Raw genomic sequence first — 57,671 nt, 5'->3', positions numbered from 1 at the left:
CGCGGCTCGTCGTATTCCGGGTCGTACGGCGGTTCGTCGTACGGCGGGTAGTCGTCGGGTGGCGGCGGTGCGTCGACGTCACCGTCGTGGGGGGGCTGTGGTGCCGAGGCGGCGGCTTCGATTTCGGCAGGCTCGTCGTCGACGGGGAACTGCGGCTGCGGTGCGCTCGGCGCCGCCACGGGTGCGCTCGAGCTCGGCACGCGAGCGGCGGCGGCGATCGGTGCGGTCAGAACCGGGGCGGTCGTCGCCGGCGCGGATGCCGGGATCGGCGCAACGGCCCAGTCGGTGACCGCCGCCGAGGCGGAGCGCGTGCCACCGGATGCTGTTCCCCCGTCATCCGATCGCGGCGGTGCTGACGCACCGCCCTTCGCACCGCGGAGCTCCTGCGGGCCGCTCATCGGATTGGCCCAGCCGGCAGCCGGGGCGTCGTCATCTCTCGCGGCGGGGCGCGACGGAGTCGACTTCGGTCCCGATCCGGCGGGCGCCGCACCCGGCCCCGTTCCGGCGGGGGATGGACCGGTGGGCGCTGCTGCTCCCCCGCCGCCGGGTGGCAGCGGCGCGGGGAGGTACTTCACGGTGACGCCCAACTCGTGCTCGATCGCCGTGCGGAGATGGTCCGACGTGTTGTTGCCGGGGGTGGTGCCCTTGAACCGCGGCACGTCGCTCGGGCCCGAGAAGCCGAGGGTGAGCACCGTCGTCTCCGGGTCGAACGCGAGCGGCTGGATGCCGGTCACGATCAGCCAGGAGGAGCGGCTGATGGTCTCGAGGCGGGCGAGCACCGACGGCCATGCCGCGGCGATGCGCTCGAAGGTCACGGGTCCGCTCGATGTGGGCACCACGGTCTCGGGGTCAGCTGCGGTGGATGCCGTCGGCGCAGGGGGTGCCGCGGAGTCGCCTGCTGCGGAGGCCGAGCCGGAGGGCGCACCCTCCTGCAGCCTCGGCGCACCTGCGCCCGAGCCGGTGAGGTTCTCGACGATCACGGGCGACACCGTCGGCTCGGCCGCAGAAGCCGAGCGCGTCGCTGCGGCAGGGGTCTGTGCGGCAGGGGTCTGTGCGGCAGGGCTCAGCGCCGCGGCAGGAGGCTGCACCGCCGGAGGCGTCGCTGCGGCAGGGGTCTGTGCGGCAGGGGCGGCAGCGGCAGCCGACGCGGACTGCGCGATCCCGGCATCCGTCGACGATCCCGCGAGCACGCGCGCGATCATCAGCTCCAGGTGCAGCCGGGGCGAGGTCGCTCCGCTCATGTCGTCGAGTGCCTGGCTCACGAGGTCGGCGGTGCGCGAGAGCCGCGCAGCGCCGAACGAGGCGGCCTGCGCCTGCATGCGCTCCATCTCGTCAGCGGGGATGCCGCGCAGCACCGCCGACGCGCCGTCGCCCACCGCCTCGATCACGATGAGGTCGCGAAGGCGCTCGAGCAGGTCGTCGACGAAGCGGCGAGGGTCCTGCCCGGTCTGCACGACACGATCGACTGCGGGGAACGCCGTCGCGGCGTCGGCGTCGGCGAGCGCGTCGACGATCTCGTCGAGCAGCGCGGCGTGCGTGTAGCCGAGCAGTGCGACGGCACGCTCATACGTCACGTTGCCCTCATCCGATCCGGCGATCAGCTGATCGAGCAGCGACAGCGTGTCGCGCGGCGATCCGCCACCGGCACGCACGACCAGCGCGAGCACGCCCTGCTCGACCTGCACGCCCTCTTCACCGCAGAGCTTCTCGACGTACTCGAGCATCGCCGCGGGCGGCACCAGGCGGAACGGATAGTGGTGGGTGCGCGAGCGGATCGTGCCGAGCACCTTCTCGGGCTCGGTGGTCGCGAAGATGAACTTCACGTGAGCGGGCGGCTCCTCGACCAGTTTCAGCAGGGCGTTGAAACCCTGCGGGGTGACCATGTGCGCCTCGTCGAGGATGAAGATCTTGAACCTGTCCCGACTGGGCGCGAACGTCGCGCGCTCGCGCAGGTCGCGCGCGTCATCGACGCCGTTGTGGCTCGCGGCGTCGATCTCGACCACATCGAGCGAGCCGCCGCCAGCCCGGGACAGCTCGACGCAGCTGGGGCAGACGCCGCAGGGTGTGTCGGTCGGGCCCTCTGCGCAGTTCAGGCAGCGCGCGAGGATGCGGGCCGACGTGGTCTTGCCGCAGCCTCGCGGGCCGGAGAAGAGATAGGCGTGACCGACGCGGTCGCCACGCAGCGCGGTCATGAGCGGATCGGTCACCTGGGACTGCCCGATCATCTCACCGAAGGTCTCGGGCCGGTAGCGGCGGTACAGGGCTGTCGTCACCCGTTCAGCCTACGGCGTGCCGCCGACATCAGCCCGCCCGATCCCCCTCCGCCGTGGCGGAGGGGCAGGGCGGATCAATCCTCATAGGCGTCGATGATGGGGATCGTCGTCGTGGTCACCGGAAGCGAGATCGTCAGGCGTGTGCCGTCGTCGCGACGGGCATCCTCGAGACCGCGCAGCGTCGGCCGTCCCGGGCGCACCGGGCCCTGCCCCGCGAGCAGCACCGACGCCGGCTCCCCCACCGCCGCGCGGTGCGCGACGCCGCGCACGGTGAACTCGACGGCATCGCCGTCGTGCACCTCGAGACGCAGCTGATTGCGCGTGATGGTGATCTGCAGCTGCGAGCCGCGCCACTGCAGCGGGTACGACAGCTCCGGCCAGTCGACAGGCAGACGGGGATCGAAGCTCAGCTCGCCGTCGTGGTCGCGCATGCCGCCGAAGCCGCTGACCAGCACGGTCCACACGCCGCCCGCCGACGCCACGTGCACCCCGTCGCCGGCGTTGTTGTGCAGGTCGGCCAGATCGACGTACAACGCATGCTCGAAGTACTTGCGGGCGAGGTCCTGGTAGCCCACCTCGGCCGCCATGATCGACTGCACGACGGCCGACAGGGTCGAGTCGCCCGTGGTCAGCGGGTCGTAGTAGTCGAAGTCGGCCAGCTTCTCCTCTTCGGTGAACAGGTTGCCCTGCAGGAACAGCGCGAGCACGACATCGGCCTGCTTGAGCACCTGGAAGCGGTAGATCACCAGCGGGTGGTAGTGCAGCAGCAGTGGACGCATCTCGGGCGGCGTACCCTCGAGATCCCACACCTCGCGCTCCAGGAAGAACGCGTCCTGAGGGTGGATTCCCAGCGCCTCGCTGTATGGGATGTGGATCGCCTCGGCCGCTCGCAGCCACGCATCCCGCTCGCCGTCGTCGAGGCCGGTGCGCTCGACCAGTGCCGCATACGCGGCAGGTGCCTTCTCGGCCATCTCACCGACGATGCGCGCGGCGAGGCGCAGGTTGTACCTGGCCATGACGTTCGTGTAGAGGTTGTCGTTGACGACGGTGGTGTACTCGTCGGGGCCGGTCACGCCGTGGATGTGGAAGGTCGAGTCGCCGTTCGTGCCGCGCCAGAAGCCGAGCGTCGCCCACAGGCGAGCGGTCTCGACGGCGATGTCGGCGCCCTCCCGCCGCAGGAAGTCGAGGTCGCCGGTGGCCCGCACGTACTTGCCGAGTGCGTAGCTGACGTCGGCGTTGATGTGATACTGGGCGGTGCCGGCGGCGTAATACGCCGAGGCCTCCTCGCCGTTGATCGTGCGCCACGGAAACAGCGCGCCCGCCTCGTTGAGCTGGGCGGCGCGGCGGCGTGCCGCCGGAAGCATCATCGCCCGCGCGCGCAGCGCGTTCTTCGCCCACTGCGGCGACGTGTACGTCAGGAACGGCAGCACGTAGATCTCGGTGTCCCAGAAGTAGTGCCCGCTGTACCCGGAGCCCGTCAGCCCCTTCGCCGCGACGCCGTTACCGTCGGCGCGCGACGCCGCCTGCGCGAGCTGGAACAGGCACCAGCGGGTGGCCTGCTGCAGGTCGTCGTGTCCGGCGATGCGCACATCTGAGCGCTCCCAGAACGCGTCGAGCCACGTGCGCTGCGCGGCGAACAGGGCATCCACCCCCTCCACCCCGACCCGGTCGAGCGAACGCCGGCACCGGTCGACGAGCTCGCGGGGCGGCACGCCACGAGAGCTGTGGTAGCTGACGATCTTGCTGATCCTGATGGGCTGGCCCGCCTTCGCCTGGATCCGGAAGACGTTCTTCGCGATGTCGGGCTCGACGAGCGTGCGGGCGCTGTACTCGTTCTCGGTCTCGATGAGGTGATCGGCGACGACCGCCACCGTCATGCCCGAATCCGAGACGCTGTACGACAGCGCCGAGCGCAGTCCGTCCTGCCAGTACTCGACGGGCTGCAGCACACGCTCGGTGATCCGGTCGGCCTTGCGCGGATCGAAACCCGCCTTGCGGTCGGCCTTGCTCGCCATGGGGTCGCCGGCGTAGATGCCCGCACCGTCCTGCCGGTTGAGCATCTGGCAGCTGACCGTGACCGGCGCGTCGGCGTTCTCGACGGTGACCTCGAGACGCAGCACGGCCAGGTGACGCTCCTCGAAGCTCACCATCCGCTCGTCGCGCATGCGCACGCGCTTGCCCGACGGCGTCAGCCAGACGACGTTGCGCTCGACAACACCGGTGCGCATGTCGAGCGACCGCGAGTACTCGTGCACCTCCATCTCGTCGAACGAGAGTGGCTCGTCGTCGATGTACACGCGCATGACCTTCGCGTCGGGCGCGTTCACGATCGTCTGCCCGACCTCCGCGAACCCGTAGGCCTGCTCAGCGTGGCGGATCGGCCAGGTCTCGTGGAGCCCGTTGATGAAGGTGCCGTGCTCGTGCGCCCCGCGACCCTCGATGTGGTTGCCACGCAGACCCAGATAGCCGTTGGCCACGGTGAAGACGGTCTCCGACACCCCCTCCTCGTCGTAGCGGGTCTCGACGAGACGCCAAGGGTCGACGGGGTAGCGGTCGCGATCGATCATGCTCTCTCCGAAAGCGTGTGAGGGGGGTCAGTTCTGCGCGTCGTGGAGCAGACGGGCAAGATCATCGACGATACAGGTCGCACCCGCCTCACGCAGATTCGATGCCCCCGCGCCGCGGTCGACGCCGACCACGGCGCCGTATCCTGCGGCGGCCGCCGAGGCGACGCCGGACACGGCGTCCTCCACGGCGATGGCCTCGGAGGGGTCGACTCCCAGCATCCGCGCACCGTCGCGGAACATGTCCGGTGCGGGTTTCGAGGCGAGGTGGTCGCGCTCGGCGACGAGCCCGTCGACGACGACGCGGAAGAAGTCGCGAATGCCCGCGCTCGCGAGCACCTCGCCGGCATTCTTCGAGCTCGACACGACGCCCATCGGCACGCCGGCGTCGCGCAGGCTCTCGAGCAGCGCGAGCGAGCCGGGGTACGGGACGATCCCTCCGCTGCGCAGCACGGCGACGAACGCGTCGTTCTTGCGGTTGCCGACTCCGCACACCGTATCGGCCTCGGGCGGGTCGGTGACCTCTCCCCACGGCAGCTCTACGTTGCGGCTGCGCAGCAGGCTGGCGACCCCGTCGTAGCGCTTCTTGCCGTCGACGTACGCGAAGTAGTCGTCGTCGGTGTACGCGGGCTCGATGCCCCAGCGCGCGAAGACCTCGTCGAACACCTTCTGCCAGGCGCGCATGTGCACTTCGGCGGTGGGGGTCAGCACACCGTCCAGGTCGAAGAGCACACCGGCGGTGCGGTGCAGATCGGGGAGAGCGTCAGACATGGAACCTCCTGGGTCGGACGGGCTCGTCCAGCCTAGTGAGCGTGCGGAGCGGTGCGGGTGCCGTCAGATGGCCGAGAGCGTCTGGCGGGCGATCTCGAGCTCCTCGTGGGTGGGCACGACGAGCACCTCGACGCGCGAATCGTCCGAGGAGATGCGCCGGATGCCGCGCCCGCGGGCGCCGTTCCGCTCCGCGTCGACCTTCACGCCGAGGAATCCGAGCGTGGCGAGCGCGTCGGCGCGCACGTCGACGGCGTTCTCGCCGACGCCGGCTGTGAACACGATGACATCCACGCCGCCCAGCTGCGCGACAAAGGCCCCGAGGTAGGCGCGGAGCCGGTGCACGTACACGTCGTAGGCCAGCGTCGCCGCCTCCTCCCCCGCGGCGCGGCCTGTGAGGATGTCGCGCATGTCGCTGCGGCCGGCGAGACCGAGCAGTCCGCTGCGCCTGTTGAGCAGCTCGTCGAGCGCATCCGTGCCGAGTCCGGCGCGGCGGGACAGGTGGAACAGCGCCGCCGGGTCGATGTCGCCGGTGCGGGTGCCCATCACGAGCCCCTCGAGGGGGGTGAAGCCCATCGACGTCTCGACCGACCGGCCGCCGTCGACGGCGGTCATGGATGCCCCGTTGCCGAGGTGCAGCACGATCTGACGCAGCTGCGCGAGATCGCGGCCGAGGAAGGATGCCGCAGCCTCCGAGACGTACTTGTGGCTCGTGCCGTGGAATCCGTAGCGGCGGATGCGGTGCTCGTCAGCGGTGGCGGCATCGAGAGCGTACGTGTAGGCCGCCGGGGGGAGGGTCTGGTGGAAGGCGGTGTCGAACACGGCCACATGGGGCACGTCGCGGAAGGCCGCGCGCGCCGCCCGGATTCCGGCCAGGTTCGCCGGGTTGTGCAGCGGAGCCAGAACGCTGAGGTCGTCGATGTTGATCTCGACCAGAGAGGTGATCACCGTCGGCTCGAAGAACCGTGCTCCGCCGTGCACCACCCGATGGCCGACCGCTACGGGCGGCTGGTCGTCGAGGTCGGGCCCGTGCTCGGCGAACTGGGCGAGCATGACGGCGAACGCCTCGTGATGATCTGCGATCGGCCGCTCTTCGGAGTGGCGCAAGTCGAGGATCGTCGGGGCGGGCTCGCCGGGCTGGGCCGTCACGCGTGCGGTGTGGCTGACGGTTCCCGAATCCTCTCCGATGCGCTCGATGAGTCCGCTGCCCAGCTGGAGTTCGCGGGAGGGATCGATGAGGCTGTACTTCAGCGATGAGGAGCCGCTGTTGATGACGAGCACGGAGCCCTGCGACGTCTGCTCGAGTCGGTTCGACACAGCGCTGTTCATGCCTGCTCTCCTTGTGCCTGGATCGCCGTGATCGCGACGGTGTTCACGATGTCGTCGACGAGCGCTCCGCGCGACAGGTCGTTGATCGGCTTGTTCAGACCCTGCAGCACCGGACCGATCGCCACCGCGCCGGCCGAGCGCTGCACCGCCTTGTAGGTGTTGTTGCCGGTGTTGAGGTCGGGGAAGACGAACACCGTGGCACGTCCCGCGACCTCGGAGCCGGGCAGCTTGGCCTTCGCGACCGCGGCATCGGCGGCTGCGTCGTACTGGATCGGCCCCTCGACGGGCAGCAGGGGCTCGCGCTCGCGCACCAGCGCGGTGGCCGCACGCACCTTCTCGACATCGGCGCCCGAGCCGGACTCACCTGTCGAGTACGACAGCATCGCGACGCGGGGATCGATGCCGAAGCGCCGGGCGGTCGCCGCCGAGGAGATCGCGATGTCGGCCAGCTGCGCACTGGTGGGGTCGGGGATCACGGCGCAGTCGCCGTACACGAGCACCCGGTCGGCGAGCGCCATCAGGAAGACGCTCGAGACGACCTCGACGCCGGGCTTGGTCTTGATGATCTCGAACGAGGGGCGGATGGTGTGCGCTGTGGTGTGCGCCGCACCCGACACCATGCCGTCGGCGAGGCCGAGGTGCACCATCATGGTTCCGAAGTACGACACGTCGGTGACCGTGTCGGCAGCCTGCTGCAGCGTGACGCCCTTGTGTGCGCGCAGGCGGGCGTACTCCTGCGCGAACCGCCGCACGAGTGCCGGGTCGGTGGGGCTGAGCACCTGCGCAGCGGAGATGTCGAGTCCGAGCGCGCCGGCACGGGCGCGGACGCCCGCCTCGTCACCGAGGATCGTGAGGTCGGCGACCTCGCGCGCGAGCAGGATGGACGCCGCCCGCAGGATCCGATCGTCGGAGCCCTCGGGGAGGACGATCCGCTTGCGATCGCTGCGCGCCCGCTCGATGAGCCCGTACTGGAACATCAACGGCGTGACGACCGTCGACTCGGCCAGGCCCATCTGCTCGGTCAGCTCGGAGATGTCGACGTGCTTCTGGAACAGCTCGAGCGCGGTCTGATAGCGCTGCGCTGATTCGGGGCTCATCCGGCCGCGCGAACCCATGATCCGCACCGCTGTGTCGAAGGTGCCCAGGTCGGTGGTGATGATGGGCACGAGCAGCTCGAATCCGTCGATGAGCTGCAGGATCGGCTCGGGCAGCTCGAAGGGCCCGTTCAGCACGATGCCCGCGAGGTCGGGGAAGGTGCCGGACGCTGCGGCGAGCACCGTGGCGAGCAGCGTCTCGGTGCGGTCGGCGGCGATCACGACGACCGCACCCTCGGTCAGGCGCGGCAGCACGTTGACCATGGACATGCCCGCGATCACGATGCTGTACGCCTCGCGCTCGAGCAGCTCGTCGCCACCGCGCACGAGTCGCCCGCCGACGGCGCGCATGATCCCTCGCATCGAGGGCGCGACGAGGGAGCGCTCTTCGGGAATGGCCCAGACCGGGGTGCGGCCGTCGTCGATCAGCTCGACGATCTCGGCGAGCTGGCCGGACTCGGCGCGGTTGACGACGAGAGCGAACAGCTCCGCTCGCTCGGCGGCGAGCTCGGCGATCGCCAGCGCGGCGAGCTGCTGCACCTGCGCGGAGGTGCGTGCGGTGGTCGTGCCGAGCTGCTCGGCCTGTTTCTGACTGTCGCGCCCCGAGAGCACGAGCATCACCGGCACACCCAGGTTGGCGGCGATCCTCGCGTTGTAGCCGAGCTCGGCGGGGCCCGCCACGTCGGTGTAGTCGCTGCCGACGACGATGACGGCATCGCACTGCGCCTCGACCGCTTTGAAGCGCGCGACGATCGTACCCAGCGCGGCTTCAGGGTCGCGGCGCACGTCGTCATAGGTGACGCCGATGCAGTCGTCGTATTCGAGGTGCACGCCGTCGTGCGCCAGCAGCAGATCGAGCACGGTGTCGCGCTCGTCGGCCGAGCGGATGATGGGCCGGAACACACCGACCCGGGGCGAGACGCGCATCACGGCGTCGAGCACGCCGAGCGCGATCGTCGACTTGCCCGTGTGTCCTTCGGCAGACGTGATGTAGATGCTGCGTGCCACGTGACCAGCCTAGTGACCGCTCGTCGGTGCTGGTCGAGGCCCAGAGCCTGTCTGGGTCCCTGAGCCTGGCGAAGGGCACGGACCGGACAGGGCATCCACTACGGCGGCGGCGTCGTCGGCGAATCGGGCGTAGTGCTCGGGGTCGGAGTTGATCTGCACCCGGTTGATGGCGTTCGACGGCTCGAGGCTCTGCCAGTGGGGCACGCGCCTCAGGCGCGTGAAGAACATCGACGACGCGGTGACCGGATCCATCCGCTCGGCGACGCTTCCCCACCACTCCTGCTGCTGGAAGAGTCCGATGCTCGTCGTGCGGCTGCCGTCGGGGTTCACGACGCCCGAGGTCTCCCAGTCGCCGTGATCGAGGTTGCGCAGCGAGCTCTCGCCCATCGCCGCCATGACGCCGATGATCTGGCCGTCGCGCGCGAACCCGAGCTCGCGTGCCGTGCGCACGACGGTCGCGGCGTTCTCGAGCTGCTCGCCGCGCCATCCGCTCACTCCGAATGCCGGGTACACCGCAGGATCATCGAGACAGTAGCCCTCCGCTCGGGGAGCGGTGACGAGGGCGAGGATCGCGAGAGCACCGGATGCCAGCAGCGCGACCCCCGCAGTGACCGCAGCGGCCCTGAGCCCTCGCCGGCGCTGCGCGCGCGACCGCGACCGCGTCGTGCGGCCGCCGCGGCGAGCGCTCACGATCGCACAGGCGCGTGAGCGCCCCGATGGGGCCGTCGAACGGCCAGCGCGGCGATGCCCCCGCCGATCGCCCCGAACAGATGCGCCTGCCACGACACCCCGGTGCCGGCGCCGAAGATGCCGGTGAGCACGGTCGCGCCGTAGAGCACGACGACGATCAGGGCGATCGCCGCGTAGGCGATGCGGTGCACGACACGTCCTGGTGCGAGCACCCGCAGCACGGTGTACCCGAAGTACCCGAACACGAGCACGGACGCGCCGACGGTGAGGGTCCCCGGGGCGTTCAGCAGCCAGGTTCCGGCGCCGCCCACCACGGCGATGATGCCCGTCACCGCCCAGAAGCGCTTCGCGCCCTCCACCGCCACCAGACAGCCGAGCACGAGCAGGGGCAGCGAGTTGCTGATCAGATGCGCCCAGCCGGCGTGCAGCAGCGGGCCGAGCAGGAGGCCGGGAAGGCTGCCGGGGTCCCACGAGCGCAGTCCCCAGCCGGTGAACGACCCCGGCAGCGCGGCGTCGAGCAGCTGGATCGCCCACATCAGGGCGAGCAGCGCCACGGGCGCGAGGAAGCGGCCGGCTGACGAGGAGCGCGGGGCAGGTGCTGCGGGGGCGGTCACAGGTCGATCCTCGCAGGGCATCCGGTGAGAGAGCCGAGGGTCGGGCGCGACGCGGACGAGGCAGGGCGTCCGTGTCGGGGGAAGACAGGACCGACGCGCACGATGTGAGGCACCCGCTCGGGAGAAGATCTCGGGAGAAGATAAAGACCCTCCGCGCACCCGACAGAGCCCGGTTGCCCTTGCTACGTTTCCGTCCTGGGGGAATTGGCCTGGATGCCGTCACGCGGAGAGCCGTTGACGAGTCTACCCGAACGCGGAGGGTCGCTCGAACAGCACGCCCGTATGCCAGGCTCGAATCGATGGACTCCCTTCTTTCACGGCCGCTCGCGCACTGGCGGTTCGACGGCGAGCTGCGGACCTATCAGGCCGAGGCCCTGCGGAGCATCCCCGCCGGGCCGGCGAGTTCGGCGATGCACATCGTCGCCCCTCCCGGCTCGGGCAAGACTCTGCTCGGTCTGCTGCTCGCCGTCCGCGCGGGGCGCAGGGCGCTCGTGCTCGCTCCCAGCGTGACGATCCGCGATCAGTGGGTGCGCACCGCGCGCGATCTCGCGCACGATGGCAGTGCCGTCTCAGACGATCCCGCCGAGCTGAGCGACCTGACGGTGCTGACCTACCAGCGGCTGAGCGTCGCCGGCGACAGCTCGCCCTTCGACGAGCTGGCCGCCCGGCAGTGGCTGGACGAGCTCACCGCATCCGGGCGCACCGCGTCCGATGCGGCGACCTGGCTCGCGACGCTGTCGGTCGACAACCCGGCGCAGCACGCCCGTGGCATCCGCAGTCGCGCCTCGGCGCTGCGGCGCCGCTTCAGCCGGGCCAGGCCCGACGAGATCGCCCGTGTGCTGCATCCGAACGCGCTCGCCCTCATCGACCGGGTGATCGAGGCGGGCGTCGACACGGTGGTGCTCGACGAATGCCATCATCTGCTCGATCACTGGGCGCTGGTCGTCGCGTACCTGCGGGCACGCATCCGCGCGAACGGGGGCACCGGCCTGCTGATCGGACTGACCGCCACGCTGCCCTCACCCGACGACGGCACCGGGTTCGACAACTACAGCCAGCTGCTCGGCGAGGTCGACTACGAGGTGCCGACTCCTGCGGTCGTGAAGGAGGGACACCTCGCTCCCTATCGCGCGCGGGTCTGGTTCACCGAACCCGTGCCCCAAGAGGCCGACTTCATCCGCCGGAGCGAGGCGCAGCTGCACGAGCTGGTCGCCCAGGTGCTCTCCTCGCCCGACGGGGTCGGCTTCCTCATCGACCAGCTTCAGCCGACGCTCGATGAGCCCGACGCGGCAGGCGACTCCGCACCGTCGCCCGAGGAGCGGGCCCGCCGCGACATCGATCGTGCGCTGAGCACGGACTTCCCCCTGGCTGTCACCTGCGGGTCCGTGCTGCGGGTGACCGCGCCTGAGCATCCGCTCGTCGCGCTGCTCGACCCCGACCTGTTCGGGCGAGCGAGCACCGACGACCTGCTGCAGGCGCTCGCCAGGTTCGCACTCGACCGCCTGCTGGCCGATCCCGGCGCGCACCCGCAGTGGCGCTTCCTGAAGAGGGCGCTGGCGGATTTCGGGCTGCATCTCACCGACCGCGGGCTGCGGCGCGGGCGCAGCCCGGTCGAGTCGACGCTGGCGACCTCCGTCGCGAAAGACCACGCCGCCGTCGAGATCCTCCGCCACGAGCTGGGCACCGCAGACGGCGATCGGGTGCGCGCGGTCGTGGTCACCGATGTCGTCGAGTCGGGCAACTCCCGCGGGCTCACCGGCGATGCGGCTCCCGGTGCGCTGCGCGTCTTCGCGCTGCTCGCCGCCGACCCGATCACCGCTGCGCTGTCGCCCGTGCTGCTCACGGGAGAGCACCTGCGCACCACCGCGGCCGCCGCGCAGGATGTCGCCGACGCCCTCCGTCGCCTCCTCGGCACCGCGGTCGACGTCAGCGAGACACCTGGTGCGACGCGACGGCTGCAGGCGACGGGCGTGAGCGGGTCGGGCCTGGTCGCGGCGGTCTCGCGTCTCGTCACCGAGGGGCGTGTGCGTCTGCTCATCGGAACGCGGGGGCTTCTCGGCGAAGGGTGGGACTGCCCGGCCGTGAACACGCTGGTCGATCTGACCACCGTCGCCACCAGCACCGCCACCCAGCAGCTGCGGGGGCGCACCCTGCGTCTGGATCCCGCCTGGCCCGACAAGGCGGCGCACAACTGGTCGGTCGTCTGTCTCATCCCGCCCCACGTCCTGCTCGACGACCGGGGCGAGATCGATCGGCTCACCCGGCGCCACGGCCACCTGTGGGGGCTCAGCGCCGACGACCACTCCGAGATCGTCTCCGGCCTCGGCACCGCTCTCGCGGCACCCGAGCGCGAGATGCTCGAGCGGATCGTCGCCAAGGACCCCCAGACGGATGTCGGCGCGCTGAACACCGCGGTGCTCGCGACCGAACGCTCCCGAGCGCAGACCCGGGCGGACTGGCGCATCGGCGAGGCGCTGCCGGCCCGGGAGCGGGAGGCGGTGGCCGTGCGCGGCTCCCGGCGCAGCGGAATCGTCCAGGTGATCCCGGCGCTGACCGCGGGCGCCTCCCGCACCTTCGCACTGTCGACGCTCGCGACCGGCGCGGCACTCGCCTTGACCTCGGGCCCGCTCGACCTGCAGATGCCCGGGCTCGGCGGTCTCGCCACGGCGCTCGGCGCCGGGGCGCTCTTCACGCTCGCCCGGCGCGGCAGGGACATGCGGCGAGCGCGTCGGCTCCGCGCCGATCCGGCGCGGATCCATCACCTCGCGGCGCTGACCGTGTCGCACGCCCTGCAGTCGGCGCAGCGGATCGCGGTGCTGCCCGACGAGGCGGTGACGGCGAGCGCGCAGACTCTCGCAGACGGATCGACGCGAGTGCGGCTGCTGTTCGATGCTCCGCCGCAGGCGCGACGGGTGCTCGCCGATGCGGTGCAGGAGCTCTTCGGTCCGGTGCGGACTCCGCGGTTCGTGCTGCGCGTCGGCGTGGTGCGGCAGCCGACCTACCTCACTGTGCCTCAGCAGATCGGACGACGGCGAGCCGACGCCGAGGCCTTCGCGGCACTCTGGCGGCGGACTCTCGGCCCCGCCGAGCTGATCGAGCTGAACGGAGCAGAGGGCCTGGTCGTGCTGCGCGCGGCTCGCGCGCAGGGCGGGGCGCTCGAACGCACCGCCCCGCGGCAGTCGGTGTGGGGCTGATCCCGCGCTCGCCCGAACGGCCTCGCCCGAAGTCGGCGTCCGCGCCCTTCCGACGGCGTTACGATCATCACACGCACCGTCGCGCACGAGAGGGCCCGCATGCACGAGAACGCACCGCTTGATGCCGAGCAGTTCACTGAGCACACTTCGCGCATCGTCGCCTCGGTCTCGTCGGTGATCGACGGCAAGGCGGATGCCGTGCGCAACGCTCTCGTGTGCCTGCTGGCGGAGGGGCACCTGCTCATCGAGGACGTGCCGGGTGTCGGGAAGACGATGCTCGCCCGAGCGCTGGCCGCAAGCGTCGACGCCACCGTCCGCCGCATCCAGTTCACCCCCGACCTGCTGCCCGGCGATGTCACCGGCGTCGCGGTGTACGACCCGGTGCAGCGGGAGTTCGAGTTCAAGCGCGGGGCGATCTTCGCGCACATCGTCATCGCCGACGAGATCAACCGCGCCTCGCCGAAGACCCAGTCGGCGCTGCTGGAGGCGATGGAGGAGCATCAGGTCACGGTCGACGGCGCCACTCACCCGCTGCCCGACCCGTTCCTCGTGGTGGCGACGCAGAACCCCCTCGAGATGGAGGGCACGTATCCGCTGCCCGAGGCGCAGCGGGATCGCTTCATGATGCGCATCTCGATGGGGTATCCGGATGCCGCAGCCGAGACGCTCATGCTCCGCCGGCGCGACACCGCGAACCCGCTCTCCGCGATCTCCCCCGTCGCGGACGCCGCGTCGGTGCGCGCGCTGATCTCGTGGGCGCGCCGCGTGCACGTCGCCGCGTCGCTGGAGGAGTACGCCGTCGCGCTCGCGCAGGCGACGCGGCAGGATCCGAGCCTGCATCTCGGCGCGAGCCCGCGGGCGACACTGCAGCTGGTGCGCGCGGCGAAGGTGGTCGCGGCTCTCGACGGCCGCGACTACGTGGTGCCCGACGACATGGCCGACCTGGTCATCCCGGTCTTCGCGCATCGCCTGCTGGCTGCGCGCGGTGTGCACCGCGCCGGAGCGCAGCCGGTCGAGGCCGCGCTGCGTCAGATCGTCGCGCGGGTTCCCGTGCCGTTCGCCGCACGCGTCTGAGCACATCATGCGCACCCGTCCGCTGACCGCCCGAGGAGCGGCGTGCCTGCTGCTCGGCGTGATGCTGTGCGTCGCCGCGAACGTGCTGGGCGCCCGCTCGCTGCTGTACGTCGGGGTGCTGCTCATCGTGCTGCCCCTGATCGCGCTGCTCGTCGTCCGCGTGCCGCGACGACGCGGCGAGGTGTGGCGGCAGATCTCGACCGATCTGCTTGCCGTCGGCGAGACGTCGAAGGTCACCGTGCGCTTCGAGCTGTATGCTCCGGGCATCCCGCACGGTCGCTGGAGCGACACCCTTCCCGAGGCTGTGCGCGGCGACGCCGGTGGGGAGTACCCCGGCGAGACCCGGCTGCTGCACTACGACCTCGAGGGTGTGCGCCGTGGGACGGCGTCGCTCGGTCCGCTGCTGCTGCGCACGGTCGACCCGTTCGGTCTCGCGCAGCGTGTGCAGGCCTTCGGCGAGACGCGGATGATCACGGTCGTGCCGCAGGTGCTCGCGCTCGCCCCGCTGCCGACGAAGGTGGGAGCTGCGGGCGGCGCGGCGCAGACACGCTCGACGCGGCTCGGGCAGGGGGCCGACAACCTCATCCCACGCGCGTACCTGTCGGGCGACTCCCGGCGGCGCATCCACTGGCGCGCGACCGCGCACCGCGGGTCGCTGATGGTGCGTCAGGAGGAGGAGGAGGCGAGCCCCGACGCCGTCGTCGTGCTCGACCGTGCGGCGTCGCGCTGGGCGCGTCCGGGTGACGGCGTCGACCCTGCGTTCGAGACGGCGGTATCCCTGTGCGCGTCGGCCGCGCTGCGCTTCGTGCAGGACGGATACAGCGTCGACGTGTTCGACAGCGCCGGCTCGCTGCTCGGCGCGCTGCGCGGGCACGAAGACGACCGGGACGGCCTGTTGGTCGCCCTGGCGACGGTGGTGCCTCGCGGCGAGCCGCGCGACCTGCGTGCCATCGTCGGCGGCTCACCCCCGGGCCCGTTGGTGCTGATCACGGGGGCGATCGATGCGGACGATGCCGCGCGTCTGAGCACGGCGGGCGCTTCGGCGCCGATGCTGATAGCGGCGGGGGCTGACGCCGGGGCTCTCGCCGTCGCCGCCGATCGCGGCTGGAACGCCGCCGCGCTGTCCGCGACAGCGGACCTGGCCGACGTGTGGGAGGCTGCGATGCCGCGAGCGAGGGCTCCCCGTGGCTGAATCATCGAGCATCGTGCCGAGGCCCGGAGTCGTCGGGCCCGGGGTGCTGGCCTCCGTCGCCGCTCTCGTCGTGATGTGGCCGTACACCGGGGTGATCGCACCGGGCGCGTGGACGTTCGCGGTCGTGGCGATCATCGCCACCGTCGCCGCGGCGGGCATGGTGAGCAGGCGGCTCCTGCGCAGAGCGCCGGACGGCATCCGGTCTCTTCTCGCCCTGCTGCTGCAGCTGGCCGCCCTCGCCCTGGTGCTCACGAACCTGCTGGCGAGCGAGGCCGCCGATCTCGGTATCGTGCCCACCGCGGCGAGTCTGGAGCTGACCGTCCTGCGCCTGCAGCGCGCGGTGGACGAGATCTCGAACGGCGTCGCGCCGATCGATGCGACGGTGTCGATGACCACGACGATGGGACTGGCGTTCGCGCTGGTCGCCCTGCTTCTCGACCACCTGCTCGCGCATCGGCTGATCGTGCTCACCGTGCTCTTCACCTCGATCGTGGGCGCCGTGCCGATGCTGCTCAGCTTCGGCACGGTGAACCTGGTGTGGTTCGTGCTGCAGGCCGTGATCATCCTGGTCGTGCTGCGTTTCGGCGCCAGGCATGATCGCGACGCCATCCGCCATTCGCCCGTCGTCGCCGCCGGGCTCATCGGCGCCGCGGCGATCGCCGCGACCGTCGTCGTCTCCCCCGTTCTGCCGCTGAGCGCCGCGGCCGGGGGGAACGGGCAGCTGTCGACGGTCAACGCCGACCTGCGACTGGGAGACGACCTGCGCCGGCCCAACGAGACCCAGGCGCTGAGCGTCGTCACCTCGGCCGCCGCCCCGCCCTACCTGCGGCTCGCGACGCTGTCGAGGTTCGACGGAGAGGTCTGGCGTCCGGACCGCTCCGACCGCAACCCCGTGGAGGCCGGCTTCGGTGACCGTCCGTGGACGGACGACATCGAGGCGGTCGAGCACGAGGTCTCGATCCGCGTGGTGGGGATCTCGAGCTCCCGGCTGCCCGTGCCGTACGCCGCCGAAGAGATCAGCGGGCTGCCGCGAGGCTGGCAGGCGATGCCGCTGAACCGCACCGTGATCAGCTCGACTCGGGATGCCGCCGGCGCCGACTACACCGTGCAGATGGCGACCCCATCGCCCAGCCTCGAGCAGATCCGGGCGAGTTCCGCCGGGGGTGCGGAGCTCGTCGCGGCGCCCGCGGACGGCCTCCCGGAGATCATCAGTGACCTCGCGCGCGAGGTCACTGCCGGCGCCGACACGGACTACGACCGGCTGCTCGCCCTGCAGAACTGGTTCCGCTCGGAGTTCGCCTACTCGCTCGACGCGCCGGTCGACGACGGCTTCGACGGCACCGGTGCCGAGGCCGTGGCGACCTTCCTCGAGGTGCGCAGCGGATACTGCATCCACTTCGCCGGCGCCTTCGCTCTGATGGCGCAGACCCTCGACATGCCGGTCCGCATCGTCGTCGGGTATCTGCCGGGCACGGCGACCGACGAGAAGCGGGGCGAGCAGCGCGTGTACTCCGTCACGAGCGACAAGCTGCACTCGTGGCCCGAGGTGTACTTCCGGGGCATCGGCTGGGTGTCGTTCGAGCCGACCGCGACGCTCGGATCGCCGACCGAGTTCACCCCCGCCGCGGGAGCGGGCGGTGATGGCGACACCGGGTCACCGACCGCTTCCGACGCGCCGACGGCGGCGCCGTCGGCCGCGCCGACGGGCGGCCCCGATCGCAGCGACGAGGATCCGGGGGCCGGCGGCGACGCTGCCTTGCAGCAGCTCGACCCGACCCCGGTGGTGTTGGTCGTCGGCGGGATGCTGGTGGTGCTTCTGCTGCCGGGACTCGCCCGCACGCTGCGCCGGATGCTGCGCATCCGGCGTGCCGCAGCCGGCGACGCCATCGCGGCGTGGCGCGAGGTCGCCGACACCATGGCCGATCTGGGGCTCCCGCTGCACGCTGCCGAGACCGCGCGGACGCGGGCGCACTCGCTCGCGACAGGGCGCGGTGTCGACGCCGACGCCCTCGGCGATCTCGTGACGGCCGTCGAGCGCGTCAGCTATGCCGAGAGCGGCCCTGCCGGAGGCGAGGTGGACGCGTCGCTGCGTCGGGTGATCGGCGATCTGCAGGTCGGTGTAGACGGACGCCGGCGCCTGCTCGCATGGCTGCTGCCCGCGTCGCTGCTGCGCCGCTGACCGGGGTCAGGCGCGGGCGGCCGCCGCGTGATCCTCGCACGACACCGTGTCGCAGTCGACGCAGACCACGAACTGACGGCGGCACGAGAGGTCAGGGCAGTTCGCGGTGCGGCTGGTCGCCGCGCCGCACCCGACGCAGGTGCCGATGACGGCGGCGTGGTCGCTGAAGTCGACGGATCCGCGCTTGTCGAACACGTAGAGGGATCCCTCCCACAGACCGTCATCACCGAACTTCTCGCCGTAGCGGACGATGCCCCCGTCGAGCTGGTAGACCTCGCCGAAACCGCGCGAGACCATCAGGCTCGACAGCACCTCGCAGCGGATGCCGCCGGTGCAGTAGGTGACGACGGGCCTGCCCTTCAGGTCGTCGTACGCTCCCTCGTCGAGCAGCCGGACGAAGTCGCGCGTGGTTTCGGTGTCGGGCACGACCGCGTTCCGGAATCGGCCGATCTCGGCTTCGAGCGCGTTGCGTCCGTCGAAGAACACGACCTCGTCGCCGCGCTCGGCGATCATCCTGTGCAGCTGCTCAGGATCGAGCCTGGCCCCGCCGCCCACCACGCCGTGCTCATCGACCTGCAGTTCGTCCGGCGCACCGAACGAGACGATCTCGTCCCGCACCTTGACGCTGAGTTTGGGGAAGTCGGTGCTGTGGCCGTCGGCGTCGATCGCCGTGCCCTCGCTCCACTTGATGTCGGCATCGGCGAACGCCGGGTGCTGGCGGAAGCGCCGCACCCACTTCTTCACCGCCGGGAGGTCGCCGCCGAGGGTGCCGTTGATACCGTGCTCAGAGATGACGATGCGGCCCCGAAGCGCGAGCGACTCGCACAGGTCGCGTTGCCAGAGACGGATCGCCTGCGGGTCCGCGAGCGGCGCGAACGCGTAGAACAGCACGATCTTGGGGGTGGGCACCAGGAGATTCTACGTGGGCGTGCTGAGCGCCGAAGGCCCCCACATCGTGAGGGCCTTCGGCGGATTCTGGCGGTGACGGAGGGATTCGAACCCTCGGTTGCTTGCACAACACACGCTTTCCAAGCGTGCTCCTTCGGCCGCTCGGACACGTCACCAGGAAACAACCTGTCCATCCTATCCGATCGTGCGCGTCGCTTCGGACCAGAGCTGACTGCTCACTCGAAGCGCACACCGTACATGGTCGTGTGGGGATTCGACGCCAGCCGGAGCATGCCGAGACGCTCATAGAAGGCGCCCGCGCCCGTGTTCGCGGGGTTCATGCCGAGGTGCAGTCCGCGCGTTCCCCGGCTCTCCAGCTCGGCGAAGAGCGTCTCGATCAGCCGGCGGCCGAGCCCCTGTCCCTGCGTCTCGGGCAGCAGGTCGATGTGCAGGTGCGCGGGATACTCGACGGCGTGCGTCTCGCGTCCGGGTGCGCGGCGGCTGGCATAGCGGACGATGCCGTCCTGACGGGTGGGCTCGGCGGCGCCGGAGAGCGGATACGCCCTCTGCTTCGAGGGCCACCACTCCTCGCGGAACCACCGTTCGAAGGCATCCGTGTCATCGGTGGCGACGACGTACCCGATGGTCCGGCCGTCGTCCGACTCGACCACCCACGACAGATCCGGATGCCGCACGACGTACGGCACGGCGAAGACGTCACCCCACAGGCGATCGTCGGTGCAGATGCCGGTCGCATCGCCACCGGCATCCGCCGTCTTCACGCAGATGTCGTAGAGCGCGTCCCGATCGGCATCACGGTACGGACGGATCGTCGTCACGGGAACTCCTCGATGCGAGTGCTGCGGTCGGCGCCCAGCCTAGCGACGCCCAGCTCAGGACGAACGCGCCGACCAGCAGCGCGGCCGACGCGCCGACGAGCGCACCGCCGACGGTGTCGGTGATCCAGTGCACGGCGAGCAGTGTGCGCGACAGCGCCATCACCACGACCCAGACCGTGCCGATGATCGCCAACCACACCCGCGGGAAGACCAACCAGAGGACCACGGCGATGGTGGCGGCGTTCGAGGTGTGCCCCGACGGGAACGAACCGAAGTCCGAGGTCACCAGCATGTCGTCGGGACGCGCTCGGGCGAAGATCTCCTTGAGCAGCTGGGTGAGCCCGGCACTGACCACGAAGGCGATCGCCGCGAAGACCGCTCCGCGCCATCGTCGCAGCAGCACGAGCAGCAGCACGATCAGCAGCGGCACGAGGATGATGGCGACCCACCCGCCGCCGATCCAGTTCAGCAGATATGCGGCCGAGAGCATCCAGTCCTGTCTCACCTGCGACATGAGGTCGTTCCAGAACACGTCGAGTCCGATCGTGGCGCCTCGAGGCAGCAGCACGACGAGCACTCCGAGAAGTGCAGCGAGGGTGAGCGTCGCGCTTCCGGCGATCAGCAGCGTGCGTCTTCTCATCGTCCCATTCTGCCCCGCGACCGCGCTAACCTTCGGCTATGAGCGCCGACACTTTCCACCTTCTCGGCGGTTCGGCCGCCGATCTCGTCGAGGCCCATCCCGTCGATCCGGGCCGCGTCCGCCCGCACCGGGTCATCGACGGCGACGGGTTCAAGATCCGGATGCTGACGATGGACGCCGGCACGACCATGCGCGAGCACCGCGCGCCGGTGCCGATCCTCGTGCAGGTGGTCGCAGGCGGCATCCGGTTCCGCGTGGCCGGAACAGAGCATGTGCTCTCCCCCGGCGGGACGATCACCGTCACCGCCGGGGTGCTGCACGAGCTGGAAGCCGATCAGCCGTCGCACGTCCTTCTCGTGCTGCTGGGCTGAGACCGCCGGCGGTCAGCCCTTCGTCGCTCCCGCGAGGAGTCCGCGGACGAAGAACCGCTGCAGGGCGAAGAACACGATCAGCGGCACGATGATCGAGATGAACGTTCCCGCCGACTGCAGGAACCAGCGGTTGCCCCACGTGCCCGACAGCGAGTTCAGGGCCTGGGTGATGGGCAGCGCGCCGGGCGAGGCGAAGATCGTCGCGACCAGCAGGTCGTTCCACACCCAGAGGAACTGGAAGATGCCGAACGAGGCGATGGCCGGCATCGCCAGCGGCAGGATGATGCGGAAGAACACCTGTCCGTGACCGGCCCCGTCGACGCGCGCGGCCTCGACGATGTCGCCGGGGATCTCGGCGATGAAGTTGTGCAGCATGAACGTCGCGAGCGGCAGAGCGAAGATCGCGTGCGCGATCCAGACGCGGGCGAAGCTGAACTCGACGTCGTTGAGCGTGAGTCCGGGGAAGACCATCACGTCGTTGATCGTGAGGCCATCCGAGAACAGGCTCAGCAGCGGCACCAGTGCCATCTGCAGCGGCACGATCTGCAGGGCGAACACGAAGACGAACAGCAGGTTGCGGCCCTTGAAATCGATCCACGCGAAGGCGTAGGCGGCGAGCGCCGCGATCACGATCGGGAACACCGTCGCCGGGACCGTGATCGCCAGCGAGTTGATGAACGCGGTGGCGAGCGTGGTCGAGGTGCCGCCTGCGTTGAGCGCCTCGGCGTAGTTGTCGAGCGTGAACTCGGGGTTCGTGAAGGCGGTCCACCACCCGGTCGACTGCGTGTCGGCGCCGGGGCGGAACGATGTGACGAACAGGCCGAAGGTGGGGATGGTCCAGAACACCGCGATGATCACGGCGGCGATGGTGGCGCCCTTCGACGTGAGCTTCTTGTGTGCGATCGCCTCGTTTCGGCGGGTGTCGCGGGCGATCTGGCGCTTGGTGCGGCTGTCGCGGACGACGACTTCTGTGGCGGTCATCAGCGGATCTCCCTCTGCTTGGCCAGCGAACGGGCGTTGTAGATGATCAGGGGCAGTACGAAGATGAACAGCACGACGGCGAGGGCCGACGAGTGCCCGTAGCTCTGGAAGCGCTGCTGCTGGTTGACCATCTCGAAACCGAGGACCGTGGTGTCGTCGCGTCCGCCGGTCATCACCGCGACGATGTCATAGACCTTCAGCGACATGATCGTGATCGTCGTGAGCACGACGATCAGCGACGAGCGGATGCCGGGCACGGTGACGTTCCAGAACCGCTGCCATGCGTTCGTGCCGTCGAGCTCGGCGGCCTCCAGCTGTTCGGCCGGGACAGCCTTGATCGCGGCGGAGAGGATCACCATCGCGAAGCCCGTCTGCGTCCAGATGAAGACGATCAGGAGCATGAAGGTGTTGATCAGCGGCTTGACCGCCAGCCAGCTCACCGGGTCGCCGCCGAACAGGGTAACGATGGCGTTCAACAGGCCGATCTGGTCGCCCTGACGGTAGTCGTACATGAACTTCCAGATGATGCCCGCGCCGACGAACGAGATCGCGACGGGCATGAAGACGAGCACCTTCAGCACCTTCTCGCCGCGTGCGCGGTCGATGAAGACGGCGTAGGCGAGACCGAAGGCGACCGAGATCGTCGGGGCGAGCAGCGCCCAGATCAGGGTGTTGACCACCGACCACGTTCCGACGGGGTTCGTGAACACCCAGATGTAGTTCTCGAGTCCGACGAACTGGTCGCCCTTCTTGTCGAAGAACGACTTGACGAACGTGGAGACCGCCGGGTAGATGAGCCCGAGCAGCAGCATGATCGCTGCGGGGGCCATGAAGAGGACCAGCTGGAACAGGTAGCCGGCCCCCTGACGTGAGCGGTAGTCGGCGAAGAAGAGCAGAGCGCCCGACAGCAGGGCGATCGCGACGACGTACAGCACGGCGTTCGAGAACGGCCGCAGCAGCATCAGGGCGAGCACCGGGATGACCAGGCACGCGACCAGCCGCATGACGAAGTAGCCGCGGCCCGGGCGCGGTGCGAACTCGATCAGCACGAGCACGATCGCGACGACGACGCCGAAGGCGAGCAGCACGGCGGGGATCTGGACGAGCGGATGCAACCCGCCCAGCCACAGGAAGAAGTTGTTGAGAGAAGCCGGCCCGAGGGCGATGCGGGCGGGGTCTTCCATCGGTGCCGAGATGATGAGCAGGAACAGCATCGCGGCGATGAGGACGAACCCGGCGATGACCACGATCTGCGTGATCCGGCGCCCCTTGGCATCCACACCGTGCGTCGTCTTCGGCAGCTCCGCCGTGTCTTCTTCCTCGGCTGTCAGCAGTGACATGGGGTCCCCTTCTGAGTAAGGATGCGGGGTCGGGCATCGCTGCCCGACCCCGCCTTCACCAGCGGATTGCGCTCAGACTAGCGCGCTCGACTAGTTCTCGTAACCTGCCTGGATGTCGCTCAGCACCTGGTCGGTGTCCTTGCCGTCGATCCAGTCGACCATGCCCTTCCAGAACGACCCGGAGCCGACCGTCGACGGCATGAGGTCGGACGCGTCGAAGCGGAAGACGGTCGAGTCATCCTGCAGGATGCCCATGGCCTCCTGCAGGAACTCGCTACTCGCGAGGCTCGCGTCGGCGTTCTTGTTCGCCGAGATCACGCCGCCCAGCTCGACGCGTGCGTCAGCGAACTCGGGCGATGCCATGAACTCGAGCACCTTCACCGTCGCGGCGTCGTCGTTGAAGGCCGCGACGAACTCGCCGCCACCCTCGACCTGCAGCTCGCCCTCGGTGATTCCGGGGGTGATGAAGGCGTAGACGTCGCCCTCCGGTCCGACCTCGGGGGTCTCACCGGCGGCGTTCTTCACGTCGAGGAAGTTGGCCGAGAGGAACGATGCCTGGTGCGTCAGCGCACAGCTGCCGTCGGCGACCTTGGCCGCGACGTCGGCGAACGCGGTCGAGTTGATGCTCTTCACATCGCCGAAGCCGGCGTTCACGTAGTCGGGGTTGAGGATGATCGAGCCGACGGCGTCGAAAGCCTCCTTGATCTCCGGGTCGGTGAACTTCACATCTCCCGCCACCCAGTCGTCGTAGACCTCAGGACCGGACTGGCGAAGGACGAGGTCCTCGATCCAGTCGGTGCCAGGCCAGCCGGAGGCTTCACCCGAGGCGAATCCGGCACACCAGGGCGCCTGTCCCGACTTCTCCTTGATGGTGTCGGTGAGGGAGATCATCTCGTCCCAGGTCTTGGGGATCTCGACACCCCACTCCTTGAACTTCGCAGGCGAGTACCAGATGTAGCCCTTCAGGTTCGCGAGCATCGGCGCCGCGTAGAACGTGTCGTCGAACGTGCCGTAGGCCTTCCAGTCCTTCGACCAGTTCTCGTCCACGGCCTTCGAGACGCTCTCGGGCGCCTCGGCGACCTTGCCGGTCTCGACGAGGGTCTTCAGCAGACCCGGCTGCGGGACGATGGCGATGTCGGGTGCGTCGCCACCGGCCACCTTGGTGACGATGTTGCCCTCGAAGCTCTTGTCGCCGGTGTATTCGACCTTGATCCCGGTGTCCTTCTCGAAGGCCGCGAAGCTCTCGTTGAGGTCGTCTGCCTCGGTTCCGGTGATGCCACCGGAGATGCGGACCGTCTTGCCTTCGACGTTGCCGTCGTCGCCGCCTCCAGATGAAGCCTCCGCGCATCCGGTCAGCGCAAGTGCGGTCGCGCCGACCAGGGCGAGGGGAGCAAGCAGGCGGTATCGCTGTGACAGAGCCATGTGTTTTCTCCTCTTCCAGGGTGTTCCGGGCCTCGTTCGGCGGAGAATCCGCAGCGTTGAGGAACCGATTCCAGGACAACCTACTTGCCCGGGGCGCCCCGGCACAATGCCACGCGCAGACAACCCCACAACCGTTGTGCATACGTGATCACTGCTTTGGGAGCGCTCCCAAAGCGTAGCGCATGGAACCGGTTCCCTCTATGCCGGATGCCGGGTAGCCTGACGGAGCCGACTCGAGGAGACCCATGAGCACGATCGCCGACGTCGCCGCGAGAGCCGGTGTGTCCAAGGCCACGGCGAGCCGCGCGCTGAGCGGGGGCGGCTACGTCTCGTCCGAGGCCCGGCAGCGAGTGCGTGACGCCGCACGCGAGCTGCACTACGTCGCGCATTCCTCCGCCACGACGCTCGCCACCGGACGCTCGCTGTCGGTCGGCGTGATCATGCCCGCGCTGGACAGGTGGTTCTTCGCGGAGCTGCTCGCGGGCATCCAGGAGGGACTGCTGGACGCCGGACAGGACCTCATCCTCTACGGGATGCGGGAGGGATCGGACGAGCGCGACCGGCTCTTCTCGGACGTGCTCCCCCGGCGCCGGCTCGACGGGATCATCGCCGTCGGCATCCAGCCGAGCACGCACGAGCTGTCGCGCCTGGTGCGGGTCGGGTCACCGCTGGTGAGCGTCGGCGCCTATCGCGAGGAGAACAGTTCCGTCTCGATCGACGACGAGGCGGCTGCGCGCATCGCGACCGAGCACCTGATCGACCTCGGGCACCACGACATCGCGTTCCTCGGCGGCCGTGACGATGCCGCCACCCACGCCTACGGCGACGAGCAGCGACTGCGCGGCTACCGTGCGGCCATGAGCGCCGCATCGCTGCAGGCGGCCATCCGACACGCCCCCGGCGACTCCACCACGCCCGGCGGCTACGAGGCGGGCGTGCGCATGCTGGGCGACCGGCAGAACCGGCCGACCGCCTTCGTCGCGGTGTGCGACGAGGCGGCGATCGGCGGCATCATCGCTGCCAGGCGCCTCGGCCTGTCGGTGCCGGCGGAGCTGAGCGTGGTCGGGATCGACGACCACGCGCACGCGGAGATGTTCGCGCTGACGACGGTGCGCCAGCAGCCGCGGATGCAGGGACTCGCCGCGGTCGAGCTGCTGCTGCGCAGGATGGATGCCCCGGATGCCCCCGCCGAGCAGCTCGCGGTGCCGTCCGAACTGGTCGTCCGCTCGTCGACAGCGGCGCCTCGCCCGTAGCCGACGCGCCGGCGTCGCGGCCCGGATACGCCAGAAGCCCGGATACGCCAGAAGGCCCGAATACGCCAGAAGGCCCGAATACGCCAGAAGGCCCCCGGCGCGAGCCGGAGGCCTTCTGTACGCGGTGAGGCGCGATTACTTGAGGGTGACCGTGGCGCCGGCGGCCTCGAGGGCCTCCTTCGCCTTCTCGGCGGTCTCCTTGTTGGCGCCCTCGAGGACGGCCTTCGGAGCACCGTCGACGACGGCCTTGGCCTCGCCGAGGCCCAGCGAGGTGAGCTCGCGGACGGTCTTGATGACCTGGATCTTCTTGTCGCCGGCGGCCTCGAGGACGACGTCGAACGAGTCCTTCTCCTCCTCGGCCTCAGCAGCGCCAGCGCCACCTGCAGCGCCGGCAACGGCGACCGGGGCGGCCGCGGTGACGTCGAACTTCTCCTCGAACGCCTTCACGAAATCGCTGAGCTCGACGAGGGTGAGGCCTGCGAACTGCTCCAGCAGCTCCTCAGTGGAAAGCTTCGCCATGATGTTTCTCCTAGATAAAGGTGTGGTTTTGGTGAAGAGATCGCCGGACGCTCACGCGGCCTCGGCGGTCTCCAGCTTTTCGCGAAGCGCGTCGATGGTGGCGGCAGCCTTGCCCATCGTCGCCTTCATCATGCCCGCTGCCTTCGCCAGCAGAACCTCACGGCTCTCGAGCGAGGCGTACTTGTCGACCTCGTCGGCGTCGAGGGTCTTGCCCTCGAAGACGCCGCCCTTGATCACGAGAAGCGGGTTGGCCTTGGCGAAGTCACGAAGAGCCTTGGCAGTGGCGACGAAGTCACCGTGCACGAACGCGACGGCCGACGGGCCCTTGAAGCCGTCGTCCAGCGTCGTGATCCCCGCGTTGTTCGCGGCGATCTTGGTCAGCGTGTTCTTCACCACGGCGTATTCCGCGTCCTGACGGATGTTGGTGCGCAGCTCCTTGAGCTGGGCAACCGTCAGACCGCGGTACTCGGTCAGCAGGACGGCGTTCGAGTTCTCGAAAGACTTCGTGAGCTCGGCAACCGTTGCATCCTTCTGCGCCATGGTCACTCCTTACGTGTACGGACGCCACGCGGATGCGGGGCGTCGACCTCGACCACCCCACGACATGAGAAAAGCTCCGGCGCAAGCGCACGGAGCTTCAGAAGAATTTCGCACACCTGCGCGGGCCCCTGCTGAGCAGTGCTTCGATCGTCACGTTCGCACACGACGATGACCGGCGGTCTTCGGTTACGGAAAGCCTACGGCATCCGTCCGCAGCGGCAAAATCGCGCTGCCCTCCCGCACGTGGGGACTCCTCCCCATCGTCGCGTTCGACGCCATCGCGTAACGTCGAGACATCGAACAACACCCGGGGGGATCACATGCCTGACGTCAGCGTCGACTACTCGGCTCTCGAGAGCACCCGCAGAACACTCGGAGACATCGGCGACGTGCTCTCGTCCTCGACGGATGCCGTGAGCGATGTCCCCTCCTCCGCGGTCGCGCAGGATGTGCTGCGCGACCGACTGCAGAGCATGGGTGGCTTCTGGGGCAACAGCCTCCGCAGACTCTCCAGCTTCGCCTCCGACGCCGGCAAGGGCCTGGAGGGCATCGTGACCGCGTTCCAGGACTTCGACGCCGAGTTGACCGCCGGCATGGAGCCGGAAGGCGGGCAGTCGTGAGCTTCCCCGCTCTGGGTTTCGACCCCGCTCCGGGAGACGTCAGCGTCATCGAGCAGCTGGTGGACACTCTCACCACCACCGTCGACGACGTCGACGAATCCGCCCGGATCCTGCACAGTGACGAGGACGGCAGCTGGGTCGGCGAATCGGGCGACGCTTTCCGCGCGACGCTCAGCGAGGACTTCCGCCCGCAGCTCTTGACCTCCGCAGGCGCCCTGCGCCAGTCACGCGACGCCCTCGCGGGCTGGGCGATGGCCCTGGGAGGGCATCAGACGACAGCGAGACACCTCGAGGAGCAGGCGGCTCTGGCTGAGGCGACCGTCGCCACTCGCGCACAGCAGAGCTCGCAGGCTGCCGATGCGGCGAAGGCTCCGGACGCGGCGCCCGAGGCCGCCGCCGACTCGGATGCCGCCGCGACAGCGCTTGCGGGCGCACGCGACGAGCTCGCTGGCATCCGTCAGCAGGCCCGTGCGCTGCTCGAGCAGGTCAACGCGGATGCCAGTGCCACGGCGTCGCAGCTCGCGTCGGCGCAGGACGAGCTGAACGCCTACCAGGAGAGCGACTGGGACGCGTTCTGGGGCGGTGTCGGCGATGCCGGCGCCTGGTTCATGGACAATGTCGTCCCCATTGTCGAGGACATCCTGCGCGCCGCGCTTCCGGTCATCGCGATCCTGGCGCTGTTCCCGCCGCTGACCGGCCTCGGACTGGCTGCCACCATCATCGCCGGCGTTCTGGTGGGGATCGACGCTCTGCAGTGGGCGACCGGTCGCGGCTCGTTCGAGGACTTCGCGATGGGCGCGCTGGGCATGGCGCTCGGCGGCGCGCTCGGCGGCCTGGCGAAGTCGGTCCTCGGACCCGGCGGATCCGTGGTCGTCCCCTCCATCCAGCGCATGACCCCGGCCCTGGCAGGGGGTGGAACCGCCGCTGGCTCGCTGGCGGTCGTGCTGCAGCTCAACTTCCGCAACATGGTGTCGAACTCCTATTGGATGACGAACACGCTCAAGAGCGCGCATGACGAGGGCACCAGCTTCGTCGAGAGCCTCTCCGGCCCGTGGCAGAACCTCCTCGAACGCGCGCACAACACCGTCGACGGGAATGGTCCCCGCACCGACGAGGAGCTGAGCGCGTGACCTCCTCGACACAGCACCAGGTGCGCCAGCGCCTTCCCCAGGGGTGGATCGAGTTCATCGCGCACGGCGAGCGCACGCCCTCAGAGTGGCTCGAATGGTATCTGGCGAGCAGTGCGGGATGGATGTCCGACGAGGGCCGCGCGTCTGTCACGGCGGGCTTCCACGCGGGAGCGCAGGCGTTCGCGGACGCATCGTTCGCCTTCGCCGGAGTCTCGATCATCCTCGGCGAGCACCCGTCGATCTCCTTCATGGGAACCCAGGTGCTGGTGCACCCCGAACAAGACGCCGCCAAGGGCCTGCACAGCCTCCTCCCCCTCGCCAGGTTCGGCGAGGACAGCGCAGCCGAGACCTTCCGATCCCCGGATGAGCGCGTCGGCACGATCGTCCGCGGTACACGGGAGATCGAGGGGCGAGCGTGGCTTGTCGCCATAGGAGAGATGGCTCTGCCCGACGATGCCGGGACGGTCGTCGTGACGGGGATCGGATCCGACCCCGAACAGGAGCAGATGCTGCTGCTGTCGGTCGCCTTCGCTCTGGTCACCACTCAGCTGCTCGCAGACGGCCAGTCCCCTCAAGAAGTCCCGATGTTCCCGCCGGCGGCCGTCTGATGGCATTCCGGCTGATCAGCCCTGCATCTCGCCCGTGGTTGGAGCAGGCGGAATCGCCGACCGCTCGACCCGCTGACGCCGACCGGGCGGTCGCAGCGCTTCGAGGCGACTACGAACGCTGGAGTCGCCTCGCCGTGGGCATCCTCGCCTTCGTCGTCACCACGGCGGCGCTCGTCGTCGGCTCAGCGGCCTGGTCGTTCCTTCTCGGGCCCTCGCCGCGTGAAGCCGCGACCGTCGCGACCGCGGTCATCGCACCAGCCGTGGCCGCCGGCGGCGTCTTCGTGCTCTGGAGGCTGCACCGCTCCGGCCGACAGCTGGCCCGCGCCGCCGCCTGGTGGATGAGGATGCCGTATCGCGCGGGCGCCCGTTCCCGCTCCGCGCGCGGTTACGTGCTGGCCCGCACCATATACCTCGAGCCCGCGCTGCTCGTGCGCTCACTGACGATCAGCTGCACGCTGCTGCTGCTCATCTTCGGAGTGTCGGGATTCGTCCGCGGCGTCGTCACGACCGATCAGCAGCTGTCGGTGACGATCGCCCTCGCGGCCGTGACCGTGGTCAGCGCGGCCTGCCTGATCGGGCAGCTCGGCGGACTCGCGCGCATCGGCGCCGGCGCATCCGAGGCGGACCCGCTGTGGGTGCGCGCGCGGAACGCGTTCCGACGCCGGTGACCGGTCAGCGCGACACCACGGCGTGTGGAGGCCGACGGTCGGACCCTCCGCGGGTAGCCTCGTAGGGTGACTCCCGAACTCCAAGCGCGCATCCTCGCGGACTCCCGCGACCGGGTCGCCTGGCTGCGGGCGCGAGCGCGCGGGATCACCGCCACCGACGTGGCCGGCCTCTCGAGCGAGGCCTCGATCGCACGCACGGCGGATGCGAAGCTCGGTGCCGGTCCCCGGTTCGGCGGCAACGCGTACACCGATCACGGGCGACGCCGCGAACCGGAGATCGCGGCATGGGTGGCGGCCACCCACGGCATCCTGCCTTCGTCGGCACTCTTCCACGCCGAGGTCGAGAAGCGCCATCTGGCGACCCCGGACGGCATCTGCGTGGATGGCGACGGACGCGTCCTGCTTGCCGAGATCAAGACCACGAACAAGTCGTGGCGCACCATCCCCCGCACCTACCTTCGTCAGGTCTGGTGGCAGCAGCATGTGCTCGGCGCTGAGCGAACACTGTTCGTGTGGGAGGAGCACGATGACTTCAACCCGATCCACGATGAGCCGCGCTCGGTGTGGATCGATCGCGATGACAAGGAGATCGGTCAGCTCGTCGTTCTCGCGACCCGCCTGATCGATGAGCTCTACCGTCGCACCACGGGTCACGCGCCCCCGGCGCGCGCGCCCCTCGCCCCGAGCCGTCGCTCCGCGCTTCGCGAGCGTGACATGTTCCGCGCATTGGCCCTGTCGGACTGAGCGGAGGGCTGCGCCCGATGCCCGGTCAGAGCGGGGCCAGCACCCGGGCGGCCTCTGCCGCCACCTCTTCGGCGATCGCGTCGAGCAGCGGCGAACGCAGGTTCCACTGCTGCCAGTACAGCGGCACGCGCACGTGCGGCTCACCCAGCGCGGCGAGATCATCAGAGATGTGCGGCGCGGGGATGAGACCCCATCCGAGTCCGAGCCGGACGGCTTCGGAGAAGTCGTGGGATGCTGGCACGTAGTGCCTCGGCACCTGCCACGGATCCACGCCTCTCGCCCGCAGCCAGCCCTGCTGCAGTGCGTCGCGGCGGTCGAAGTCGACGAAGGGCGCACGGGCGAGCGCGTCGGCGGTGACGCCGTCGGGGAACCAGCGGGAGACGTAGTCCGGCGTCGCCATCGCGCGGTACTCGAGCACACCGAGGGGCGTGACAGCACTGCCGCCGACCGGTTGGGCCTCGCTGGTGACGGCAGCCATCACCTCACCCGATTCCAGCATGCGAGCGGTGTAGTCCTGATCATCGCGGTGCAGGTCGACGTCGATCGGATGCTGCCGTGCCACCCGCGCGAGCGGGGCAAGGAACCAGGTGGCCATCGAGTCGGCGTTCACCGCCAGAGGGATGCGCACCCGCGGGGAGTCGAGCGCGGCGTCACCGAGGCCGAAGGCCGTGATCGTGTCGTGCTCGAGCAGCGCGACCTGCCTGGCCAGCCGCACGAGCGCCTCGCCGGCCTCGGTCGCCCGCGCCGGGCGCGAGCGCACCACGACCGCCCGACCGATCTGCTGCTCGATCGCCTTGATCCGCTGGCTGACGGCGGACTGCGTCACGTGCAGCCGGCGGGCGGCGGCGTCGAAGCTCCCCTCGTCGACGACCATTGCGACGGTGGCAGCCATCTGGGCCTCGATCTTCACATAAGTCATGCTAATGGTGATGGAGTTCTCTTCGCTGGCGCTGATGTGTGCGCGCTTCTAGCGTGGGTTCGTGCTCACCTTCTTCGCCGGCCTCGGCGTCATGTACTCGCTGATCATCGCCGTCGGAGCGCAGAACGTCTTCGTCCTACGGCAGGGGCTTCGTCGCGAGCACGTCCTTCCCGTGGTGCTGATCTGCGCGGCCTCCGACGCGGCGCTCGTACTGGTCGGCACCGCCGGGCTCGGCTTCCTGATCGCCGAGCTGCCCTGGCTCGTCGTCGCTGCGCGCTGGCTCGGGGGCCTGTCGCTCGTCGCGTACGGGGTCCTCGCCGCGCGGCGCGCATGGCGAGCGGAGGGCGAGATCCTCGTGGCGGATGCGGCACCGGCATCCGTATCCGAATCCGCGGGGCGCGGCGGCACCGCGACAGCGACCCGTGCCCGCCTCGCGCCGGTGCTCGTCGCCACGCTCGCCTTCACCTTCCTCAATCCCAACGTCTACCTCGACACGGTGCTGCTGATCGGCTCGATTGCGGCGACGCACGGTGACGCACGATGGATCTTCGCGGCGGGGGCGATCCTCGGCAGCATCACCTGGTTCTTCGCCCTGGGGTTCGGGGCCAGGCACCTGGGCCGGTGGCTGCGCACGCCGCGCGCCTGGCGGATCCTCGACACGGGCATCGCCGCGCTGCTCGTGCTCATGGGCGTCCTGCTCGTGCTGCCCGTCTTCACCGGCTGATCCCCGGATCACGCAGAAGACCCCCGCCGGCGAACCGGCGGGGGTCTTGCATCGATGAGCTCAGCGGCCCGGTCGATCAGCGTCAGATGGCGTTGACGTCCAGCGGGATGCCGGGGCCGAACGTGGTCGACACGGCGCCCTTCTGGATGTAACGGCCCTTCGCGCTCGACGGCTTGAGGCGCACGATCTCCTCGAGCGCTGCGCCGATGTTCTCGTTCAGCTGCTCAGCGGTGAAAGAGGCCTTGCCGACGATGAAGTGCACATTCGCGTGCTTGTCGACGCGGAACTCGATCTTTCCGCCCTTGATCTCCTCGACGGCCTTGGCCGGGTTGGGGGTCACGGTGCCGGTCTTCGGGTTCGGCATCAGACCGCGGGGGCCGAGCACCTTACCCAGACGACCGACCTGGCCCATCAGCTCAGGGGTCGAGACGGCTGCGTCGAAGTCGGTCCAGCCGCCGGCGACCTTCTCGATGAGCTCGGCGCCGCCGACCTCGTCTGCGCCTGCGGCGATGGCGGCCTCAGCAGCCGGGCCGTTGGCGAACACGATGACGCGAGCGGTCTTGCCGGTGCCGTGCGGGAGCATGACGGTGCCGCGCACCATCTGGTCTGCCTTGCGGGGGTCGACCGAGAGCTTCAGCGCGACCTCGACGGTCGAGTCGAACTTCGCCGAGCCGGTCTCCTTCGCGAGGGCGACAGCCTCGGACGGGGTGTAGAAGCGGTCGTCGCCGATCTTCGCGAGAGCCGCCTGGTATGCCTTGGACTTGGTAGCCATTGTTATCTCCCTCAGCCCTCGACCGTGATGCCCATCGAGCGCGCAGTGCCCTCGATGATCTTCGATGCGGCGTCGATGTCGTTCGCGTTCAGGTCAGCCTGCTTCTGCTCGGCGATCTGACGGACCTGGTCCTTGCTGATCTTGCCGACCTTGACGGTGTGCGGGGTGGCCGAGGCCTTCGCGACGCCTGCGGCCTTCTTGATCAGCTCGGCTGCCGGCGGGGTCTTCAGGACGAACGTGAAGCTGCGGTCCTCGTAGACGGTGATCTCCACCGGGATGACGTTGCCGCGCTGCGACTCGGTCGCGGCGTTGTACGCCTTGCAGAACTCCATGATGTTCACGCCGTGCTGACCGAGCGCGGGGCCGATCGGCGGCGCCGGGTTGGCTGCACCGGCGTTGATCTGAAGCTTGATCAGGCCGGTCACCTTCTTCTTGGGTGCCATGATTTTCCTTTCATCGAGCGGATGCCGTGGGCATCCCTCTCCCGCTTCCCCGGCGTCTCCGGGGCGCGGTGCTGACTGTGCTCGCGCACAAACCACATAAGTCTACCGCACGCGAAGCGCCCCGCCGGCCGAAGCCGACGGGGCGCTCTGCAGACGCGGGAGGCGTCAGGTCATCTTGGTGACCTGCTCGAACGACAGCTCCACCGGGGTCTCGCGCTCGAAGAGCGAGACGAGCACGGTGAGCTTGCCGCTGGCAGCGTTGATCTCGCTGATCGTTCCGGGCAGACCCGCGAACGAGCCCTCCTTGATCGTGATGGTCTCGCCGACCTCGAAGTCGACCTCGGCCGCCATCGGACGGGCGACGGCGACGCCGCCCTTGGCCGCGATGGACTTCGCGGTGGGGACGTCCTTGACCTCGACCAGCGACTTCAGCATGTTGAACGCCTCTTCGAAGCGCAGCGGGGTCGGGTTGTGGGCGTTGCCCACGAAGCCGGTCACGCCGGGCGTGTGGCGCACGACCGACCAGGTGTCCTCGTTGAGCTCCATGCGCACCAGCACGTAGCCGGGGATGCGCACGCGGTTGACCATCTTGCGCTGGCCGTTCTTGATCTCGACGACGTCCTCCATCGGGACCTCGATCTGATAGATGTCGTCCTCGACCTCGAGCGTCGACTTGCGCTGCTCGATGTTCGCCTTCACCTTGCGCTCGAAGCCGGCGTACGAGTGGATGACGTACCACTTGCCGGGCAGCATGCGAAGGTCCATGCGGAACGCCTCGTACGGGTCCTCCTCGACGGCGTCGTCATCGACCTCAGGGCCGTCGTACGGGGCGACCTCGTCGGCCGCAGCCGCCTCGGCCTCGGCGGACTCCTCCGCCACTGCGTCGTTGAGGACCTCGGCGGCTGCTTCAGACTCAGCCGCTTCGTCCAGGTTCAGAGCGTCGTTCACGATCGCGTCCGCCTCCGGGTCTTCGATTTCGATGTCGTCGGTGTCGTCGTACTCCACGCCGGTCTCGCCCTCGATGTGCAGAGCGGTGTGCTCGGCGGCTGAGGACGACTGCTCCTGCTCGGCGAGCACGTTGCCCTCCTGGGCCTCGTCCTCTTCGCTGGACTGCTCGGCGGCGGTCGCCCAGTCGGCGTCGTCGGAATACTTGTCAGACACTTTGCTTCTTTCCAATCGCTGCAACGGTCCGGTGTACGGCCGTCGACGTGGGTTCGTCAGCTCAGCGGAACTCCGAAGACGTAATGCGCCCCGGTTCCGAAGATCCAGTCGAGTCCGTAGACCAGACCCATGACGATCAGCACGAAGACGAACACCACGGTGGTGAACTTGGCGAGTTCCTTGCGGGTCGGCGTGACGACCTTGCGAAGTTCGCTGATGACCTGGCGGAAGAACAGGGCGATGCGTCCGAAGAAGCCGAGCTTGCTGTCGCGCAGGGCGTAGGTGCCCGTGGCGGCGATGTCGCCGCGAACGTCGTCCTGGTCCATGCACGTACCTTTCGTGAGTCAGCATGCGCTGACGCGCAGGGCGGACAGGAATCGAACCTGCAACCTGCGGTTTTGGAGACCGCTGCTCTGCCAATTGAGCTACCGCCCTAGAGACCGGTCGGCCTCTGGGTCCGCCTCCCCGCCGCGGCCCTGAGGCACGGTGAAGGATGCAGACAACTGCCCCTCAAGTGTACGGCATCCGCAACCGTGGGCAGAACCGTCGCCGACGCCCGCGTGAGTCGCGAGTGTCGGGCAGACTGGATGAGCCGGTCGCGACCGGCTGAGAACCGGTGATGAGAGGGGCGCAGTGGGCGCAGATGTGCAGCAGTTCCAGGTGGACCTCCGGGGAGTCGTCGATCTGCTGAGCCGGCACATCTACTCCGGCCCTCGCGTGTACCTGCGCGAACTGCTGCAGAACGCCCGCGATGCCATCGCCGCCCGCGCCGAGGTGGATGGCGGCGGCACCGGCATCCGGATCACCCCGCTCGCCGACGACGGCGGCGAGTTCGTGCTGCGCGACGACGGCGTCGGCCTGACGGCGGCCGAGGTCGCCGATCTGCTCGCCACCGTGGGTCGCAGCTCGAAGCGCGACATCTTCGACATGCCGCGCAGCGACTACCTCGGACAGTTCGGCATCGGGCTGCTGAGCTGCTTCATGGTGTCGGATCGCATCGTCATCCGCTCGCGCAGTGCGCGCGGCGGTGCGGGAGTGGAGTGGACGGGCAGCTCCGACGGCACGTTCCAGGTCGTCGAGCTCGACGAGGACGTGCCGATCGGCACCAGCGTGCACCTCACCCCCCGTTTCGAGCACGCCGACCTGCTGCGCCCCGCCGCGGTCAGGCAGCTCGCGCAGGACTTCGGCGAGTTCCTGCCCGTGCGGGTCACGATCGCGATGCCAGGGGGCGATGTCGAGATCACACGCCCCGCGCCGTTCCTCGGCGAAGGAGACGCGGGCGCCGCCCTCGCGTACGGCCGCGACCTGATCGGCGCGACCCCGATGGACGTCATCGAGATCTCGGAGCCGGCCACCGGCACCCGCGGCCTCGCCTACGTGCTCCCGTTCGCGCCGCCGCCGAACCTGCGACAGGCGACGCGCACCTATCTCGGCCGGATGCTGCTGGCCGAGCGCTCGGCGGAGGTGCTGCCCGACTGGGCGTTCTTCGTGCGCGCGGTCGTCGACTCGACGGGCCTCTCCCCCACCGCGAGCCGCGAGTCCCTCGTCGAAGACGCATCTCTCGAGCACGTGCGCGACCAGCTGGGTGCGGGCATCCGCCGCTGGGTGCTCGAGCTCGGGCTCACGGCGCCGCACCTGCTCACCCAGTTCGTCGCGGTGCATGAGCAGGGCCTGAAGTCGCTCGTGCGCCACGACGACGAACTCGCCCGCTTCATCACGCGCTGGCTGACGGTCGAGACCAACCACGGCAGTGCGCGGATCGGTGATCTCGTCGAGCAGCACCGCCACGTGCGCTATGCGCGCACCGTCGACGAGTTCCGTCAGGTGGCCGGTGTCATCCCGGCATCCGAGATCCTCGTCAACGGCGGCTACCTGTACGACGCCGACCTCATCGCCGGCCTGCCGGGGCTGTTCCCCGAGGTCACCGTCGAGCAGATCGACGTGACCGGCGAGCTCGACCGGCTCGACCCGCCTCCCCTCGACGACCGGCAGGCGGCGATCGCGCTGGAGGCGCGCGCGAGCGCCGTGCTCGCCGACTCCGGATGCGCGGTGATCGTGCGGACGATCGACCGCGCCGATCTCAGCGGACTCTACGTCGCCGATCCTCGCGTGCTGCGGGCGATCGACCGCGGCCGCACCAAGGGCATCGCCGGCGGGCTGTGGGGCGGCGTGCTGTCGCGGATCGACGACACGGTCGGCGATGCGGCCGACGACGACCTGCGCGCGCGGCTGTGCCTGAACTGGTCGAACCGTGTGGTGCGCACCCTCTCCGCGGTCGAGGACGACGCCGTGTTCTCGCGCACGGTGCAGCTGCTGTACATCCAGGCGCTGCTCGCCGGCCACCACCCGCTGACCGATGCCGACCGGTCACTGCTGACCACGGCCCTGACCGACCTCGTCGCACTGTCGGCGGGGGTGCGCGACGACTTCCCCTTCGACGGGCTCGATCTGCCGCGCAGTCTCACCGAGGAGCCCTGATGACCGACTCGACGACACGATTCCGGCGGCTGCTCGAGGAGATCGACAGCACTCCGTGGGGTCCGCACGAGCAGGCACTCACGGCCGAGGCCGTCGCGCTCGCCCAGGAGCTCGACGACGAGCAGCTCGAGTACCAGGCGCGCATGCGCCAGACGGCGTCGGCGAACATGGGCGGGCTCACCGACGTGATGCTGAACTCGTTCGCGTGGTGCCTCGCCCACCACGACGCCGACCCGCAGCGCTTCCCGCTCGACATCGAGAACGGGGCCGCCGACCTCATGTGGCAGTTCAAGTGGATGGCCGCGACGCTGCGCGCGTCACCGGCGTTCTCGAGCGCGCAGATCGCAGCCGTGCTCGATGACATGGAGGCGCACTACCGGCGCGCCGGGATCGGCATGAGCGGGGTCCTCACGGCGCGCTTCGAAGACGCCTGGGCCTCGGGCCGGATGGACGACGCCGAACGGCTGCGCGGTCTGCTCGAGACGACGCCCCGCGACGACTACAGCCACTGCGATGCCTGCGGCCGCAGCCAGAACGCCGGGTTCTTTGCCGTCACCGATCGCGACGAGCAGGCGATCGACCTGGTCGAGGAGATGATCGAGGGCGGCTTCTCGTGCGGTGAGGAGCCCGAGCACGCCCTGTCGCGCGTGCTGCTGCCGTATCTGCGCACCGATCGTCTCGACGACGCGCGGTCGGCGCACCTGCGCAGCTACCGGCTCGCGAAGGACAACCCCGACAATCTCGGGATCGTCGCGAACAACATCGTGTTCGCTGCGGTCACCGGCAACGAGGCTCGGGCGCTCACGCTGGTCGAACGTCATCTGTCGTGGCTGGCGCACGACCCGCTCAACGTCGACGGGCACTTCGCGATGCTGTCGGCCGTCTCCTTCGCCCTCGACCGCGTGGCCGCGGTCGGGCACGGCGACGCGACCGTGCGCGGCGCGGACGCCCCCGGCCTCGGTGCGTTCTTCGGGGAACACGACGACGAGTGGACGGCATCCGCCCTCGCCGCCGCGGCGAGCGCCGCCGCCGACCGCATCGGCGCCGAGTTCGACGCCCGCGACGGCTCGGACTGGCACGCGCAGCGCCGGGCACGCATGCACGCGCTGGCCGGTGCGCGCTGGGACGTGCCCATCCGCTCGGACGCGTTCGCAGTCGAGGCGCGCGCGCCCGAGCCGCAGGATACCGAGGGCTGGTACGAGCGCGCCCTCGCGCTGACCGGGTACGGCTCCGAGCAGGATGCGCTGGCCGCGGCCGAACGCGCCGGCGAGCTCGCCGACGCCGAGAAGCGGGCGCGGCTGCTCGGTGTGCGCATCGGCGCGCTCGCGTCGCTCGCGGAGTGGACCACGGCAGAGGCGCTGCTGCCGCTGCGCGGTGCCGCGCTGCGGGAAGCCGGTCGCCCGGAGCAGGCCGAGCTGGAGGCGCGCCGCGGACTCTCGCTGTTCGGGCGCGACGATGTCGGCGATCACTCGGGCCTCGAGCAGGAGTGGGCGGATGCCACCCGCCTGCCGGCCTGGTCGCGCGGCGACGTCGCGCTGACCCTGGCGGCGCTGCGGTTGAGAGGCGACGATCCCGTCGGTGCGGTTGAACTCACCGAGCACGCCGCTGCGTGCTTCGCCGAGGCCGGCGACGACCGGCTGGTGGCATCGAGCCGGATGCTGCGCGCCATGGCGTGCACGGCTCAGGGCGAGATCGAGCAGGCGCACGCTCTGCTCGAGTCGCTGCTGGCCGACGACGCCCTGAACCCGGGTCAGCGGGCGCGTCTGCTCGAGATGCGAGCGCGGCTGCACGGCGGCGCGGGTCGGCTCGAGGAGGGCGCCCGCGACGCCGACGCCGCAGCAGGCATCCTGACCACGCTCGGCGCGGCCGTCGCGCTGGCCGAGGCTCAGATGCTCGCCGGCGCGCTGTGGGACGACGCCGGGTACCCCGATCAGGCCGTGCCGCGGTACCGTGCGGGCATCCGCCTGATGCGCGAGCGCGACGCCGATGTCAGCGGCGCGGGGTTCCGGCTCGGGCGGGCGATGCTCGCGGCCGGTTTCGCGGCCGAGGCCGCCGAGCTGCTCGGCGACGTGCTGCAGCGCGAGGAGGGCGACGGGGCATCGGCGGCGTCGCGCGCGATGACGGCCGGCGTGCTGGGCCGTGCGCTGGCCGCCGCTGACGAGTACGGCCAGGCGATGGGTGCGTACGGCTACGCGGCGGAGCTGCATGCCGAGGCCGAGGAGCCCGCCGAACAGGCCCTCGTGCTCACCGAGCAGGCCAAGATCCTCGCGCGATTCGGCGAGCACTCCGACGCTCGCGACCTGCTCGAGCAGGCAGCCGAGCTGGTGCGCCCCACCGACGCGGTCGGCGCGATCGTCGAGGTGCTGCACAACCTCGGGCAGCTGTACGGCGGTGCACGCGACGAGCGCGCGTTCGCTCTGTTCGAGGAGGTGCGCGCCCTCGCGGTCGAGCACGAGGCGGACTGGCTGATCGCCGACGTCACCGACTCGCGCGGCCGCGCGCTGCTCGAGTTCGACCGCATCGACGAGGCGATCGCGGCGCTGCTCACCGCAGCCGACGGCTTCGCGGCGATCGGTGATCCCGGATCGGCAGGCGGGTCGGAGCTGTTCGCCGCCCGCACGCTCGCCGGTGTCGACCGCCTCGACGACGCGGTGCCGCTGTACCGCAGCGTGCTCGACCGGGGCGCCGAGATTCCACCGCTGCGCCAGGTGGCCGCCCTCGAGCTGGGCGACGTGCTCGAGAGGCTCGGCCGCACGGGCGAGGCCACCCAGGTGCGCGCTCTGCTCGACGAGTAGGTCGCGCCGACTCGGCATCCGGCATCCCGTATCCCGCATCCCGCATCCCGACTCATCCGACGTAGGTGAACACGCGAGCGCAGGACGAAACACCCGGATTCTCTCCTACCTCCGCCTGTTGGCCTACGCTGGCGCGGGCAGGCGGGCCCGACAAGCCCACCAGCCGCTCGGATGCCCGGCATCCGGCACTCCTCCTCATCCGCCTCATCCTCATCCGCATCCGCATCCGCATCCGGCATCTCGACTCATCCGACGTAGGCGATCACGCGAGCGCAGGACGAAACACGCAGGTTTCTCCTGCCTCCGCCTGTTCACCTGCGCTGCCGCGGGCAGGCGGGCCCGACAAGCCCACCCAGCCGCTCGGATGCCCGGCATCCGGCACTCCTCCTCATCCGCCTCATCCGCATCCGCATCCGCATCCGGCAACCGGCATCCCGACTCATCCGACGTAGGCGAACACGCGAGCGCAGGACGAAACACGCAGGTTTTCTCCTACCTCCGCCTGTTCACCTGCGCTGCCGTGGGCAGGCGAACAGGCGGGCAGGCGAACAGCCGACGCTCCGCGACGCACGACCGGGCGCGCCCGGCGGCGCGGCGCGTCAGAAGAGCTGACGCCAGTTCGCCTTCGCGAGATCCAGCAGCTCGTCGCCGCGGCCCGACATGACGGTGCGGATCGCATAGAGGGCGAAGCCCTTCACCTGCTCGGCGCTGATCGACGGCGGCATCGACAGCTCCTGCCTCTCGGCGACCACGTCCAGCAGCGCGGGCCCGTCGTGGGCGAGCACCTCTGCCACGGCATCCGGCAGATCCTCCGACCGCTCGACCCGGCGCGCGAAGATGCCGAGAGCCGACGCGACCGCAGCGAAGTCGGGATTGTTCAGGTCGGTGCCGTAGGTGACGAACCCGGCCGCCTTCATCTCGAGCTCGACGAAGTTCAGTGACGAGTTGTTCACCACGACGACCTTCACGGGCAGCCGGTTCTGGGTGATCGTGATCAGCTCGCCGAGCATCATCGCCAGTCCCCCATCGCCGGCGAGCGCGATCACCTGCTGGTCGGGCCGGGCGGTCTGCGCGCCGATCGCGTGCATGATCGCGTTCGCCATCGACCCGTGCGTGAACGAGCCGATCAGGCGCCTCTGCTCGGTCATCGAGAAGTAGCGCGCCGCCCAGACGGTCGGGGATCCGACATCCGCCGTGAAGATCGCGTCGGACGCCGCCGCCTCGTCGATCAGCCGGGCGAGGTACTGCGGATGGATCGGCGCCTTGCCGCGAGCGGGCACAGCCAGCTCATCCAGCTTCGCCCTCGTCTTGCGGTAGTGCGCGACAGCATCGTCCAGATGCGAACGGTCGCTCTTCTCGGCCAGCCGCGGCAGCAGCGCCTCCACGGTCGCCTTCACGTCGCCGACGAGGCCGAGATCGAGCGGATGCCGCCGGCCGAGCTGCGAGCCGCGGATGTCGACCTGGATCGTCGTCGCGTTCTCGGGGTAGAACTGCGTGTACGGGAAGTCCGACCCGAGCACGAGAAGCACGTCGGCCGCCTCCATCGCGCGGAATCCGGACGCGAAGCCGAGCAACCCGGTCATCCCGACGTCGAAGGGGTTGTCGTACTCGATGTGCTCCTTGCCGCGCAGCGCGTGCACGATCGGGGCGGCGAGCCGGTCGGCCAGGGCGACGACCTCGTCATGCGCGCCCTCGACGCCGGCACCGGCGAGGATCGTCACTTTGCGTGTGCCGTTGAGCAGGGTCGCCGCCTGCTCGAGCTCTGCCGGGCTGGGCGTGATCACGGGGTTCGTGCGCGGGATGACGACGGCGCGGTCGTCGGCGATCTCGGCGAGGGCCACGTCGCCGGGGATAACCAGCACCGCGACTCCGCGCTGCTCGATGGCCGCGCGCATCGCGATCTCCATCAGTCGCGGCATCTGCGTCGGGTCGGCCACGTACTCGACGTACACGCTCGACTCGCGGAACAGCTCCTGCGGGTGGGTCTCCTGGAAGTACCCCGTGCCGATCTCGACCGTGGGGATGTGGGCGGCGATGGCGAGCACCGGCACTCGCGAGCGGTTGGCGTCGTAGAGCCCGTTGATCAGGTGCAGGTTGCCCGGGCCGCAGGAGCCGGCGACGACCGCGAGATCGCCGGTGAGCGCGGCATCGGCTGCCGCCGCGAAGGCGGCGGATTCCTCGTGCCGCACGTGCACCCACCGGATCGTGCCGTCCTTGCGCAGCGCGTCGGTGAACCCGTTAAGCGAATCTCCGGGGAGACCGTAGATCCGGTCGACGCCGTTGACGCGAAGCGTGCGGACCATGTTCTCAGCGACGTTCGTCATGCCTCGACCCTACGCTCACGACGTCGACGGAGGGCCGGGTCAGTAGTCGGAGACGCCGTACCGCTCCGGCTCCCCGGTGCGCTGGAACGCGCGTCCACTCACCGACGACGGCCGGATGCGCACGTAGTTGTACTTGAGCGTCGGCACCCACGGCTTCAGTCCGAGCCGGTCGGCCGCTTCGCGCTCATCGAGGGTGTCGAGGGTGTGCGCGCTGCCGCGCACGATGACGCTCCAGGCGTCGGCATCCGTATGCTCGTCGACCTCGAAGAGCACCTCGTGATTGACGGTCAGCTCGATGAGCTTGCTGCCCTCCGCGGTGCGGAAGACGATCGATGTTCCGTCGGTGACGAAGTTGACCGGGAAGATGTCGATCACCTCACCCACCCGGGTGACCAGACGCCCCAGCTCGGATCCCTGAAGGCGCTGCCAGCATTCCCCTTCGCTCAGCCGGATGACCGGATCCTCAGTGGTCATGACGCGCTCCTTCCGTCTGGTTCGAGAGTATCCCCGAAGACGACGACGCGGTACGGGCAGAAACCGCCCGTACCGCGTCGAAAGGAGTGCTGGTGATGCTCAGGCCGCGCGGATGAGCTTCTTGTTGACGAACTCGTCAGCCGCCAGCAGACCCAGCTCGCGCGAGGTGCCGCTGCGCTTCACGCCGCCGAAGGGCAGCTCGGGGCTGTCGGCGAGGGCGGTGTTCACGTAGACCATGCCCGCCTCGATGCGGTTCGCGACCCGGTCGGCCTGCTCGGAGTCGGTCGTGAACACGTATGAACCGAGGCCGAAGGTCGTGTCGTTGGCGAGCTCGACGGCGGCATCCTCGTCGGCGACGCGGTATACGACGGCGGCCGGGCCGAAGAGCTCCTCGCGGTACACGTCCATCTCGGGCGTCACGTCGGCCAGCACGGTGGGTGCGAAGAACGCGCCCTCGCGGGTGCCGCCGGTGAGCAGGGTCGCCCCCTGCGCGACGGCCGTGTCGACCTGCTGCTGCAGTCGCTCGGCGGCCGCGAGCGACGACAGCGGGCCGAGCACGGTGTCCTCCTGCGTCGGGTCCTCGGCCGAGATGGCGGCGAGCGACGCGACGAACTTCGAGGTGAACTCGTCATAGAGCTCGTCGACGATCACGAAGCGCTTCGCGCCGTTGCACGACTGCCCGTTGTTGTCGATGCGCGCGTCGACCGCGAGCTGCACGACGGAGTCGAGGTCGTCGGCCGAGAGCACGATGAACGGGTCGGACCCGCCCAGCTCGAGCGCGACCTTCTTGAGGTTGCGGCCGGCGACCTCGGCGACGGCGGCGCCGGCACGCTCGGAGCCGGTGACCGAGACGCCGTGCACGCGCGGGTCGGCGATGATGTTCGCCGCCTGCTCGTTGGTGGCGTACACGTTCACGTACGCGCCCTCCGGCAGACCGGCGTCGCGGTAGATGGCCTCGATCGCCGCAGCCGATTCGGGGCACTGCGGGGCGTGCTTGAGGATGATCGTGTTGCCGATCGCGAGGTTGGGAGCCGCGAAGCGGGCGACCTGGTACGCCGGGAAGTTCCACGGCATGATGCCCAGCAGCGCACCGAGCGGTGCCCGGCGCACCACGGCGGTTCCCTCACCGAGGATGTCGAGCGGCTGGTCGGCCGTGATCACCTCGATGTTGTCGGCGTAGTACTCGATGATGTCGGCGGCGAACTCGACCTCGCCGACCGCGGCGGCGATCGGCTTGCCCATCTCGCGCACGATGATGGCGCCGAGTTCGTCCTTGCGCTCGCGGTGTAGCTCGGCGATGCGACGGATCACCGTGGCGCGGTCTGCCGGCGCGGTCGCGCCCCATGTCTTCGCAGCCGCGGCGGCGGCCGCGACGGCTTGCTCGATCTGCTCGTCGGTGGCGGTGTCGTAGCCGGCGACGGTCTCGCCGGTGGCCGGGTTGACGACGGCGTAGTCGGTCATGTCGGTTCCTCTCGTAGGGGCGGATGCTGAGGTGGGCCCGCGACGCGGCCGTGGGCCCACTACGCGGGTCAGCTGTTCGGAATCAGGGTGTACTTGGTCGACAGGTACTCGTGGATGCCCTCGGCGCCGCCTTCACGGCCGATGCCGGACTGCTTCACACCACCGAAGGGAGCGGCGGCGTTCGAGACGACGCCGACGTTCAGACCCATCATGCCCGTCTCCAGCGCGTCGATCATCCGGTGTCCTCGCGCGAGATCCTCGGTGAACACGTACGACACCAGCCCGTACTCGGTGTCGTTCGCCAGCCGCACGGCCTCGGCCTCGTCGGCGAAGGTCGCGATGGCGAGCACCGGTCCGAAGATCTCCTCGCGGAGGATCGCGCTGCCGGCGACCACATCCGTGAGCACGGTGGGCTGGTAGAACGTGCCGGTGCCCTCGACGGCCTTGCCGCCGGCCAGCACGCGGGCCCCGCGGTCGACGGCGTCGCCGACGAGCTCCGCCGCCTTCGCGACGGCGTCTTCGTCGATCAGCGGACCGATGGCCACCCCGTCTTCGGTGCCGCGGCCGATCTTCATCGCCTGCACACGCTCGGTGACGCGGCGCGCGAACTCCTCGGCGACGCCCTCGTGCACGATGAACCGGTTTGCGGCGGTGCAGGCCTGGCCGATGTTGCGGAACTTCGCCATCATCGCTCCGTCGACCGCCTTGTCGAGATCGGCGTCCTCGAAGACGACGAACGGCGCGTTGCCGCCCAGCTCCATCGACACCCGCAGGATGCCGTCGGCGGCCTGCGCGATGAGCTTGCGGCCCACCTCGGTCGACCCCGTGAACGACAGCTTGCGCAGACGCGGGTCGGCGATGATCGGCGCCGACAGCGCGCCGGAGCGCGAGGTCTGCACGACGTTGACGACACCGGCGGGCAGCCCCGCCTCTTCGAGCAGCTTCGTGAAGAAGATGGTCGTCAGCGGCGTCAGTGCCGGCGGCTTGATGACCACGGTGCAGCCGGCCGCGAGGGCGGGGGCGATCTTGCGGGTCGCCATCGCGAACGGGAAGTTCCACGGGGTGACGAAGAACGACGGCCCCACCGGTCGCTGCGACACGATCATCTGGCCGGTGCCCTCGGGGTTGCTGCCGTAGCGGCCGCTGATGCGCACGGCCTCCTCGCTGAACCAGCGCAGGAACTCGCCGCCGTAGACGACCTCACCGCGCGCCTCGGCGAGCGGCTTGCCCATCTCGAGAGTCATCAGCAGCGCGAGGTCCTCCTTGTGCTGCTGTACGAGGTCGAAGGCACGCCGCAGGATGTCGCTGCGGGTGCGTGGGGCGGTGGCCGCCCAGGCATCCTGAGCGGCGACGGCTGCGTCGAGTGCCCGGATGCCGTCGGCGGGCGTCGCGTCGGCGATCGACGCGATCACCTCGTTGGTCGCGGGGTCGCGCACGTCGAAGGTGCGCCCCTGCTCGGCATCCGTCCACTGCCCGCCGATGAAAAGGCCGCCGGGTACGCGGGAGAGGAGTTCCTGCTCGTTCGATGCGAGTGTCATGTTCATCTCGATTCTGTAGGAAGGGATGGTCAGCGCCGGCGAGCACTGGGCGGGGCGTCCACTCCCAGCGTCTCACCGCGGAAGAAGGCGGGGGCGAAGATTCTCTGCACGAACATCAGCACCACGCCGAAGACGAGCAGGCCGACGCCGATGAAGAACACGATGCCGATGCCGCCCTCGCCGTTCGCGTCGGCGCCGATCGCGATCGACCCGTAGTCGGGCGCGAGGCTGTCGGTCGCGGTGATGACGAAGAGCACGAGCAGGATGATGCCGCCGACGAGCGGGCTGGCGAACTTGAAGAAGAAGTCCTTGCCCGAGTCGAACCACTGTCGACGGAAGTACCACACGCACGACAGGGCGGTGATGCCGTAGTAGAAGCAGATCATCATGCCGAGCGCCAGGATGGTGTCCCACAGGGCGTCTTCGCTGAGGAAGCGCATCACGGCGTAGAACCCGCCCGCGACGAACGCGGACGCGATCGTCGCGTATCCGGGGGTGAAGAACCGCGGGTTGACGCGCGCGAACTTCTTGGGCATCGCGCCGTAGTGGCCCATTGCGAGCAGCGTCCTCGCGGGCGAGATGAACGTCGACTGCAGCGACGAGGCCGACGAGGTGAGCACGGCGAGCGAGAGCAGGAAGGCGAGGCCGCCCATCACCGGGCCGGACAGCGCGAAGAACACGTTGCCGCCGATGTCCTCGTTCGTGAGCCCGAGACCCTTGTCGCCGATCCCGGAGTACATCAGGCTGCTGACGGTGAGCAGCAGGTAGATCGCGATGATCGAGACGACCGTGAGCATGGCGGCTCGCCCCGGCGTGCGCTCGGGGTCCTTCGCCTCCTCGTTCATCGTGAGGGTGACATCCCACCCCCAGAACATGAAGACGGATGCCGAGAGGCCCATCACGATCATCGAGATCCCGCCCTGGATCTCGAACGGGTTGAACCACGCCAGCTCCGGCAGGTTCGCCTCGAAGGCCCCGCCCTGCAGGGTCTCGACGATCGCCATCACGGCGAAGAGCACAAGGATCACGACCTGGAACGCGACCAGGCCGTACTGCAGCTTCTGCGACGTCGACACGTCGCGGTACGACACCCAGGTGGCGAGCGCGACGAAGATCAGGCACACCGCGACGTTCACGAACGGGTTGCGCGTGATCGAGGCGATATCGTCGTTGCCGGAGATCTGCGAGATCAGCAGGAAGAGGAAGTCGACGGCGATGCCGGCGAGATTCGACAGCACGAGGATGGTCGCGACGATCAGGCCCCACCCGGCCATCCACCCGACGTACGGGCCGAACGCACGGGTGGCCCAGGTGAAGCTCGTGCCGGAGTCGGGCATGGCCTTGTTGAGCTCGCGGTACCCGAAGGCCACGAGCAGCATCGGGATGAAGCCGAGCAGCAGGATGGCGGGGACCTGGAACCCGACGGCGCCCACCGCGCCGCCGATCCCGGCGGTGTACGTGTACGCCGGGGCGATGCACGAGATGCCCATCACGAGGGCGCCGAGAACGCCGACGGTGCCGACGCTGAGCCCCTTTCGGGAGATCCCGGTGGTGACTCGGGAGTCGGGCTCCATCGCCCGATCGATGCTGGACATCAGCGTTCTCCTGCCTCGGCGCGCGGGCGCGGGACGACGATCATGGGTACGGGCAGCTCGTGCAGCATCTTCGCCGCAGTCGAGCCCAGGAAGAGGCGGCGGGGCTGGGCGAGCCGGCTGGAGCCGACCATGACGACCTCGCCCGGATGCCAGCGCAGATGCGCCACGGCGTCTTCGACGCTGTCGCCCGCTGCGCGCTCGACCTCGGCGGCGACGCCCTCGGGAAGCGAGGCACGCACCTGTGCGAGCACGTCATCTCCGTGCGCGTTCTGCGCGAGGGTGATCGCACCGGTGTCGAGACCGGCAGGCACGTCGAACGGCACGAGCGAGACGAGGCGCAGGGTGCCGCGCGCTGCGGTGGCGAGCTCGACGGCGGCGTCGAGCAGGGCGTCCGCGCCGGCGCGCGTGCCGACCGCCGCGGTCACCCGCGGGATCGGCACCCCGGCGTCGGTGTCGCGGTGGGAGCCTGCAGGCGCCAGGGCGACGGGGATGGGCGACGAATGCACGAGCTCGGATGCCACCGAGCCGAGCCGGTGACGGCCGAGGGTGGAGCCGTTGCCGGCGCCGACGACGATGAGGCGTGCGTCGAACTCCTCGCCCGCGGCGATGATGCCCTCCGCGAAGGATTCGTTGAAGCGCACGTGTCCGAGGCAGCGGACGTCGGCCGGCACCTGGGCGACGGCCGCCCGCAGCCATTCCTCGGCCTGGGCGCGCACGTGCGCCTCGAAGGCACGCTCCGGGGGGACCACTGCCGCGCTGCGGGTGCCCTCCGGCGGAAGCACGATGACGAGATCGAGGGGCGCATCGATGCTGCGCGCCAGTCTCGCGCCGAGGGCGAGGGCGTCGGCACCGGCATCCGTCGCCGTGTAGCCGACGACGATCGACCCGGTCACGCCTCGGCGACCTCGGCGCCGGCCTTCTCGAGGATCTGTGCGGCGGCGAGGCGGCCCATCCGGATCGCGCCGTCGACGTGCTGGTAGCCGGCGCCTGCCATGTCGCTGCAGGCGAAGTGGATCGGACCGACGGCGGCCCGCAGGTCGGCGCCGTAGCGGTGCAGGCCGCCCATGTCGAAGCTCGCGGCGTACGCACCGCGCGTCCACTCCTCGCTGCCCCAGTCGCTCTCGTAGTACACGACCGGGTTCTTCGCCTCGGGACCGTAGTAGTGCGACAGCGACTCGAGGATGCGCTGCTTGCGCTCCTCGGCGCTCAGCGTGAACAGCTCGTCGGCGTTCCGGTCGCTGACGAAGCCCACGAGCGTTCCTCGCTCGTCGCCGTGGTTGGTGTTGTCGTACGCCTCGTGGGAGAGCTCGTACGGGCTGAACGCGGTGCCGCTGAGCCCCTGCTCGCGCCAGAACGGGCGGTCGTACACGGCGTGCACCTTGATCACGAAGCCCATCGAGAGGTGCTGGTGCAGCTGGTGCTGGCGGCGCGGCAGCGGCGGCACGAACGAGATGCGGTCGTACAGCACGGGGGCGTGCGCGAGGATCGCGTGCTTCGCGCGGACGGTCATGCCGTCGGCGTGCGCGACGACTCCCTCGTCCGACCACTCGAGGGTGCGCACGGGCTGGTTCAGGAACATGTCGTCGCCGAGGCGCTCGGCGAGCAGCTGCGGGACCTGCTGCAGGCCGCCGACGACGCGCTTGTCGAGGATGAAGTCCGCGTCGACGAGATTCGAGTAAGACCCGGCGGATGCCGCCATCAGCAGCGACTGCAGCAGCGAGAACGCGTGGGTCGGCTTGGTGAGCATGGCAGAGCCCGTCGCGAACGCCAGGTTGCGCACCGCCTCGTCATCGTCGGTCTGCCGCCGCAGCCAGGCGTCCCAGGTGATCGAGTCCCACTCGGCGGCGTTCGGGTGCGCCCACGGGCGGTCCGGGTCGATCTCGGCGACCATCGCATCGAGGCGGTCGGTGATCGCGGCGATCGTCGCCTCGGTCTCGGCCGACACGGGGAACATCTCGCCCGTGAAGCGGTGCAGCGTGCCGTCGGGTCCGACGTAGACGCTGTCTCCCTCGCGGTAGCGGTCGAAGGTCTCAAGGCCCAGCTCGGTGATGGTCTCCTTCAGCGCGTCCTGATCGGGCGACACCCACTGGCCGCCCAGCTCCAGCATGGCGCCCTCGATCACGTCAGTCCACAGCCGGCCGCCGACGCGGTCGCGCGCCTCGAGCACGGCGACCGACAGGCCGGCCTTGCGCAGCTCGTTTGCCGCGGTGGTGCCGGCGGCTCCCGCGCCGACGATGACGACGTCGCGCGTGATGGCGTGGTCGGTCATGGTGATCTCCTTTGATACGTGATGTCTGTCGGGTCTGTGTCGGCCGCGACCCCTGATCCCCCGACCAGGGTCACGGCCGACCGTCTCAGGCGCGCTGCAGCGCGGCGGCGAGGACGTCGATGCCCTCGTTCAGAAGGTCGTCGCCGATCGACAGCGGCGGCAGGAAGCGGATGACGTTGCCGAAGGTGCCGCAGGTGAGGATGATGACGCCCTCTGCCACGCATGCCTTGACGACGGCGGCGGTCAGCACGGCATCCGGAGCGCCGCTCTCGGCGTCGACGAACTCGACGGCGATCATGGCGCCGTGGCCGCGGATCTCGCCCAGACGCGCGTCGTTCTCGCGGATCGCCTGGAGGCGCTCGGTGAGCAATGCGCCGATCTGCTGCGCGCGCTCGATGAGCCCGTCGTTCTCGAACGCGTCGATCGCGGCGAGCGCGGCGGCGCAGGCGATCGGGTTGCCGCCGTAGGTGCCGCCGAGACCGCCGGCGTGTGCGGCGTCCATGATCTCGGCACGGCCGGTGACCCCGGCGAGCGGCAGGCCGGCGGCGATGCCCTTCGCGGTGGTGATCAGGTCGGGCTCGATGCCGAAGATCTCGCTGGCGAATATCGCGCCGGTGCGGGCGAAGCCGGTCTGCACCTCGTCGGCGATGAAGACCACGCCGTTGTCGCGGCACCAGGCCACGACCGCGTCGAGGAAGCCGTCGGCGGGCACGATGAATCCGCCTTCGCCCTGGATGGGCTCGATGATCACGGCGGCCAGGCTGTCGGCGCCGATCTGCTTCTCGATCAGGGTGATGGCGCGCTCGGCCGCCTCGGCGCCGGTCAGCCCGTCGCGGTACGGGTACGAACCGGGCACGCGATACACCTCGGGGGCGAACGGACCGAAGCCGGCCTTGTAGGGCATCGACTTTGCGGTCAGCGCCATGGTGAGGTTGGTGCGGCCGTGGTAGCCGTGGTCGAAGGCGACGACCGCCTGACGACCGGTGTGCTTGCGGGCGATCTTGATCGCGTTCTCCACAGCCTCGGCGCCCGAGTTGAACAGCGCGGTCTTCTTCGCGAAGTCGCCGGGGGTCAGGCGGTTGAGCGCCTCGGCCACGTCGATGTACGACTCGTACGGAGACACCATGAAGCAGGTGTGCGTGAACTGCGCGGCCTGTGCGGCGACGGCGGCGGCGACCTTGGGGTGCGCGTTGCCGACGCTCGTCACGGCGATGCCCGAGCCGAGGTCGATGAGCGAGTTGCCGTCGGCGTCGACCACGACGCCGCCGCCCGCGGCGACGACCGAGACGGGCATGGAGTGCGCGACGCCGGCGGCGACCGCGTCGGCCTTGCGGGCGAGGATCGCGGCTGAGCGGGGCCCGGGCAGCTCGGTGACGATGCGACGGACCTGCTCGAGGGTGGGTCCGCCTGCGGGAGTCGTGGAGGTCTCGTCGATGAGGGTCATGAGGCGAGGCTACGACTCGGACACACCGCACGCACTCGCCAGAGCGTACACTTCGGAGTGAGGTCTCGCCGTACCGTACAAGAACGAGGAGGCTCAGGTGCCGAACACCACCCCGCCCACGCTGCGCACGCTGCTCGGACACGCGCATCTGCACCTGACTCTCGTGTCAGCCGAGCAGTCCCTCGCCGACGGGGCGCTCGACGGGCCGGTCCGAGGAGTGCACAGCTCGGACCTGCTCGACCCGACGCCGTTCCTCGCCGATGACCTCGTGCTGATGACCACCGGCAGCCAGTTCGCCGATCACGACGAGCGCGGGGTCAGCGACTACGTCACCCGTCTCGTGGGCCGCGGCGTGCGGGCGCTGGGCTTCGGCTCCGGAGTGCACCGGGTGGGGCCGCCGGACGAACTCGTCACCGCGTGCGCCGCGGCCGGGCTCGCCCTGTTCGACGTGCCCTACGACATCCCTTTCCTCGCCGTCGCCCGTGCCCACGCGGAGGCGATGGCGTCGCACGCGTACGCTCGTCGCACCTGGGCGCTCGACGTGCAGCGCGCGCTCGCCCTCGCCGCGCTGCGCCCGCGCGGCCTGGAAGCGACGCTCGCAGAGCTCGCCCGGCGGCTGGACTGCTGGGTCGGACTGTTCGATTCGAGCGGGACGATCGCGCAGGAGCATCCGTCTCCTCTCGCGACCGGGGCGGATGCGGTGGCGGATGCCGTCGCCGACCTGCTCGGCAGGGGGACGACCGCGACCAGGTCGCTCGACGGTGGCGATCGCACCGTGACGCTCTTCACCCTCGGCCGCAGCTCCCAGCTGAAGGGTGTGATCGCCGTGGATCTGCATCCCATCGACGCGGAGGCCCGCGCCGTGATCACGACGGCGATCGCCATGGCGGGGCTGGCGCTCGAGCAGAGCGAGCAGCTCGCCCGCGGGCGCCGACGCATGCACACTCAGCTGCTCGCCTCGCTGCGGGCGGATGACCCCATCCTCGCGCGGCGCACGCTCGGCGCCCTGCCGCCCGCACCGATCGTCGTCGCGACCGCCGCCGACGCACCGGTCGACGCGATCGTCGGCTGGTTCGAGCGGCAGCGGTCGGTCGGCGGCACCGTGTCGTTCGTGGCGGAGGATGCCGACGGGCTGACGATCTGCCTCGGCGCAGCCTCGAGGGGCCTGCTCGAGCAGGTGGCGTCGCGCTTCGGCATCCGGATCGGCGCATCGGAACCGGCGGATTACGACACATTCGCGCATGCGCATGCCCAGGCGACGGCCGCTCTGCAGCGCCCGGGCGGCCCAGGGGTGATCGGATACCACGACGTCGGATCCGGCGGAGTGCTCGATGCGCTCGTCTCAGCCGAGACACGCACCCTGGCCCGCACGCGACTCGCGCCGCTGCGCGCGCACGATGCGACCACGGGTGCCGAGCTGGAACGCACCGTGCGGGCCTGGCTCGAGCACGACGCCCGAGGCGAGCAGGCTGCCGCGGCGCTGGGCATCCATCGGCACACGCTGCGCAGCCGCATCGCGCAGGCCGCAGCGCTGCTCGGCACCGACCTCGCCTCGTTCCCCGCGCGCGCGGAGCTATGGGCCGCGCTGCGCGCAGCGGGGTGACCGCCCGCGCTCAGCGCGGCGCGTGCGCTTCGAGGAACTCGTACACATCGGTGGTGTCGACACCGGGGAACGACCCCGTCGGCAGGGTGGCCAGCAGGGTGCGCGGGGTGCGCACGTTCGGCCACGCCTGATCACGCCAGCGCTGCTCGAGCTCGGCGGGCGCGCGGCGGCAGCAGGTCTCGACCGAATGCTTCGACACGCCCCGGTTCGTGGTGTCGCGCCCGACGAACCACTTCGTGTCGTCGAAGCGCACACCCACGCTCACCGAGTGCAGTCCCTCGCTCGACGGCTCGACGCGCGCGGTGCACCAGTAGGTGCCGTTGCCGGTGTCGGTGTACTGGAAATAGGGGTTGAAGCGGTCGTCGACGTCGAAGACCGCGCGGCTCGTCCATCGGCGGCAGCACATCTGCCCCTCGATCGAGCCGAGGCGGTCGGTCGGGAAGTTCACGTCATCGTTCTCGTAGGCCTTGGTGATGGTGCCCGACTCGTGCACCTTGAGGAAGTGCACCGGGATGCCCAGGTGCCGCGTCGCGAGATTGGTGAACCTGTGCGCTGCGGTCTCGTATGAGATGGAGTAGGCGTCGCGCACGTCTTCGACCGAGATGGCGCGACGCTGCTTGGCATCCTGCAGCACGGGCACGACGTGCGCCTCGGGCACGAGCAACGCGCCGGTGAGGTAGTTCGTCTCGACCCGCTGGCGCAGGAACTCGGCATAGCTGCGCGGCTCGGAATGCCCGAGGATGCGGCTCGACAGCGCCTGCAGCACGGCCGTGCGCGCATCGCCCTTCGCCGGAACGCTGCTCGAGAGGTACAGCCGGCCGTGCGCGAGATCGGCGACGCTGCGGGTGGACTGCGGCAGGTCGGGCGCGTAGTGCAGGGTGAAGCCGAGATGGGCGGCGATCTCCGACGCGGTGCGCTGCGTGAGCGGTCCGCCCGGGTGCCCCACGGCATCGAGGATCTCGCGTGCCTGCGCCTCGAGATCGGCGAAATAGTTGTCCTGCCGGCGCATGAGATGGCGCAGCTCGAGGTTGGCTCGGCGCGCCTCCTCCGGCGTGGCGGCGCGCTCGTCGCGCAGCCGCTCGATCTCGCCGTGCAGGGCCAGCATCGCGTCGATCGCGTCGTCGGAGAGCGACTTGCCGATCCGGAACGACGGGATGCCGAGGGCCTGGAAGGTCTGGCCCTTCATGGCGCGTTCGAGCGCGATCTCGCGGGTCGCGCGCTCGTCGAGAGGCTCGCCCTCGAGCAGGCCGTCGAGGGTCGTGCCGAGCACCTTCGCGATCGCCTGCAGCAGGGTGAGCTTGGGTTCGCGCTTGCCGGTCTCGAACATCGACACCTGGCTGGGCGCGCGGTCGATGCGCGCGGCGAGCTCTTCGAGCGTCATCCCCTGCGCGGTGCGCAGCTGGCGGATGCGCCGGCCGATGGTCAGCGCGTCCGCCTCTGAGCTGGATTCCTGAGCCGGTCGAAGGGTCATACGGGGAAGTCTGTCACAGAAACAGAAATTCGACCTAACTTCACTCCCGTTCTGGTCATTCCGGATGCTGTTCTTCACCCACAGTGGATCTCACACCACCCGGCCATCCCGGCCGATCGGACACTGACGGAGGAGACAGATCATGAGCATTCCCACTGCGACCGCACCGACTCGCACCGGCGCCGCAGCCGTCTCCGCCGATCTCGGCCCGACGCTGCACGTCACCGGACCGCGGCTCGACCGTCAGGACGAGATCCTGACCGCGGAGGCCATCGCGTTCCTCACCGAGCTGCACCATCGCTTCGGCGGACGCCGCCTTGATCGCCTCGCCGACCGGCAGCGCGCACGGTTCGAGATCGGCAACGGCCATGACCCGCGCTTCCGCGACGACACCGCGCACATCCGCGACGACGACGCCTGGCGGGTCGCCGGCGCCGGGCCCGGCCTGGAAGACCGCCGCGTCGAGATCACCGGGCCCACCGACCCGAAGATGACGATCAACGCCCTCAACTCCGGCGCCAAGGTGTGGCTCGCCGACCTCGAGGACGCGACCAGCCCGACCTGGCGCAACATCATCGGCGGCCAGCTGTCGCTGCGCGATGCGATCCGCGGCGAGCTGACCCACACGAGCGCTGACGGCCGCGAGTACCGGGTCACCGCCGAGCAGACGCCCACGATCGTGATGCGCCCCCGCGGCTGGCACCTGAGCGAGAAGCACGTCGCGTTCACCGACCGCTCGGGCCGTCGGCTCACGGCATCCGCCTCCCTGGTCGACTTCGGTCTGTACTTCTTCCACAACGCGCGGAAGCTCATCGACGCCGGACGCGGGCCGTACTTCTACATCGCCAAGCTCGAGTCCCGCGAGGAGGCCCGGCTGTGGAACGACGTCTTCTCGTTCAGTGAGGAGTACATCGGGATCCCGCACGGCACCATCCGCGCGACCGTGCTGATCGAGACGCTGCCCGCGGCGTTCGAGATGGACGAGATCCTCTACGAACTGCGCGACCACTGCGCCGGCCTCAACGCCGGCCGCTGGGACTACATCTTCTCGATCATCAAGAACTACCGCGGGCGCGGTGCACGGTTCGTGCTGCCCGACCGCAGCGAGGTCACCATGACGGTGCCGTTCATGCGGGCGTACACCGAGCTGCTCGTGAAGACCTGCCACCGGCGCGGAGCGCACGCGATCGGCGGGATGAGCGCGTTCATCCCGAACCGCCGCGACGCACAGGCCACCGAGCGGGCGCTCGAGAAGGTCGCCGCCGACAAGCGACGCGAAGCCGGCGACGGATTCGACGGCACCTGGGTGGCACACCCCGATCTCGTCGCCACCGCGAAGGCCGAGTTCGACGCGGTGCTCGGCGAGCGCCCGCACCAGCTCGACCGCCGACGCGACGACGTCGAGGTGTCGGCTGCCCAGCTGCTGGATCTGCGCATCGGCCGGCCGGTGACGGCGGCCGGCGTCCGCGAGAACGTCTCGGTGGCGATCCGCTACCTCGAGGCCTGGCTGCGCGGTCAGGGCGCGGTCGCCATCGACGGTCTCATGGAAGACGCGGCGACCGCCGAGATCAGCCGCTCGCAGGTGTGGCAGTGGATCCACCAGGACCGCCGCACCGACGAAGGCACCGCGATCACCGTGGACTACGTCGAGGGCCTGATCGACGAGGTGCTCGCCGAGAGCCGTCCTTCGACCGGTTCAGGGGCGCAGCAGGACCGCTTCGACGACGCCGCCGAGATCTTCCGCCAGGTCGCGTTGCAGCCCGAGTTCCCTGCCTTCCTCACCCTGCCGGCGTACTCCCGCTACCTGACCGACAACGACTGACCCATCCGCTCATCACACGAAGGACATGCCATGACCCGCTACCAGGACGACATCGCCGCCATCCGGCAGCTCACGGACGCTCAGGGCTCCGGCTGGGCCGCCATCGACCCCGAGTCGGCAGCGCGCATGCGAGCACAGAACCGGTTCCGCACCGGACTGGAGATCGCGCAGTACACGGCCGACATCATGCGGCGCGACATGCAGGAGTACGACGCCGACAGCTCGGTGTTCACGCAGTCGCTCGGCGTCTGGCACGGCTTCATCGGACAGCAGAAGCTGATCTCGATCAAGAAGCACCTGAAGTCGACGAGCAAGCGCTACCTGTACCTGTCGGGCTGGATGGTCGCGGCCCTGCGTTCCGAGTTCGGTCCGCTCCCCGACCAGTCGATGCACGAGAAGACCGCGGTGCCCGCGCTGATCGAAGAGCTGTACACGTTCCTGCGGCAGGCGGATGCCCGTGAGCTCGACCTGCTGTTCACCCAGCTCGACGACGCGCGGGCGGCCGGTGATGACACCGCCGCAGAGTTCATCCAGTCGCAGATCGACGGGTACGAGACCCACGTCGTGCCGATCATCGCCGACATCGACGCCGGTTTCGGCAATCCCGAGGCGACGTACCTGCTCGCGAAGAAGATGATCGAGGCTGGCGCCTGCGCCATCCAGATCGAGAACCAGGTGTCGGACGAGAAGCAGTGCGGACACCAGGACGGCAAGGTCACCGTGCCGCACGAGGACTTCCTCGCGAAGATCAACGCGGTGCGCTACGCGTTCCTCGAGCTCGGCATCGACAACGGCATCATCGTCGCCCGCACCGACTCGCTGGGAGCCGGCCTCACCCAGAAGATCGCCGTCTCGCGCGAGCCGGGCGACCTGGGCGATCAGTACAACTCCTTCCTCGACGTCGAGGAGATCGCTCCGGCCGACCTGGGCGACGGCGATGTCGTGATCAAGCGCGACGGCAGGCTGCTGCGCCCGAAGCGACTGGCCAGCAACCTCTACCAGTTCCGCCCGGGCACCGGCGTCGACCGGGTCGTCCTCGACTGCATCACCTCGCTGCAGCATGGCGCTGATCTGCTGTGGATCGAGACCGAGAAGCCGCACGTCGAGCAGATCGCCGGGATGGTCGACCGCATCCGCGAAGTGGTCCCGAACGCGAAGCTGGTCTACAACAACAGCCCGTCGTTCAACTGGACGCTGAACTTCCGCCAGCAGGCCTACGACCTGCTCGCCGAGCGCGGCGACGACGTGTCGGCGTACGACCGCGACAGGCTCATGAGCGTCGAGTACGACGACACCGAGCTCGCCGCGCTGGCCGACGAGAAGATCCGCACCTTCCAGCGCGACGGATCGGCGCGGGCCGGCATCTTCCACCACCTCATCACCCTGCCGACCTACCACACGGCCGCGCTGTCGACCGATGACCTCGCGAAGGGCTACTTCGGCGACGAGGGCATGCTCGCGTACGTGAAGGGCGTGCAGCGCCGCGAGATCCGCGGCGGCATCGCCACCGTCAAGCACCAGAACATGGCGGGCTCCGACCTGGGCGACAACCACAAGGAGTACTTCGCCGGCGAGGCCGCACTGAAGGCCGGCGGTCAGCACAACACGATGAACCAGTTCAGCTGATCTCATCGAGGGAAGCAGAGGCCGGATGCCGCACAAGCATCCGGCCTCTGCCACGCCGTCCCTCCCAACCTGATAGGAGTGAGTCATGATCTCCACCGCCGACCTCTATGACGTGCATGGCGACGACCTGCAGTCCCTGCCCCTTCAGCTGCGCTCGTTCGGAGGGCACGTCTCCTTCGAGGGCTCGATACGCACCGTCCGATGCTTCCA

Annotated in this window: 47 protein-coding genes, 2 tRNA genes and 1 other RNA gene (2 of these 50 running past the window's edge); 18 read left to right on the top strand and 32 right to left on the bottom strand. The window is 69.7% G+C overall.

The genetic code is table 11. The features are described 5' to 3' along the window. The 8 genes from ACWGSM_RS06040 to ffs all read right to left on the bottom strand — a co-directional run. Positions 1-2,273 carry the 5' portion of a DNA polymerase III subunit gamma and tau gene (locus ACWGSM_RS06040; protein WP_452322035.1) on the bottom strand. The gene continues 223 nt to the left of window position 1, outside the view, so the window shows 2,273 of its 2,496 coding nt (coding positions 1-2,273); the start codon lies at positions 2,271-2,273; the stop codon falls past the left edge of the window. Between the two features lie 74 nt (positions 2,274-2,347). Beyond that, positions 2,348-4,840: a glycoside hydrolase family 65 protein gene (locus ACWGSM_RS06035; protein WP_452322034.1), complete on the bottom strand. Its 2,493-nt coding sequence runs from the start codon at positions 4,838-4,840 to the stop codon at positions 2,348-2,350. Positions 4,841-4,867: 27 nt separating this feature from the next. Beyond that, on the bottom strand, positions 4,868-5,608 hold the full coding sequence (locus ACWGSM_RS06030) for an HAD family hydrolase (protein ID WP_452322033.1): 741 nt from the start codon (positions 5,606-5,608) through the stop codon (positions 4,868-4,870). Between the two features lie 63 nt (positions 5,609-5,671). Further along, positions 5,672-6,934: an acetate/propionate family kinase gene (locus ACWGSM_RS06025; protein ID WP_452322032.1), complete on the bottom strand. Its 1,263-nt coding sequence runs from the start codon at positions 6,932-6,934 to the stop codon at positions 5,672-5,674. Then, a complete protein-coding gene (gene pta, locus ACWGSM_RS06020; protein WP_452322031.1) occupies positions 6,931-9,036 on the bottom strand; it encodes a phosphate acetyltransferase in 2,106 nt (701 codons plus the stop codon). The genes ACWGSM_RS06025 and pta overlap by 4 nt, the downstream gene beginning before the upstream one ends. A 9-nt stretch (positions 9,037-9,045) precedes the next feature. Then, complete coding sequence (locus ACWGSM_RS06015; protein WP_452322030.1) at positions 9,046-9,726, bottom strand: hypothetical protein; 681 nt, start codon at positions 9,724-9,726, stop codon at positions 9,046-9,048. After that, a complete protein-coding gene (locus ACWGSM_RS06010) occupies positions 9,723-10,340 on the bottom strand; it encodes a rhomboid family intramembrane serine protease (protein WP_452322029.1) in 618 nt (205 codons plus the stop codon). Before ACWGSM_RS06010 ends, ACWGSM_RS06015 begins: the two co-directional genes overlap by 4 nt. 139 nt (positions 10,341-10,479) lie before the next feature. After that, positions 10,480-10,576, bottom strand: an RNA gene (gene ffs, locus ACWGSM_RS06005) — signal recognition particle sRNA small type. A gap of 63 nt (positions 10,577-10,639) precedes the next feature. On the opposite strand from ffs, the gene ACWGSM_RS06000 reads away from it, so the two are divergent. The 4 genes from ACWGSM_RS06000 (at position 10,640) to ACWGSM_RS05985 (ending at position 17,979) form a co-directional block, all read left to right on the top strand. Then, positions 10,640-13,534 carry a DEAD/DEAH box helicase family protein gene (locus ACWGSM_RS06000; RefSeq protein WP_452322028.1) on the top strand — a complete coding sequence of 965 codons (2,895 nt, stop codon included), beginning with the start codon at positions 10,640-10,642 and terminating at the stop codon, positions 13,532-13,534. Positions 13,535-13,633: 99 nt separating this feature from the next. After that, positions 13,634-14,608, top strand: a complete 975-nt coding sequence (locus ACWGSM_RS05995; RefSeq protein ID WP_452322027.1) for an AAA family ATPase — start codon at positions 13,634-13,636, stop codon at positions 14,606-14,608. A gap of 7 nt (positions 14,609-14,615) precedes the next feature. Beyond that, a complete protein-coding gene (locus tag ACWGSM_RS05990; RefSeq protein ID WP_452322026.1) occupies positions 14,616-15,800 on the top strand; it encodes a DUF58 domain-containing protein in 1,185 nt (394 codons plus the stop codon). Continuing rightward, positions 15,793-17,979, top strand: coding sequence for a transglutaminase TgpA family protein (locus ACWGSM_RS05985; protein WP_452322025.1), 2,187 nt, complete (start codon positions 15,793-15,795; stop codon positions 17,977-17,979). Before ACWGSM_RS05990 ends, ACWGSM_RS05985 begins: the two co-directional genes overlap by 8 nt. A 6-nt stretch (positions 17,980-17,985) precedes the next feature. Here the strand turns inward: ACWGSM_RS05985 and trhO are convergent, their stop codons facing one another. From trhO to ACWGSM_RS05965, 4 genes are all read right to left on the bottom strand, one after another. Next, entirely contained in the window at positions 17,986-18,888 is a 903-nt protein-coding gene (trhO, locus tag ACWGSM_RS05980; protein WP_452322024.1) for an oxygen-dependent tRNA uridine(34) hydroxylase TrhO, read from the bottom strand. A 67-nt stretch (positions 18,889-18,955) separates the two neighbouring features. Beyond that, positions 18,956-19,043, bottom strand: a tRNA-Ser gene (locus tag ACWGSM_RS05975). Positions 19,044-19,103: 60 nt separating this feature from the next. Then, a complete protein-coding gene (locus tag ACWGSM_RS05970; protein WP_452322023.1) occupies positions 19,104-19,706 on the bottom strand; it encodes a GNAT family N-acetyltransferase in 603 nt (200 codons plus the stop codon). Beyond that, positions 19,681-20,346, bottom strand: a complete 666-nt coding sequence (locus ACWGSM_RS05965; protein ID WP_452322022.1) for a phosphatase PAP2 family protein — start codon at positions 20,344-20,346, stop codon at positions 19,681-19,683. Before ACWGSM_RS05965 ends, ACWGSM_RS05970 begins: the two co-directional genes overlap by 26 nt. 38 nt (positions 20,347-20,384) lie before the next feature. On the opposite strand from ACWGSM_RS05965, the gene ACWGSM_RS05960 reads away from it, so the two are divergent. Further along, positions 20,385-20,717 carry a cupin domain-containing protein gene (locus ACWGSM_RS05960; protein ID WP_452322021.1) on the top strand — a complete coding sequence of 111 codons (333 nt, stop codon included), beginning with the start codon at positions 20,385-20,387 and terminating at the stop codon, positions 20,715-20,717. Between the two features lie 12 nt (positions 20,718-20,729). Here the strand turns inward: ACWGSM_RS05960 and ACWGSM_RS05955 are convergent, their stop codons facing one another. From ACWGSM_RS05955 to ACWGSM_RS05945, 3 genes are all read right to left on the bottom strand, one after another. Further along, the gene (locus ACWGSM_RS05955) at positions 20,730-21,698 is read right to left on the bottom strand and encodes a carbohydrate ABC transporter permease (RefSeq protein ID WP_452322020.1); all 969 of its coding nucleotides are present in this window, start codon (positions 21,696-21,698) and stop codon (positions 20,730-20,732) included. Then, complete coding sequence (locus tag ACWGSM_RS05950; protein WP_452322019.1) at positions 21,698-23,038, bottom strand: carbohydrate ABC transporter permease; 1,341 nt, start codon at positions 23,036-23,038, stop codon at positions 21,698-21,700. Before ACWGSM_RS05950 ends, ACWGSM_RS05955 begins: the two co-directional genes overlap by 1 nt. 90 nt (positions 23,039-23,128) lie before the next feature. Beyond that, positions 23,129-24,460, bottom strand: a complete 1,332-nt coding sequence (locus ACWGSM_RS05945) for an ABC transporter substrate-binding protein (protein ID WP_452322018.1) — start codon at positions 24,458-24,460, stop codon at positions 23,129-23,131. A gap of 245 nt (positions 24,461-24,705) precedes the next feature. Between ACWGSM_RS05945 and ACWGSM_RS05940 the strand changes: the two genes are divergently transcribed. Further along, positions 24,706-25,713, top strand: a complete 1,008-nt coding sequence (locus tag ACWGSM_RS05940; RefSeq protein WP_452322017.1) for a LacI family DNA-binding transcriptional regulator — start codon at positions 24,706-24,708, stop codon at positions 25,711-25,713. Between the two features lie 135 nt (positions 25,714-25,848). Here the strand turns inward: ACWGSM_RS05940 and rplL are convergent, their stop codons facing one another. After that, complete coding sequence (gene rplL, locus ACWGSM_RS05935) at positions 25,849-26,232, bottom strand: 50S ribosomal protein L7/L12 (RefSeq protein WP_101188549.1); 384 nt, start codon at positions 26,230-26,232, stop codon at positions 25,849-25,851. Between the two features lie 51 nt (positions 26,233-26,283). Then, positions 26,284-26,772, bottom strand: a complete 489-nt coding sequence (rplJ, locus tag ACWGSM_RS05930; protein ID WP_313356034.1) for a 50S ribosomal protein L10 — start codon at positions 26,770-26,772, stop codon at positions 26,284-26,286. Positions 26,773-27,092: 320 nt separating this feature from the next. On the opposite strand from rplJ, the gene ACWGSM_RS05925 reads away from it, so the two are divergent. The 5 genes from ACWGSM_RS05925 to ACWGSM_RS05905 all read left to right on the top strand — a co-directional run bounded on the left by ACWGSM_RS05925 (position 27,093) and on the right by ACWGSM_RS05905 (position 30,542). Beyond that, positions 27,093-27,392, top strand: a complete 300-nt coding sequence (locus tag ACWGSM_RS05925; protein ID WP_452322016.1) for a hypothetical protein — start codon at positions 27,093-27,095, stop codon at positions 27,390-27,392. Next, the gene (locus ACWGSM_RS05920) at positions 27,389-28,522 is read left to right on the top strand and encodes a hypothetical protein (protein ID WP_452322015.1); all 1,134 of its coding nucleotides are present in this window, start codon (positions 27,389-27,391) and stop codon (positions 28,520-28,522) included. Before ACWGSM_RS05925 ends, ACWGSM_RS05920 begins: the two co-directional genes overlap by 4 nt. Continuing rightward, positions 28,519-29,130 carry a hypothetical protein gene (locus ACWGSM_RS05915; RefSeq protein ID WP_452322014.1) on the top strand — a complete coding sequence of 204 codons (612 nt, stop codon included), beginning with the start codon at positions 28,519-28,521 and terminating at the stop codon, positions 29,128-29,130. The genes ACWGSM_RS05920 and ACWGSM_RS05915 overlap by 4 nt, the downstream gene beginning before the upstream one ends. After that, a complete protein-coding gene (locus ACWGSM_RS05910) occupies positions 29,130-29,798 on the top strand; it encodes a hypothetical protein (RefSeq protein ID WP_452322013.1) in 669 nt (222 codons plus the stop codon). The genes ACWGSM_RS05915 and ACWGSM_RS05910 overlap by 1 nt, the downstream gene beginning before the upstream one ends. Before the next feature lie 66 nt (positions 29,799-29,864). Beyond that, entirely contained in the window at positions 29,865-30,542 is a 678-nt protein-coding gene (locus ACWGSM_RS05905) for a YqaJ viral recombinase family protein (RefSeq protein WP_452322012.1), read from the top strand. A gap of 25 nt (positions 30,543-30,567) precedes the next feature. Here ACWGSM_RS05905 and ACWGSM_RS05900 read toward each other — a convergent pair whose 3' ends face one another. Then, positions 30,568-31,452, bottom strand: coding sequence for a LysR family transcriptional regulator ArgP (locus tag ACWGSM_RS05900; RefSeq protein ID WP_452322011.1), 885 nt, complete (start codon positions 31,450-31,452; stop codon positions 30,568-30,570). 70 nt (positions 31,453-31,522) lie between these two features. Here ACWGSM_RS05900 and ACWGSM_RS05895 point away from each other — a divergent pair, with 70 nt between their 5' ends. Next, the gene (locus ACWGSM_RS05895) at positions 31,523-32,185 is read left to right on the top strand and encodes a LysE/ArgO family amino acid transporter (RefSeq protein WP_452322010.1); all 663 of its coding nucleotides are present in this window, start codon (positions 31,523-31,525) and stop codon (positions 32,183-32,185) included. Between the two features lie 82 nt (positions 32,186-32,267). Here ACWGSM_RS05895 and rplA read toward each other — a convergent pair whose 3' ends face one another. The 5 genes from rplA to ACWGSM_RS05870 form a co-directional block, all read right to left on the bottom strand. Continuing rightward, positions 32,268-32,957: a 50S ribosomal protein L1 gene (rplA, locus tag ACWGSM_RS05890; protein WP_452322009.1), complete on the bottom strand. Its 690-nt coding sequence runs from the start codon at positions 32,955-32,957 to the stop codon at positions 32,268-32,270. An 11-nt stretch (positions 32,958-32,968) separates the two neighbouring features. After that, a complete protein-coding gene (rplK, locus tag ACWGSM_RS05885) occupies positions 32,969-33,400 on the bottom strand; it encodes a 50S ribosomal protein L11 (RefSeq protein ID WP_313356043.1) in 432 nt (143 codons plus the stop codon). A 165-nt stretch (positions 33,401-33,565) separates the two neighbouring features. Further along, a complete protein-coding gene (gene nusG / locus ACWGSM_RS05880) occupies positions 33,566-34,561 on the bottom strand; it encodes a transcription termination/antitermination protein NusG (RefSeq protein ID WP_452322008.1) in 996 nt (331 codons plus the stop codon). Between the two features lie 56 nt (positions 34,562-34,617). Continuing rightward, positions 34,618-34,887, bottom strand: coding sequence for a preprotein translocase subunit SecE (gene secE, locus ACWGSM_RS05875; protein ID WP_452322007.1), 270 nt, complete (start codon positions 34,885-34,887; stop codon positions 34,618-34,620). A gap of 36 nt (positions 34,888-34,923) precedes the next feature. Continuing rightward, positions 34,924-34,996 (bottom strand) — tRNA-Trp (locus ACWGSM_RS05870). 198 nt (positions 34,997-35,194) lie between these two features. Here ACWGSM_RS05870 and ACWGSM_RS05865 point away from each other — a divergent pair. Together ACWGSM_RS05865 and ACWGSM_RS05860 are read left to right on the top strand one after the other, a co-directional pair. Then, positions 35,195-37,039 carry an HSP90 family protein gene (locus ACWGSM_RS05865; protein WP_452322006.1) on the top strand — a complete coding sequence of 615 codons (1,845 nt, stop codon included), beginning with the start codon at positions 35,195-35,197 and terminating at the stop codon, positions 37,037-37,039. Continuing rightward, positions 37,039-39,834, top strand: a complete 2,796-nt coding sequence (locus tag ACWGSM_RS05860; protein WP_452322005.1) for a hypothetical protein — start codon at positions 37,039-37,041, stop codon at positions 39,832-39,834. Before ACWGSM_RS05865 ends, ACWGSM_RS05860 begins: the two co-directional genes overlap by 1 nt. Positions 39,835-40,433: 599 nt before the next feature. On the opposite strand, the gene poxB is transcribed toward ACWGSM_RS05860, so the two are convergent. The 8 genes from poxB to gabT all read right to left on the bottom strand — a co-directional run bounded on the left by poxB (position 40,434) and on the right by gabT (position 50,939). Beyond that, positions 40,434-42,158: a ubiquinone-dependent pyruvate dehydrogenase gene (gene poxB, locus ACWGSM_RS05855; protein WP_452322004.1), complete on the bottom strand. Its 1,725-nt coding sequence runs from the start codon at positions 42,156-42,158 to the stop codon at positions 40,434-40,436. A gap of 39 nt (positions 42,159-42,197) precedes the next feature. Further along, on the bottom strand, positions 42,198-42,632 hold the full coding sequence (locus ACWGSM_RS05850) for a pyridoxamine 5'-phosphate oxidase family protein (RefSeq protein WP_452322003.1): 435 nt from the start codon (positions 42,630-42,632) through the stop codon (positions 42,198-42,200). A gap of 99 nt (positions 42,633-42,731) precedes the next feature. Beyond that, positions 42,732-44,093, bottom strand: coding sequence for an NAD-dependent succinate-semialdehyde dehydrogenase (locus ACWGSM_RS05845; RefSeq protein ID WP_452322002.1), 1,362 nt, complete (start codon positions 44,091-44,093; stop codon positions 42,732-42,734). 68 nt (positions 44,094-44,161) lie between these two features. Next, positions 44,162-45,637 carry an NAD-dependent succinate-semialdehyde dehydrogenase gene (locus ACWGSM_RS05840; RefSeq protein ID WP_452322001.1) on the bottom strand — a complete coding sequence of 492 codons (1,476 nt, stop codon included), beginning with the start codon at positions 45,635-45,637 and terminating at the stop codon, positions 44,162-44,164. Between the two features lie 23 nt (positions 45,638-45,660). After that, a complete protein-coding gene (locus tag ACWGSM_RS05835) occupies positions 45,661-47,226 on the bottom strand; it encodes an APC family permease (RefSeq protein ID WP_452322000.1) in 1,566 nt (521 codons plus the stop codon). Continuing rightward, positions 47,226-48,119: a universal stress protein gene (locus ACWGSM_RS05830; protein WP_452321999.1), complete on the bottom strand. Its 894-nt coding sequence runs from the start codon at positions 48,117-48,119 to the stop codon at positions 47,226-47,228. Before ACWGSM_RS05830 ends, ACWGSM_RS05835 begins: the two co-directional genes overlap by 1 nt. Continuing rightward, the gene (locus tag ACWGSM_RS05825; protein ID WP_452322138.1) at positions 48,116-49,501 is read right to left on the bottom strand and encodes a flavin monoamine oxidase family protein; all 1,386 of its coding nucleotides are present in this window, start codon (positions 49,499-49,501) and stop codon (positions 48,116-48,118) included. The genes ACWGSM_RS05830 and ACWGSM_RS05825 overlap by 4 nt, the downstream gene beginning before the upstream one ends. A 79-nt stretch (positions 49,502-49,580) precedes the next feature. Continuing rightward, positions 49,581-50,939: a 4-aminobutyrate--2-oxoglutarate transaminase gene (gene gabT / locus ACWGSM_RS05820; protein WP_452321998.1), complete on the bottom strand. Its 1,359-nt coding sequence runs from the start codon at positions 50,937-50,939 to the stop codon at positions 49,581-49,583. Positions 50,940-51,036: 97 nt separating this feature from the next. Here gabT and ACWGSM_RS05815 point away from each other — a divergent pair, with 97 nt between their 5' ends. After that, complete coding sequence (locus tag ACWGSM_RS05815; RefSeq protein ID WP_452321997.1) at positions 51,037-52,542, top strand: PucR family transcriptional regulator ligand-binding domain-containing protein; 1,506 nt, start codon at positions 51,037-51,039, stop codon at positions 52,540-52,542. Positions 52,543-52,552: 10 nt separating this feature from the next. Here the strand turns inward: ACWGSM_RS05815 and ACWGSM_RS05810 are convergent, their stop codons facing one another. Next, entirely contained in the window at positions 52,553-54,013 is a 1,461-nt protein-coding gene (locus tag ACWGSM_RS05810; protein ID WP_452321996.1) for a helix-turn-helix domain-containing protein, read from the bottom strand. A 142-nt stretch (positions 54,014-54,155) separates the two neighbouring features. Here ACWGSM_RS05810 and aceB point away from each other — a divergent pair, with 142 nt between their 5' ends. The 3 genes from aceB to rraA form a co-directional block, all read left to right on the top strand. Beyond that, positions 54,156-55,835: a malate synthase A gene (aceB, locus tag ACWGSM_RS05805; RefSeq protein ID WP_452321995.1), complete on the top strand. Its 1,680-nt coding sequence runs from the start codon at positions 54,156-54,158 to the stop codon at positions 55,833-55,835. A gap of 30 nt (positions 55,836-55,865) precedes the next feature. Continuing rightward, on the top strand, positions 55,866-57,461 hold the full coding sequence (locus ACWGSM_RS05800; RefSeq protein ID WP_452321994.1) for an isocitrate lyase: 1,596 nt from the start codon (positions 55,866-55,868) through the stop codon (positions 57,459-57,461). Between the two features lie 85 nt (positions 57,462-57,546). Beyond that, positions 57,547-57,671, top strand: the 5' portion of a protein-coding gene (gene rraA, locus ACWGSM_RS05795; protein WP_452321993.1) for a ribonuclease E activity regulator RraA. The gene runs 340 nt beyond the window's last position; only the first 125 of its 465 coding nucleotides appear in the window; it begins with the start codon at positions 57,547-57,549; its stop codon lies off the right edge, out of view.

Source organism: Microbacterium sp. NPDC055521 (genome assembly GCF_053619695.1).
The sequence above is the reverse complement of the archived record's forward strand: the minus strand, read 5'-3'. Positions and strand labels throughout refer to the sequence as shown.

Excerpts from the sequence above, each read along its gene's own strand:
- ACWGSM_RS05800 (WP_452321994.1), top strand. The coding sequence starts at position 55,866 with ATGACCCGCTACCAGGACGACATCGCCGCCATCCGGCAGCTCACGGAC.
- ACWGSM_RS05960 (WP_452322021.1), top strand. The coding sequence starts at position 20,385 with ATGAGCGCCGACACTTTCCACCTTCTCGGCGGTTCGGCCGCCGATCTC.
- rplK (WP_313356043.1), bottom strand. The coding sequence starts at position 33,400 with ATGGCACCCAAGAAGAAGGTGACCGGCCTGATCAAGCTTCAGATCAAC.
- rplJ (WP_313356034.1), bottom strand. The coding sequence starts at position 26,772 with ATGGCGCAGAAGGATGCAACGGTTGCCGAGCTCACGAAGTCTTTCGAG.
- ACWGSM_RS05940 (WP_452322017.1), top strand. The coding sequence starts at position 24,706 with ATGAGCACGATCGCCGACGTCGCCGCGAGAGCCGGTGTGTCCAAGGCC.
- ACWGSM_RS05840 (WP_452322001.1), bottom strand. The coding sequence starts at position 45,637 with ATGAACATGACACTCGCATCGAACGAGCAGGAACTCCTCTCCCGCGTA.
- ACWGSM_RS05860 (WP_452322005.1), top strand. The coding sequence starts at position 37,039 with ATGACCGACTCGACGACACGATTCCGGCGGCTGCTCGAGGAGATCGAC.
- ACWGSM_RS05955 (WP_452322020.1), bottom strand. The coding sequence starts at position 21,698 with ATGACCGCCACAGAAGTCGTCGTCCGCGACAGCCGCACCAAGCGCCAG.
- ACWGSM_RS05910 (WP_452322013.1), top strand. The coding sequence starts at position 29,130 with ATGGCATTCCGGCTGATCAGCCCTGCATCTCGCCCGTGGTTGGAGCAG.
- gabT (WP_452321998.1), bottom strand. The coding sequence starts at position 50,939 with ATGACCCTCATCGACGAGACCTCCACGACTCCCGCAGGCGGACCCACC.
- poxB (WP_452322004.1), bottom strand. The coding sequence starts at position 42,158 with ATGACGAACGTCGCTGAGAACATGGTCCGCACGCTTCGCGTCAACGGC.
- aceB (WP_452321995.1), top strand. The coding sequence starts at position 54,156 with ATGAGCATTCCCACTGCGACCGCACCGACTCGCACCGGCGCCGCAGCC.
- ACWGSM_RS05810 (WP_452321996.1), bottom strand. The coding sequence starts at position 54,013 with ATGACCCTTCGACCGGCTCAGGAATCCAGCTCAGAGGCGGACGCGCTG.
- ACWGSM_RS06025 (WP_452322032.1), bottom strand. The coding sequence starts at position 6,934 with ATGAACAGCGCTGTGTCGAACCGACTCGAGCAGACGTCGCAGGGCTCC.
- ACWGSM_RS05995 (WP_452322027.1), top strand. The coding sequence starts at position 13,634 with ATGCACGAGAACGCACCGCTTGATGCCGAGCAGTTCACTGAGCACACT.
- ACWGSM_RS05945 (WP_452322018.1), bottom strand. The coding sequence starts at position 24,460 with ATGGCTCTGTCACAGCGATACCGCCTGCTTGCTCCCCTCGCCCTGGTC.
- ACWGSM_RS06035 (WP_452322034.1), bottom strand. The coding sequence starts at position 4,840 with ATGATCGATCGCGACCGCTACCCCGTCGACCCTTGGCGTCTCGTCGAG.
- rplL (WP_101188549.1), bottom strand. The coding sequence starts at position 26,232 with ATGGCGAAGCTTTCCACTGAGGAGCTGCTGGAGCAGTTCGCAGGCCTC.
- ACWGSM_RS05835 (WP_452322000.1), bottom strand. The coding sequence starts at position 47,226 with ATGTCCAGCATCGATCGGGCGATGGAGCCCGACTCCCGAGTCACCACC.
- ACWGSM_RS05845 (WP_452322002.1), bottom strand. The coding sequence starts at position 44,093 with ATGACCGACTACGCCGTCGTCAACCCGGCCACCGGCGAGACCGTCGCC.
- rplA (WP_452322009.1), bottom strand. The coding sequence starts at position 32,957 with ATGGCTACCAAGTCCAAGGCATACCAGGCGGCTCTCGCGAAGATCGGC.
- secE (WP_452322007.1), bottom strand. The coding sequence starts at position 34,887 with ATGGACCAGGACGACGTTCGCGGCGACATCGCCGCCACGGGCACCTAC.
- ACWGSM_RS05950 (WP_452322019.1), bottom strand. The coding sequence starts at position 23,038 with ATGTCACTGCTGACAGCCGAGGAAGAAGACACGGCGGAGCTGCCGAAG.
- ACWGSM_RS05925 (WP_452322016.1), top strand. The coding sequence starts at position 27,093 with ATGCCTGACGTCAGCGTCGACTACTCGGCTCTCGAGAGCACCCGCAGA.
- ACWGSM_RS06030 (WP_452322033.1), bottom strand. The coding sequence starts at position 5,608 with ATGTCTGACGCTCTCCCCGATCTGCACCGCACCGCCGGTGTGCTCTTC.
- ACWGSM_RS05965 (WP_452322022.1), bottom strand. The coding sequence starts at position 20,346 with ATGAGAAGACGCACGCTGCTGATCGCCGGAAGCGCGACGCTCACCCTC.
- ACWGSM_RS06000 (WP_452322028.1), top strand. The coding sequence starts at position 10,640 with ATGGACTCCCTTCTTTCACGGCCGCTCGCGCACTGGCGGTTCGACGGC.
- ACWGSM_RS05850 (WP_452322003.1), bottom strand. The coding sequence starts at position 42,632 with ATGACCACTGAGGATCCGGTCATCCGGCTGAGCGAAGGGGAATGCTGG.
- ACWGSM_RS05990 (WP_452322026.1), top strand. The coding sequence starts at position 14,616 with ATGCGCACCCGTCCGCTGACCGCCCGAGGAGCGGCGTGCCTGCTGCTC.